46 protein-coding genes (2 of these 46 only partly in view) are annotated in these 57671 nt (G+C 65.4%); 19 read left to right on the top strand and 27 right to left on the bottom strand.

The features are described 5' to 3' along the window. Positions 1-433: the 3' portion of an MBL fold metallo-hydrolase gene (locus ACOYR3_RS05655; RefSeq protein WP_422845500.1), read on the top strand. It extends 386 nt beyond the left edge of the window; 433 of the gene's 819 nt are visible here — the last part of the coding sequence; its start codon lies beyond the left edge, outside the window; the stop codon is at positions 431-433. Positions 434-560: 127 nt separating this feature from the next. Here the strand turns inward: ACOYR3_RS05655 and ACOYR3_RS05650 are convergent, their stop codons facing one another. From ACOYR3_RS05650 to ACOYR3_RS05630, 5 genes are all read right to left on the bottom strand, one after another. Further along, positions 561-1160, bottom strand: coding sequence for a sulfite oxidase heme-binding subunit YedZ (locus ACOYR3_RS05650; protein ID WP_422845499.1), 600 nt, complete (start codon positions 1158-1160; stop codon positions 561-563). Between the two features lie 86 nt (positions 1161-1246). Further along, positions 1247-2251, bottom strand: a complete 1005-nt coding sequence (gene msrP, locus ACOYR3_RS05645; RefSeq protein ID WP_422845498.1) for a protein-methionine-sulfoxide reductase catalytic subunit MsrP — start codon at positions 2249-2251, stop codon at positions 1247-1249. A gap of 162 nt (positions 2252-2413) precedes the next feature. Continuing rightward, positions 2414-3742, bottom strand: a complete 1329-nt coding sequence (gene ccsB, locus ACOYR3_RS05640; RefSeq protein ID WP_422845497.1) for a c-type cytochrome biogenesis protein CcsB — start codon at positions 3740-3742, stop codon at positions 2414-2416. After that, on the bottom strand, positions 3739-5898 hold the full coding sequence (locus tag ACOYR3_RS05635) for a cytochrome c biogenesis protein ResB (protein WP_422845496.1): 2160 nt from the start codon (positions 5896-5898) through the stop codon (positions 3739-3741). The genes ccsB and ACOYR3_RS05635 overlap by 4 nt, the downstream gene beginning before the upstream one ends. Before the next feature lie 158 nt (positions 5899-6056). After that, positions 6057-6686, bottom strand: coding sequence for a c-type cytochrome (locus ACOYR3_RS05630; RefSeq protein ID WP_422845495.1), 630 nt, complete (start codon positions 6684-6686; stop codon positions 6057-6059). Between the two features lie 83 nt (positions 6687-6769). Between ACOYR3_RS05630 and yihA the strand changes: the two genes are divergently transcribed. Then, entirely contained in the window at positions 6770-7534 is a 765-nt protein-coding gene (yihA, locus tag ACOYR3_RS05625; RefSeq protein ID WP_422845494.1) for a ribosome biogenesis GTP-binding protein YihA/YsxC, read from the top strand. Between the two features lie 48 nt (positions 7535-7582). After that, the gene (locus tag ACOYR3_RS05620; protein WP_422845493.1) at positions 7583-8488 is read left to right on the top strand and encodes an alpha/beta fold hydrolase; all 906 of its coding nucleotides are present in this window, start codon (positions 7583-7585) and stop codon (positions 8486-8488) included. A gap of 160 nt (positions 8489-8648) precedes the next feature. Here ACOYR3_RS05620 and ACOYR3_RS05615 read toward each other — a convergent pair whose 3' ends face one another. Both ACOYR3_RS05615 and ACOYR3_RS05610 read right to left on the bottom strand, forming a co-directional pair. Then, a complete protein-coding gene (locus ACOYR3_RS05615; RefSeq protein ID WP_422845492.1) occupies positions 8649-9515 on the bottom strand; it encodes a lysophospholipid acyltransferase family protein in 867 nt (288 codons plus the stop codon). Next, a complete protein-coding gene (locus ACOYR3_RS05610; RefSeq protein ID WP_422845491.1) occupies positions 9512-10369 on the bottom strand; it encodes a lysophospholipid acyltransferase family protein in 858 nt (285 codons plus the stop codon). Before ACOYR3_RS05610 ends, ACOYR3_RS05615 begins: the two co-directional genes overlap by 4 nt. Before the next feature lie 130 nt (positions 10370-10499). Here ACOYR3_RS05610 and metK point away from each other — a divergent pair, with 130 nt between their 5' ends. The 5 genes from metK to ACOYR3_RS05585 all read left to right on the top strand — a co-directional run bounded on the left by metK (position 10500) and on the right by ACOYR3_RS05585 (position 15929). After that, entirely contained in the window at positions 10500-11681 is a 1182-nt protein-coding gene (metK, locus tag ACOYR3_RS05605; RefSeq protein ID WP_422845490.1) for a methionine adenosyltransferase, read from the top strand. A 398-nt stretch (positions 11682-12079) separates the two neighbouring features. Further along, positions 12080-12265, top strand: coding sequence for a DUF1328 family protein (locus ACOYR3_RS05600; RefSeq protein WP_422845489.1), 186 nt, complete (start codon positions 12080-12082; stop codon positions 12263-12265). Between the two features lie 57 nt (positions 12266-12322). Next, positions 12323-12778, top strand: a complete 456-nt coding sequence (locus ACOYR3_RS05595) for a hemerythrin domain-containing protein (protein ID WP_422845488.1) — start codon at positions 12323-12325, stop codon at positions 12776-12778. 186 nt (positions 12779-12964) lie between these two features. Continuing rightward, entirely contained in the window at positions 12965-14665 is a 1701-nt protein-coding gene (locus tag ACOYR3_RS05590) for an NAD+ synthase (protein WP_422845487.1), read from the top strand. A 226-nt stretch (positions 14666-14891) separates the two neighbouring features. After that, positions 14892-15929 (top strand): bifunctional nicotinamide-nucleotide adenylyltransferase/Nudix hydroxylase, encoded by a 1038-nt coding sequence (locus ACOYR3_RS05585; protein WP_422845486.1) that lies wholly within the window; start codon positions 14892-14894, stop codon positions 15927-15929. 114 nt (positions 15930-16043) lie between these two features. On the opposite strand, the gene ACOYR3_RS05580 is transcribed toward ACOYR3_RS05585, so the two are convergent. From ACOYR3_RS05580 to ACOYR3_RS05560, 5 genes are all read right to left on the bottom strand, one after another. Then, complete coding sequence (locus tag ACOYR3_RS05580; protein WP_422845485.1) at positions 16044-17300, bottom strand: Zn-dependent hydrolase; 1257 nt, start codon at positions 17298-17300, stop codon at positions 16044-16046. Between the two features lie 26 nt (positions 17301-17326). Then, positions 17327-18778 carry a dihydropyrimidinase gene (hydA, locus tag ACOYR3_RS05575; RefSeq protein ID WP_422845484.1) on the bottom strand — a complete coding sequence of 484 codons (1452 nt, stop codon included), beginning with the start codon at positions 18776-18778 and terminating at the stop codon, positions 17327-17329. Between the two features lie 80 nt (positions 18779-18858). Then, positions 18859-20316 carry an NCS1 family nucleobase:cation symporter-1 gene (locus ACOYR3_RS05570; protein WP_422845483.1) on the bottom strand — a complete coding sequence of 486 codons (1458 nt, stop codon included), beginning with the start codon at positions 20314-20316 and terminating at the stop codon, positions 18859-18861. A gap of 185 nt (positions 20317-20501) precedes the next feature. Further along, on the bottom strand, positions 20502-21809 hold the full coding sequence (preA, locus tag ACOYR3_RS05565; protein WP_422845482.1) for an NAD-dependent dihydropyrimidine dehydrogenase subunit PreA: 1308 nt from the start codon (positions 21807-21809) through the stop codon (positions 20502-20504). A gap of 30 nt (positions 21810-21839) precedes the next feature. Beyond that, the gene (locus tag ACOYR3_RS05560) at positions 21840-23210 is read right to left on the bottom strand and encodes an NAD(P)-dependent oxidoreductase (RefSeq protein WP_422845481.1); all 1371 of its coding nucleotides are present in this window, start codon (positions 23208-23210) and stop codon (positions 21840-21842) included. Between the two features lie 338 nt (positions 23211-23548). Here ACOYR3_RS05560 and ACOYR3_RS05555 point away from each other — a divergent pair, with 338 nt between their 5' ends. From ACOYR3_RS05555 to ACOYR3_RS05540, 4 genes are all read left to right on the top strand, one after another. After that, on the top strand, positions 23549-24277 hold the full coding sequence (locus tag ACOYR3_RS05555; RefSeq protein WP_422845480.1) for a TetR/AcrR family transcriptional regulator: 729 nt from the start codon (positions 23549-23551) through the stop codon (positions 24275-24277). A gap of 192 nt (positions 24278-24469) precedes the next feature. Then, positions 24470-26473 (top strand): tetratricopeptide repeat protein, encoded by a 2004-nt coding sequence (locus ACOYR3_RS05550; protein WP_422845479.1) that lies wholly within the window; start codon positions 24470-24472, stop codon positions 26471-26473. 12 nt (positions 26474-26485) lie between these two features. Continuing rightward, the gene (locus ACOYR3_RS05545) at positions 26486-28339 is read left to right on the top strand and encodes a glycosyltransferase (protein ID WP_422845478.1); all 1854 of its coding nucleotides are present in this window, start codon (positions 26486-26488) and stop codon (positions 28337-28339) included. A 191-nt stretch (positions 28340-28530) separates the two neighbouring features. Next, positions 28531-30819, top strand: a complete 2289-nt coding sequence (locus ACOYR3_RS05540; protein ID WP_422845477.1) for a M12 family metallo-peptidase — start codon at positions 28531-28533, stop codon at positions 30817-30819. A 381-nt stretch (positions 30820-31200) separates the two neighbouring features. Here the strand turns inward: ACOYR3_RS05540 and ACOYR3_RS05535 are convergent, their stop codons facing one another. From ACOYR3_RS05535 to ACOYR3_RS05495, 9 genes are all read right to left on the bottom strand, one after another. Beyond that, positions 31201-32097 carry an NAD-dependent epimerase/dehydratase family protein gene (locus tag ACOYR3_RS05535; RefSeq protein ID WP_422845476.1) on the bottom strand — a complete coding sequence of 299 codons (897 nt, stop codon included), beginning with the start codon at positions 32095-32097 and terminating at the stop codon, positions 31201-31203. 16 nt (positions 32098-32113) lie between these two features. Continuing rightward, positions 32114-33148 carry a GDP-mannose 4,6-dehydratase gene (gene gmd / locus ACOYR3_RS05530; RefSeq protein WP_422845475.1) on the bottom strand — a complete coding sequence of 345 codons (1035 nt, stop codon included), beginning with the start codon at positions 33146-33148 and terminating at the stop codon, positions 32114-32116. 162 nt (positions 33149-33310) lie between these two features. Further along, positions 33311-35809, bottom strand: coding sequence for a glycosyltransferase family 4 protein (locus tag ACOYR3_RS05525; RefSeq protein ID WP_422845474.1), 2499 nt, complete (start codon positions 35807-35809; stop codon positions 33311-33313). Beyond that, positions 35809-37206 (bottom strand): methyltransferase domain-containing protein, encoded by a 1398-nt coding sequence (locus tag ACOYR3_RS05520; RefSeq protein WP_422845473.1) that lies wholly within the window; start codon positions 37204-37206, stop codon positions 35809-35811. The genes ACOYR3_RS05525 and ACOYR3_RS05520 overlap by 1 nt, the downstream gene beginning before the upstream one ends. Next, a complete protein-coding gene (locus tag ACOYR3_RS05515) occupies positions 37203-38417 on the bottom strand; it encodes an ABC transporter ATP-binding protein (RefSeq protein ID WP_422845472.1) in 1215 nt (404 codons plus the stop codon). The genes ACOYR3_RS05520 and ACOYR3_RS05515 overlap by 4 nt, the downstream gene beginning before the upstream one ends. Continuing rightward, positions 38417-39205: an ABC transporter permease gene (locus ACOYR3_RS05510; RefSeq protein WP_422845471.1), complete on the bottom strand. Its 789-nt coding sequence runs from the start codon at positions 39203-39205 to the stop codon at positions 38417-38419. Before ACOYR3_RS05510 ends, ACOYR3_RS05515 begins: the two co-directional genes overlap by 1 nt. A 20-nt stretch (positions 39206-39225) precedes the next feature. Beyond that, on the bottom strand, positions 39226-40692 hold the full coding sequence (locus tag ACOYR3_RS05505; RefSeq protein WP_422845470.1) for a mannose-1-phosphate guanylyltransferase/mannose-6-phosphate isomerase: 1467 nt from the start codon (positions 40690-40692) through the stop codon (positions 39226-39228). A 2-nt stretch (positions 40693-40694) separates the two neighbouring features. After that, positions 40695-41063, bottom strand: a complete 369-nt coding sequence (locus ACOYR3_RS05500) for a DUF2304 domain-containing protein (protein ID WP_422845469.1) — start codon at positions 41061-41063, stop codon at positions 40695-40697. 382 nt (positions 41064-41445) lie between these two features. Then, on the bottom strand, positions 41446-41931 hold the full coding sequence (locus tag ACOYR3_RS05495; RefSeq protein WP_422845468.1) for a CZB domain-containing protein: 486 nt from the start codon (positions 41929-41931) through the stop codon (positions 41446-41448). 210 nt (positions 41932-42141) lie between these two features. Here ACOYR3_RS05495 and ACOYR3_RS05490 point away from each other — a divergent pair, with 210 nt between their 5' ends. Continuing rightward, the gene (locus ACOYR3_RS05490) at positions 42142-43161 is read left to right on the top strand and encodes an LLM class flavin-dependent oxidoreductase (RefSeq protein WP_422845467.1); all 1020 of its coding nucleotides are present in this window, start codon (positions 42142-42144) and stop codon (positions 43159-43161) included. A gap of 82 nt (positions 43162-43243) precedes the next feature. Here ACOYR3_RS05490 and ACOYR3_RS05485 read toward each other — a convergent pair whose 3' ends face one another. Continuing rightward, positions 43244-44023: a hypothetical protein gene (locus tag ACOYR3_RS05485; protein ID WP_422845466.1), complete on the bottom strand. Its 780-nt coding sequence runs from the start codon at positions 44021-44023 to the stop codon at positions 43244-43246. 205 nt (positions 44024-44228) lie between these two features. Beyond that, positions 44229-44978, bottom strand: a complete 750-nt coding sequence (locus ACOYR3_RS05480) for an SDR family oxidoreductase (RefSeq protein ID WP_422845465.1) — start codon at positions 44976-44978, stop codon at positions 44229-44231. Positions 44979-45207: 229 nt separating this feature from the next. On the opposite strand from ACOYR3_RS05480, the gene gspF reads away from it, so the two are divergent. From gspF to ACOYR3_RS05465, 3 genes are all read left to right on the top strand, one after another. Further along, complete coding sequence (gene gspF / locus ACOYR3_RS05475; RefSeq protein ID WP_422845464.1) at positions 45208-46440, top strand: type II secretion system inner membrane protein GspF; 1233 nt, start codon at positions 45208-45210, stop codon at positions 46438-46440. A gap of 7 nt (positions 46441-46447) precedes the next feature. Further along, entirely contained in the window at positions 46448-47368 is a 921-nt protein-coding gene (locus ACOYR3_RS05470; protein WP_422845463.1) for a 5'-nucleotidase, read from the top strand. 186 nt (positions 47369-47554) lie between these two features. Then, a complete protein-coding gene (locus ACOYR3_RS05465; protein ID WP_422846528.1) occupies positions 47555-47887 on the top strand; it encodes an EF-hand domain-containing protein in 333 nt (110 codons plus the stop codon). A gap of 98 nt (positions 47888-47985) precedes the next feature. Here the strand turns inward: ACOYR3_RS05465 and ACOYR3_RS05460 are convergent, their stop codons facing one another. From ACOYR3_RS05460 to ACOYR3_RS05450, 3 genes are all read right to left on the bottom strand, one after another. Beyond that, positions 47986-48417 (bottom strand): hypothetical protein, encoded by a 432-nt coding sequence (locus ACOYR3_RS05460; RefSeq protein ID WP_291484692.1) that lies wholly within the window; start codon positions 48415-48417, stop codon positions 47986-47988. Positions 48418-48726: 309 nt separating this feature from the next. Beyond that, on the bottom strand, positions 48727-49227 hold the full coding sequence (locus ACOYR3_RS05455; protein ID WP_422845462.1) for a DUF1854 domain-containing protein: 501 nt from the start codon (positions 49225-49227) through the stop codon (positions 48727-48729). A 23-nt stretch (positions 49228-49250) separates the two neighbouring features. Further along, positions 49251-51557, bottom strand: coding sequence for an ABC transporter ATP-binding protein (locus ACOYR3_RS05450; RefSeq protein WP_422845461.1), 2307 nt, complete (start codon positions 51555-51557; stop codon positions 49251-49253). Between the two features lie 231 nt (positions 51558-51788). On the opposite strand from ACOYR3_RS05450, the gene cphA (ACOYR3_RS05445) reads away from it, so the two are divergent. The 3 genes from cphA (ACOYR3_RS05445) (at position 51789) to ACOYR3_RS05435 (ending at position 57214) form a co-directional block, all read left to right on the top strand. Further along, on the top strand, positions 51789-53999 hold the full coding sequence (gene cphA, locus ACOYR3_RS05445; protein WP_422845460.1) for a cyanophycin synthetase: 2211 nt from the start codon (positions 51789-51791) through the stop codon (positions 53997-53999). Between the two features lie 135 nt (positions 54000-54134). Further along, entirely contained in the window at positions 54135-56714 is a 2580-nt protein-coding gene (cphA, locus tag ACOYR3_RS05440; protein ID WP_422845459.1) for a cyanophycin synthetase, read from the top strand. Beyond that, the gene (locus ACOYR3_RS05435; protein ID WP_422845458.1) at positions 56714-57214 is read left to right on the top strand and encodes a CreA family protein; all 501 of its coding nucleotides are present in this window, start codon (positions 56714-56716) and stop codon (positions 57212-57214) included. Before cphA (ACOYR3_RS05440) ends, ACOYR3_RS05435 begins: the two co-directional genes overlap by 1 nt. Positions 57215-57341: 127 nt before the next feature. Here ACOYR3_RS05435 and ACOYR3_RS05430 read toward each other — a convergent pair whose 3' ends face one another. Continuing rightward, positions 57342-57671 carry the 3' end of a DsbA family oxidoreductase gene (locus tag ACOYR3_RS05430; protein WP_422845457.1) on the bottom strand. It continues 333 nt past the right edge of the window, so 330 of the gene's 663 nt are visible here — the last part of the coding sequence; the start codon falls outside the window, past its right edge; its stop codon occupies positions 57342-57344.

Raw genomic sequence — 57671 nt, 5'->3', positions numbered from 1 at the left:
GGGCCGCCACGAGCTGGTGCTGCTGCCCGCCCACTTCATGCACTCCGAAGGCAATTTCCACTTTTACGACCCGGTCAGCCGCATCCTGTTCACCGGCGACCTGGGCGTGTCCTTGATGTCGGGCGCGGAAGCCCGCGTGCCCGTGACCGACTTGCGGGCCCACATCCCGCGCATGGAGGCCTTCCACCGGCGGTACATGGTCTCGAACAAGATCCTGCGCCTGTGGGCCCGTATGGCCCGCCAGCTGGACATCTCGATGATCGTGCCGCAGCACGGTGCCCCCATCATGGGCAAGCCGGCCATCCAGGATTTCTTCCTGTGGATCGAAAACCTCATGTGCGGCATTGACCTCTTCGACGACCGCGCCTACCAGATACCGACGGGCTACATTGATCCGGTGACGCGCCAGATGCGCCCCGGAAGCCCACGGTAATATTTGGGGCAAAAAGAGCCGCCAGCGCTTTCTGAACCTGCGCAATTAGCTATCAATAACATAGCAAAAGAGATGAGGCCATCAAGGGCTGGTCGACGGTTTGGCGCGAGATGCCAACCAGCCCCGCTCATCCCTTGCGCCAGCGGCGGGCCACCCGCCAGCCCAGCAGCAGCGCCACCACCACCGCATAGACGGCCACTTCGCCGAAGTCGTTCTTGCCGGCCCGCATCCAGAAGAAATGCAACAGCGCCAACAGCGCCGCGGCATACACGCTGCGGTGCAGCGCCTGCCACCGCCGGGCTCCCAGGCGCTTGATGGCACGGTTGAACGATGTAGCAGCCAGCAGCAGCAGCAGCACCAGCGCCGCGAAGCCCACCAGGATGAACGGGCGCTTGAAAATATCACGCACGATCTCGGGCACGTCAAAGCCCATGTCGAACCACGCGTAACTCAGCAGGTGCAGCACCCCGTAGAAGAACACGAACAGCCCCAGCATGCGCCGAAACCGTGCCAGCTGCGGCGTGGCGCTGATGACGCGCAGCGGGGTCACGGCGAGCACCAGGCACAGGCTGCGCAGTGTCCAGTCGCCCGTGGCACGCACCAGTGCTTCGGCCGGGTTGGCCCCCAGCCGATCCGCCCACGCGGCGTAGACCAGCCACGCCAGCGGCAGCAGACACAGCAGGAACAGCGCGGGTTTGGCGGCCGGGCCGGCCAGCAGTTTTCGCATGCGGTGAAAGAAATAGAGGCGAAGCCCGCCGGGACCACCCGCCGGGAAATCCCGGCGGTGGACGGCAGGCCCCAGGCGGTCAGTCGTCAGTAGAACTTCTTGAGGTCCATGCCCGCGTACAACTGGCCGACCTGGGCGCCGTAGCCGTTGAACATCAGCGTCTTGCGCTTCTTGGCGAACAGGCCGTCTTCGCCGATGCGCCGCTCCGTCGCCTGACTCCACCGCGGGTGGTCGACCTCCGGATTCACGTTGGAATAGAACCCGTATTCCTGCTTGGCCGCCTTGTTCCAGGCCGTCCCCGGCTCCCGCTCGACAAAACGGATCTTCACAATGCTCTTGGCACTCTTGAAGCCGTACTTCCACGGCACCACCAGCCGCACAGGCGCGCCGTTCTGGTTGGGCAGCACCTCGCCATACATGCCGAACGCCAGCAGCGTGAGCGGGTGCATGGCTTCATCCAGCCGCAGGCCTTCCACATAGGGCCAGTCGAGCACGCGCGACCCCACATACGGCATGGTGGCCTTGTCGGCGAGGGTGACGAACTCCACATATTTGGCGCTGCCCTGGGGCTCCACGCGCTTGATCAGCTCCGACAGCGAGTAGCCCACCCACGGGATGACCATGGACCACCCTTCCACGCAGCGCAGCCGGTAGATGCGCTCTTCTTGCGCGCTGAGCTTGAGCAGGTCCTCGATGCCGTACTTGCCCGGCTTCTTGACGAGCCCTTCCACCTCCACCGTCCAGGGGCGGGTCTTCAACGTGGGGGCGTTGCGGGCAGGGTCGGCCTTGTCGGTGCCGAATTCGTAGAAGTTGTTGTACGTGCTCGCGTCCTTGTAGTCCGTGAGCTTTTCCATGGTGGCGGCGCCGTCCACGGCCGAGCGCCTGGCCGGCAAAGCCGCCAGCTTGCCCGGGCGGGGCACACCGCTCTCCTGGCCCAGCGCGTCACGCGCCGCCCACGCCGCCACGGCAGCGCCGGCTGCGCCGCCGGCCATGAGCTGCAGGAGGCGCCGGCGGTCCTGGTACACCGCCTGGGGCGTGATTTCTGAAGCAAACGGGTGCACGAAACCCGTATCTCGGCGGGGGATCAACATGGGGAGTCTCCGGAAGGCAACGCTGGGCAGTAGAGCAGAACAGGGGTTAGTTCGTTCCACCTGCCGCCCAGGTTACACCGAAGGCCTCGCAGCTGCAGTGCGGCTCACAACAGCCCTACGGGCCGGGTTCCGCTTGCCCGGCCTGCCCCGCGCAGCCGCCGGCTACAGCGTGCCGTAGCTGTGCAGTCCGCTCAGGAACATGTTCACGCCGAGGAAGGCGAAGGTCGTGACCACCAGGCCAACCAGGGCCCACCAGGCGGACACGGTGCCGCGCAGGCCCTTCATCAGGCGCATGTGCAGCCAGGCTGCGTAGTTGAGCCAGACGATCAGCGCCCAGGTCTCCTTGGGGTCCCAGCTCCAGTAGCCGCCCCAGGCTTCCGCGGCCCACAGGGCGCCCAGCACGGTGGCGATGGTGAAGAACGCAAAGCCGACCGCAATGGACTTGTACATCACGTCGTCCAGCACCTCAAAGGACGGCAGGCGCTCGGCAATGCGCTTACGGCCCAGCAGGATGCTCGCCACGATGAAGGCGGAAATGCCGAAATACACCATCCAGTAGCTGCCGCCGTTGTCCGTGACACCTTGCCGGAACACGATGGGCTCAAAGCACAGCACCACGCCCAGCAGCCACAGGGGAGCCAGCTTGTACCAGCGCGTCTCGGCGGCCTGCTGCTTGATCAGGTAGGCAAAGGCCACCATGGCGGACAAGGCAAACGTACCGTAGCCGATGAAGTTGGCCGGCACGTGCAGCTTCATCCACCAGCTCTTGAGCGCTGGCACCAGCGGCTGGATTTCATGCGCCTCGCGCACCACGGTGTACCAGAGCAGAAAACCCACGGCGGCGCTGACCACCAGCATCACAAAGCCGCCCAGGGCGCGCGTGCCGTACTGCTGTTCGTAGTACAGGTAGAACACGGCCGTCATCCAGCAGAACAGCACGAACACCTCGTACAGGTTGCTGACGGGGATGTGGCCGATGTCCGGCCCGATCAGGTAGCTCTCGTACCAGCGCACCAGCGTGCCGATCAACGCCATCGCCACCGCCAGCCAGGCCACGCGCGAGCCCAGCATGCCCATGGTCTTGCCTTCGCCCTTGGAGAACATGCCCAGCCAGTAGAACACCGTGCTGATGAAAAACAGCATGCTCATCCACAGGATGGCGGACTGGCTGGAAAGAAAGTACTTGAGGCCGAACACCGTATCGGCCCGCGCCAGGCTGCCGGCCCCATCCTGCTGGTACAGGCCGATGGCCAGAAGGGCCACCGCCGCCACGGCGAGCATCAGCGTCCGCAGGGGCCGCCAGAACCAGCCCAGCCAGACGGCACAGGGGATGGCGCTGAGCAGAATGCCCTTCTCATACCCATCCATGTAGGCGCCGTAGCGCTGCAAGGCATACAGCCCGCCCGCCGCCACGATGGCGGCGAACAGCCAGTCCAACCAGTTGCGGCGGGCGAAGAATCCCTCGTTCAGGGTGATGGTGGCGGTGTTCATGCGGTGCCTTCCGGGGCCGTGCCGGCTCCAATCAATTTCTGCGCAAGCTGTACGAATTCCTTGTCACCGTCCAGCGTCTTGCGGTTCGCCGACAAGGCCATGGTGGCGTGGGTGCGGCCATCCTGCGGCGCCACCCACACCCAGACCCGCCGCTCGCGGACGTAGAGCATGGCAAAAACGCCCAGGATCAGCAAGGCGCATCCCAGATAGACAATGTTTTTTCCGGGGGCTCGCGCCACCTGGAACACGCTGGCCTGCACCTGGGTGAAGTCCGTCAGTTCCAGCGCGACGGGCGCGGGATAGACCTGCGCATCGGACAGCGACAGCACCGCCTGCGTCATGAAGCCCCGCGTAGCATCGTCCTGCGGCAGGGGGGGCAGGCCCGCCCGCTGGCGCGAGAGCTGGGCCAGCTCGAACAGCGTGCCATTGAGAATGCGCACCAGCACTTCACCGGCCCGCGTGCGCTCGGCCTCGGGTACGTTGGCTTCCATGAAATCGGACACGGCCTGCAGCCCGCCCGTGGGCTTGCCGTCCACCATGCCGCGGCCCGCGAACAGCGCCAGCGCTCGCGACGCGGACTGCTGCAGCTGCTCGGCCAGGTCGCGGCGAGAGGTATCGATGGCCTGCCCGACGTAGCGGCGCACCGCCTCTTCCCGCGCCGCGGGGTCCGCCAAGGCTTCCCGCATGCGCAGGAAGCCCTCCATGCCGCCCTTGTCATCGGCCGGCACGCGCAGGTAGCGGAACGGCTCGGCGGGCGATTCGCGCACGCCCAGCAGGAACACCGGCACGCCGTCGCCGGTGTCCACGGGCAGCATGTAGTTGTGGAATTCCCGCGCCTGGCCCGCCGCGTCGCGCAGCTTGTAGCTGACGCTGGGGCCGACATTGCGAAGCTCTTTCTTGGTAACCGTCTTGTTGGCAGCGCCCAGGCGCGATTCCACCGACTCGCGCAGGTCCACCTTGCGCACGTCCGCCCCGCTGCCGCCCGCCCGCCCCGCCGCGCCGAAGTTCTCGACATTGATGGTGCGCAGCGCCGTGAACTCCAGCGTCAGCGTGTCGGCACCGGCCGCCGCTCCCTGGGCGGAGAGCTGCGTGGAGCCGCCCACGGTGCCCTCGATATCGAAGGGCTTGCCGCCGGGCGCCATGGGCAGCGCACGCAGCTTCAGGTGCGAGCCGCCGTCATCGAAGCTCGACTGGTAGATCTCGATGCCCCGGTAGCTGGCCGGATGGTTGACCTCCACGCGGGCAGGCGTCTTCTCGCCGGTCACCTTGTCGTGGATGACGATCTCGCTGGCGAACAGCTTGGGCATGCCGGTGGAGTAGTGCTCCACGATGAACTTCTTGAGTTCCACCGCGAAGGGCAGCTCCTGCAGCAGCACGCCATCGGACTGGTTCAGGATCGCGGTGCTGGACTGGGTGCCCTCGGCCACCAGCAGATTGCCCCGGAAGGTGGGGTTGCGCTCGGAGAGCCGGTGCTCGGGCTTCACATCCGCGATCAGCCCGCCGCCCTGGTACGGCGTCTTGCCGCCCAGCAGCATCTGGGCGCGCACGATCAGGTCCCCGTCGAGCAGGCCGCCCACGCACACCAGCACGATGGCGCTGTGGGCCGCGATGTAGCCCAGCTTGTTGGCCGCACCCGCCTTGGCCGCGACCATCCAGCCCGAACCCGGGCCCGCGGCCGTGTCGCGCTGCTGCAGGCGCACCTTCCAGCCGCCGCCGGCCAGCAGGGAGCCGATGCGGTGCGCTTCAGCCTCGGCCGTGCCGGGCAGTGCGGCCTCGGCCTTGTGGTGGAAGGCCTTGAGGCTTTGCTCCCGGATGTTTTCCTTGTAGGCCTTGAGGTCGCTGAGGATCTTGGGCGTGTTGCGCGCGATGCACAGCGAGGTGCTCACCACCAGGAAGGCCAGAATGAGCAGGAACCACCAGGCGCTGTACACGGCGTTGAGCTGGATGGCGCCGAACAGTTCGGCCCAGAACGGCCCGAACTGGTTGACATAGTTGACCGCCGGTTCGTGCTGCTTGAGCACGGTGCCGATCACCGACGCGATGCAGATCACCGTCAGCAGCGAGATGGCGAACCGCATGGAGGACAGCAGTTCGATCCCCGCACGCAGGGCCCGGGAACCGGACTGGATATGCAGGCCTTGCGTGTTGTCGGACATGGATGAAACAGGGCTGGGAGCGCGGGAAAGAAAAAATGGGCGGGGCCATCGTTGCGATGGACCCGCCCATTTTGGGTTTTTTATTGGCGGTCGGTTCCGTGAAGACCCGCGGTGCGGGCCACAAACTTGACGGAAATCAAATCAGGCCGTGACAGCCCTCAGCGCAGGCCGGCAATGTAGTCGGCCACCGCCTTGATTTCCTTGTCGTTGAGCTTGGCAGCCACTTGCGTCATCTGGACGCTGTTGGCGCGTGTGCCGTCGCGGAAGGTGTTGAGCTGCGCCACGGTGTAGTCGGCGTGCTGGCCGGACAGGCGGGGGTACTGTGCGGGGATGCCTGCGCCATTCGGGCTGTGGCAGCCGGCACAGGCGGCAATGTTGCGGTCGGGCACACCGCCGCGGTAGATGCGTTCGCCCATGGCGACCAGATCCTTGTCCTTCGCGAAGCCCGTCTTGGCGGGCTTGGAGGCGACCCAGTACGCAATGTTCTTCATGTCCTCGTCGGACAGCATGGCGGCGAAGCCCTTCATGACGGCGTTGTTGCGCTTGCCGGACTTGAACTCCTGCAGCTGCTTGACGAGGTATTCGGGGTGTTGCTGCGCCAGCTTGGGGTTGACGGTGATGGTCGAATTGCCATCCGCCGCGTGGCATGCCGCGCAGACGGCGGCAAAGCTGGCCTCGCCCTTGACGAGATCCGGCTTGGCCGCCGGGGGTGCTTCACCCGCTGCAACAGCCGAGAAAACAGGTGCTGCCAGCGCGGCAGCCGTCAACAAAGAGGCGAGCAACTTCATATCGAGGGGTGTGGGTTTATGTGCGCAAACCCCGCGATTCTACAATGACGCACCTTTGCATCCTAGGAACCTGTTCCCTTCCCATGACGATATCTTCCCCCACGCCAGTTGCTGGCCCACTTCCGCCCGCACCTGACGCCAAGACCGCCATGGGGTGGATGCACACGGCCCGGTTCCTCACCACGGCAGCGCAGCTGCACCACCTGCCGCCTATCGATGTGCCCGAGATTGCCTTCGTGGGGCGCTCCAACGCGGGCAAATCCACCTGCATCAACACCCTGACGCAGCAAAAGCAGCTGGCCTTCGCCTCCAAGAAGCCCGGCCGCACGCAGCACATCAACCTGTTTGCCCTGGGCAAGCAGGGCGTGACGGACGCCGTACTGGCCGACCTGCCGGGCTATGGCTATGCGGCCGTGTCGCGCACCGACAAGCAGCGCTGGCAGCAGGTGATGGTGAACTACCTGATCAGCCGCACCAGCCTCTCCGGCATCGTGCTGCTGTGCGACCCCCGCCTGGGCCTGACCGAGCTGGACGAAGCCCTGCTGGAGGTAGTGCGCCCGCGCGTGGAGGAAGGCCTCAAGTTCCTGGTGCTGCTGACCAAGGCCGACAAGCTCACGCGTTCCGAGCAGGCCAAGGTGCTGTCCATTACGCGACTGCAGGCCGGCGGTGGCGAGGTGAAGATGTTCTCGGCCCTCAAGAAGCAGGGTGTCGACGAGGTGGCGCAGCTGCTGTGGCGGTGGGCCCACCCGGAGCGCCCCGCGCCCCAGGCGCAGGCCGAGGCACCGGACGGTCCGGAGGCAGGCCCGGAGGCCAGTGCCCCGGACATTTCAGATAAAAACAGCCTCTAGCGCTTATGCAGCAAGCGCTAGCAGCTATTTAATTCATAGCATAGCGCCATGATCCAGACCCGCGACGTCGCCCTGCCCCAAGGCATCACCCTGCACTGCCGCACCAGCGGCGTAGCCGGCCGCCCCACGCTGCTGTTCCTGCATGGGTTTCCCGAGGGCGCCTTCATCTGGGACGAGCTGCTGCTGCATTTTTCGCGGCCGGAGAACGGCGGCTACCGCTGCGTTGCACCCTACCTGCGGGGCTTCGGCCGCTCCAGCAGCCCGGCGGAAGTTGAGGCCTACCGTGCCAAGCACCTGGTGCAGGACTTGGCGGCGCTGATTGCGGCCGAGGCCCCGGGCGGCGTGCTGGAATGCCTGGTGGCCCACGACTGGGGCGGCGCCGTGGCGTGGAACCTGGCCAACCAGCAGCCGCAGTTGATGCGGCGGCTGGCCATCATCAACTCGCCGCACCCCGGCGCCTTTGTGCGCGAGCTTTCGCACAGCGCGGCGCAGCAGGCGGCCAGCCAGTACATGCACTTCCTGTGCCGCCCGGACGCCGAGGCGCTGCTGGCCGAAGACGACTTTCGGCGCCTGTTCGCGTTCTTCGACGATCCCCAGGGCCGCCCGCCCGCCTGGCTCACCGGGCCGGTGCGCGCGCAGTACCGCGCGCTGTGGCTGCAGGGGCTGACCGGCGCGTGCAACTACTACCGCGCCAGCCCCATCCGCCCGCCGCGGGACGGAGACCCTGGCGCCCAGGCCATCACGCTGCCCGAATCCATGCTCAGGGTGGCGGTGCCCACACTGGTGCTGTGGGCCCTGGACGATCCGGCCCTGCTGCCCGGCTTGCTGGACGGCCTGCAGGCCTGGATCCCGCAGCTGCAGGTGCAAAAGATAGAGCAGGCATCGCACTGGGTGGTGCACGAGCACCCCGAGCGCGTGGCGATGGAACTGCGGCGGTTCCTGCAATCCAATTGATAGCTGCTCGCGCTTGCTGGATAAGGGCAAGCGGCCGCGTGAGCATCTGAAATCTGGACAACCGGCGCGCACCAGGCCAGAGCCACCATGGAACCGGCTCCGCCGGGCCACGGGTGGCGTCCCCCTCGGGGGAAGCCGCTGCAGGCGGCTCAGGGGGGAATCAATACACGCCCGGCTCGCCCTCGGGCCGCGTCTTGAAGCGCTTGTGCACCCAGTAGTACTGCTCGGGCATGGTGTCGATCACGGCCTCCAGCTCGCGGTTCATGCGCGCGGTGTCGGCCTCGGCGTCGTCCGTGGGGTAGTCGGCCCAGGCGGGCGACACCTCGGCCACGTAGCCCGTGGGCGTCATGCGCGAATACACGCCCACCACCTTCGCGCGCCCCAGCCGCGCAAAGCGCGACAGCGAGGGGATGGTGGCGGCCGTGACGCCATAGAACGGCACGAACAGGGAATCGTTGCGGCCGTAGTCCATGTCGGGCAGCAGGTACAGCAGGCCGCCCTTGCGCAGGTTGGCGATGATGGGCTTGACGCCGTCCGAGCGGTTGAGCATGCGCACGTCGCCAAAGCGCTGGCGCCCGGCCATGAACCAGGCGTCCACGGCCGGGTCCGGGTGGGTGGCAAAGATGGAGGTGAAGGCGCGCGTGGAATGCAGCGGCAGCGCCAGGCCGCCCGCGTCCATGCCGTAGAAATGCGGCGCGAACAGGATGGTGGGCGTGTCGCCGTCCAGCTCGTGGATGGCGCCGGTGAGGCGCACGCGCTGCTCCACCACTTCGCGCGGCGCGGACCAGAGCCAGCTGCGGTCCAGCCAGGTCTGGCAGAAGGCCACAAAGTTGGCCCGCGCCACCGCCCGGCGGCGCGCCTCGGGCCAGTCCGGGAAGCACAGCGCCAGGTTGCGCAGCGCCACCTTGCGCCGCCGCACCACCAGCACGTAGGCCACATGCCCCAGCAGCCAGCCCATGCCGCGCAGCACCGGCAGCGGCAGCCGCGCCAGCACGCCCATGAACCACACGCCCAGGCGGCCCGTCATGCCGCGCCCCCCGCGGCCGGCGCGGCGGCTTCGGCGCGCGGCTGCTTGTAGCGGGCGTAGCCCCACAGGTACTGCTCGGGGCTCTGGCGGATGAGGTGTTCCATGGCTTGGTTGATCTGCAGCACCGCCTGGTCCATCTGGTCGGACAGTGGCGCGGGCAAGGTTTCAAAGTGGGTGACGTAGCCGCGCCCCCAGGACAGGCGCTCGCAGCGCGCCAGCACCACGGCCGCGCCGGTCTGCTGCGCCAGGCGGGCAGCCAGCGTCATGGTGTAGGCGTCGCGGCCAAAAAACGGGGCCCACAGGCCCTGGCCTTCGGGCGGCACCTGGTCGGGCAGCAGGCCCACGGCTTCTCCGCGGCGCAGGGCCTTGATCATCTGGCGCACGCCGGACAGCGTGGTGGGCACGGCCAGCATGCCGGGGCGGTTGCGCGCGGTCTCCATCACCTTGGCCAGCCAAGGCTGGCGGGCGGGGCGGTACAGCACGGTGATGGGGCCGCGCTCGGCGCTCCAGCGCCGTGCCGCCACCTGGGCCGACAGCTCGAAGCACCCCTGGTGCGGCGTGAGGAAGACGATGCCGCGCCCGGCCGCGTAGGCCGCGTTCACGCAGGCCTCGTTCACCAGGCTGCAGGGCAGCGGCGCGCCCAGCCACAGGCGCGGCAGCTCCGCCACCATGCGGCCCGCGTGGGCTACGGCCCCGCGCACCTGGGCAAACGAATAGCCGGCCAGCGCCGCATTGGCCAGGAAGCGGCGCCGGTACGTGGGCGAGGCGGCAAACGCCACCCAGCCCATGGCCGCGCCCATGACGTGCAGCAACCACAGCGGAAATACGGAAAAGAATCGGAACACAACAGGCATTAAAATGGCCGGGTCGCTGAGTTAAATGAGCAACTTGCAGGGCGACGTAAAACAATTCTGCTAAAGCGTTCGCCAGCTCCTACGGGGTGAGGGCAACGCCCCAAATGCCGGAACACAGGAGTTTATTCAAATGGCGAACGACTTTCTCTTTACCTCGGAATCCGTCTCCGAAGGCCATCCCGACAAGGTGGCCGACCAGATCTCGGACGCGATTCTCGACGCAATCTTCAAGCAAGACCCCCGCAGCCGCGTCGCCGCTGAAACGCTGACCAACACCGGCCTGGTCGTGCTGGCCGGCGAGATCACCACCAACGCCCATGTGGACTACATCCAGGTGGCGCGCGACACCATCAAGCGCATCGGCTACGACAACACCGACTACGGCATCGACTACAAAGGCTGCGCCGTGCTCGTGGCCTATGACAAGCAGTCCAACGACATCGCCCAGGGCGTGGACCATGCGTCCGACGACCACCTGAACACCGGCGCCGGCGACCAGGGCCTGATGTTCGGCTACGCCTGCGACGAAACGCCTGAGCTGATGCCCGCGCCCATCTACTACGCCCACCGCCTGGTGGAGCGCCAGGCCCAGCTGCGCAAGGACGGCCGCCTGCCCTTCCTGCGCCCCGACGCCAAGTCGCAAGTGACCATGCGCTACGTGGACGGCAAGCCCCACAGCATCGACACCGTGGTGCTCTCCACCCAGCACCACCCCGACCAGAGCGAGTCGCAGACCAAGATGAAGGCTTCGTTCACCGAAGCCGTCATCGAAGAGATCATCAAGCCCGTGCTGCCCAAGGAATGGCTGCAGGACACGCGCTACCTGATCAACCCCACCGGCCGTTTCGTCATCGGCGGCCCGCAAGGCGACTGTGGGCTGACCGGCCGCAAGATCATCGTGGACACCTACGGCGGTGCCTGCCCCCACGGCGGCGGCGCGTTCAGCGGCAAGGACCCAACGAAAGTGGACCGCTCGGCCGCCTACGCCGCGCGCTACGTGGCCAAGAACATCGTGGCCGCGGGCCTGGCGCGCCAGTGCCAGATCCAGGTGGCCTACGCGATCGGCGTGGCCGAGCCGATGAACATCACGGTCTACACCGAAGGCACGGGCGTGATCCCCGACGACCAGATCGCCCAGCTGGTGCGCGCGCACTTCGACCTGCGGCCCAAGGGCATCATCCAGATGCTGGACCTGCTGCGCCCCATCTACGAAAAGACCGCCGCCTACGGCCACTTCGGCCGCGAAGAACCCGAGTTCAGCTGGGAACGTACGGACAAAGCCCAAGCGCTGCGCGCAGCGGCCGGGCTGTAAAGCCCGGTGTTTGCGCAGCAAACCTTGGGCTTTGGGGCGGAGTTCATATCGCGCAGCGATGTGAACGCAGACCACAAGGCTGCCGCACTGCGTGCGGCAGCAGGGCTGTAAGCCCTCCGCGCGGAACGCGGGGCTTTCCGTACGTGGGCGAAGCTCATATCGCGCAGCGATGTGGGCGTAGGCCAGAAGACCGATAAAGCTGCTGCGCTTCGCGCACACCACCCCCCAGCCGCAGCGCCTCCCGCGCTGCGGCTTTTTTTTATCCCCGCGCCCACCGCGCGGCGGCCCTCTCCTACACCGGGACCCCGCCCCTGCTGACGCCCCGTGCGCGGCGGCGCCGGTATCGTCTGCGCACACCTTTCGCAGCGCCGTCTGCCCCTTTCCCGTAGGAGATCCCCATGCTGAAGTACGCCATCATTTTTGCCCTGATCTCGTTGGTTGCCGGTGCGCTGGGCTTCACCGGCGTGGCCGCAGGCGCCGCCGGCATTGCCAAGGTGCTGTTCATCATCTTCCTCATCATTGCGATTGTTTTCGTCGTGCTCGCCATCCTCGGCGTGGGCGCGGCCCGCAAGGTGCTCAAGTGATGGGCAAGCTGCCCTCCACGCTTCATCCCCCACACGATCCCGTCGATCCCCCTTCCCATGGCCACAACGAACATCTTTGAAGCCCTGCGCGAAAGCCACGAGCGGCAACGCGCGCTCTACCGCCAGCTCGTCGGCACGAGCGGCAACACACCGGAGCGGCAGGAGCTGTTCGAGCAGTTCAAGACCGAGCTCACGGCGCACGAGCTGGCGGAAGAGCGGCACTTCTACATTCCGCTGATGGCGCACGACGCGGGCGTGGACCTGTCCCGCCATGCGATCTCCGAGCACCATCAGATCGACGAACTGGTGGAGTCTCTGGAGGCAGCCGACCCGGCCACCCCCGCATGGCTGCCCCTGGCCAAGAAGCTGGCCGAGAAGGTGGAACACCACCTCACTGAAGAAGAACACCGCTTCTTCCAGATGGCCGGCAAGCTGCTCACCGAGCAGCAGAAGACCGCACTCGCCACCGACTACCTCGCGGTGTACGAGGAAACCAAGGCGGCCACCGCGTAGCCTGGCCCGGGGAGAACGGGCCCCGATGCGCTACCCGTTCGAGCTGTTCGACGACGGCCTGCGCAGGCGCTACCGCGGCGCCTGGCAGCGCGAAGCAGTGCAGACCTTTGCACGCGAAACGCCGCGGTGATTCAATGCACCATGGTGCGGGCCCTTTCGGAGATCGAACGTTCAGGAGGATTGACCATGCTGCGCGTCACCCTTGCCCAACTCAACTTCACCGTCGGCGACATCGAGGGCAATGTCGCCCGCATGGTGGCCGCGGCCCGGCAGGCCGCGCGTGACCAGTCACAGATCGTCGTGTTCAGCGAACTGGCGGTGTGCGGCTATTACCCCGCCGATCTGCTGGACGAGCCCGACTTCCAGCAGCGCATCGTGGCCGGGATCGAGGCCTTGCAGCAGGCCTCCGCCGAGCTGCCCCAGTTGCACTGGGTGGTGGGCGCGCCCACGCCCGCCACCGGCCCGGGCAAGAAGCTGCACAACAGCCTGCTGGTGCTGCAGGGCGGCGCCGTGCGCCTGCAGTACGCCAAGCAGCTGCTGCCCACCTACAACATCTTCGACGAGCGCCGCCACTTCGAGCCCGGCCCGGACGTGGCCAAGGTGCTGCGCGTGGGCAGCGCGCAGGTGGGCCTGCTGGTGTGCGAAGACGGCTGGAACGACCACGGCGCCGACTACGTCGTCAACCCGTTCAAGCGCCTGCGCGACGCATCGCCGGACCTCGTCATCAGCATCAACGCCAGCCCCAGCCACGTGGGCAAGCGCGAGCAGCGGCACACGCTGTTTGGCGGCTCTGCGCGGCGCCACGGGCTGCCCATCCTGTACGTGAACCAGGTGGGCGGGCACGACCAGCTGGTGTTCGACGGCGGCTCGTTCGCCGCCGAGCCCGAGGCGGGCATCGTGTTCGAGGCGCCGCGTTTCGTGGAGGATGTGCGCACGCTGCATTTCGACGGCGGGCGGTTCCTGACGGCCGAGGGCGAACGCCCCGCACCCGTGCCCGCGCAGGGCCTGCCGACGATGGAGTTCTACCGCCAGCAGATCGCGCTGGGCCTTACGGACTATGCGCGGCGCTGCGGCTTCAGGCAGGTGGTGGTGGGCAGCTCGGGCGGCATCGACAGCGCCCTCACACTGGCGCTGGCTGCGCAGGCGCTGGGGCCCGAGAACGTGGTGGGCGTGACCATGCCTTCGCGCTACTCCAGCAGCGGCTCGGTGGATGACTCCGTCACCCTCTGCCAGAACCTGGGCGTTCAGCTGCACACCCACCCTATCGCCGACCTGGTGGCGGGGTATGCGCAGCAGTTTGAAAGCAGCTTTGGCCAGCCGCTCGCCGGGCTGCCGCTGGAAAACCTGCAGGCCCGCATCCGCGGCACGGTGCTGATGGAATACTCCAACGCCTTCGGCCACCTGCTGCTCACCACCGGCAACAAGAGCGAAATCTCGGTGGGCTACTGCACGCTGTACGGCGACACCAACGGCGGCCTGGGGCTGATTGGCGACCTGTACAAGACCGAGGTGTTCGCGCTGGCCCGCCACGTCAACGAACACGCCGGGCGCGAACTGATCCCGCAGGCCATCATCGACAAGGAACCCTCGGCCGAGCTAGCCCCCGGGCAGCGCGACACGGACAGCCTGCCGCCCTACCCGGTGCTGGACGAAATCCTCAAGCTGCTGATCGAGGGCGACCGACTGTCCACCGCCGAGCACACCCAGGCCGAGGCCATCGTCGCGCAACTGCAAGAGACCGATGCCGGCGCCGCGCTGGTGCAGCGCATCCACGCCATGGTGGCGCGCAACGAGTACAAGCGGCGCCAGGCCCCGCCTATCCTGCGCGTGCGGGCCCGGGCGTTTGGCAGCGGGCGGCAGATGCCGATTGCGGCAAAGTATTTGTGACACCCCCTGGGCCGCTTCGCGGCTTCCCCCTTCTCTCGCGCCGCGCGTGGGAAGGGGGACGACGCCAGCGCGGCGGGGCGGCCCTTGCGCAGCGTCCGCGGGCGGGCCGCGCCGGTACCATGCGGCACTCCCGACTCACCCAATCCATCACTACTAAAATCGTAGCTGTAAGCGCTTGGTGGATAAGCGCTAGAGGCCCAAAACATCAAAAAAATCCAGGAGACCCATGCACGACACCGCCCTCCTCATCGGCCGCTTTGAACCCGTGCACAGCGGTCACATCGCCCTGCTGCAGGAAGCCCTGCGCCAGGCGCCCCAGGTCATCGTGGTGGTGGGCTCGGCCTGGCAGGCGCGCTCTCCCAAGAACCCCTTCACCTGGCAGGAGCGCGAGGCCATGCTCCAGGGCGCCCTGCCCGATGCCGACCGCGCCCGCGTGCAGGTGCTGCCTGTGCGCGACTACTACAACGAAGCCGTGTGGGTGCAGGCCGTGCGCCGGGGTGTGACCCAATGCACGGCGCCCGGCGCGCGCATCGCGCTGGTGGGCCACTTCAAGGACGCGACCAGCAGCTACCTGCGCGCTTTCCCGGGCTGGACGCTGATCGACCTGCCGCGCCAGGGCCGCATGGACGCCACCACCGTCCGCGACGCGTACTTTGGCGCCACGCCCGCCACCGTGGGCGCAGCGCTGGCGCCGCTGGCGGGCGAGATCCCGGCCAGCACCCTCGCGATGCTGGAGCAGTTTGCGCAGACTCCGCACTACCCTGCGCTGCAGGAGGAATGGCGCATGCTGCGCGGCTACCGCGAGTCCTGGGCCGCCGCGCCCTACCCGCCCGTGTTCGTCACGGTGGACGCCGTGCTGCGCTGCCAGGACCAGGTGCTGCTGATCCGCCGCGCGCACGCGCCCGGCAAGGGCCAGCTGGCCGTGCCGGGGGGCTTCATCGAGCAGCGGGAGACGGTGTGGCAGTCGTGCCTGCGCGAGCTGCTGGAGGAAACCCACTGCCACCTGCCCGAGGCCACCATGCGGGCCGCACTGCAATCGGTGGCCGTGTTCGACCACCCCGACCGCAGCCAGCGCGGGCGCACCATCACCCATGCGCACTACTTCGACCTGGGCGATGCGCCCTTCCCCGTGGTGCAGGCCGACGACGATGCGGCGCAGGTGCAGTGGACGCCCATCGACCAGCTGGCAGGCATGGAAGAGGAGTTCTTCGAAGACCACTTCCACATGCTGGACCACTTCCTGGGGCTGACGGAGCTGCGCTGAACGCGCGGTGGCGGGCCCAAAGGCCAGCCCCAGCCCGAACGGCAGGGGCGATTCAAATGAAAACAGGCCGCAGCGCTTGTCCAGCAAGCGCCAGCAGCTCTGCTTTTAATAGCATCAGATCCCCGCACGCTCCAGCATGGCGTGCAGCAGCACGTTGCACCCGGCCTCGATATGCTCGGGCTTGGCGTCCTCGATCTCGTTGTGGCTGATGCCGTCCTTGCAGGGGATGAAGATCATGCCGCTGGGTGCGAGCTTGGCCATGTAGACGGCGTCGTGCCCTGCACCTGAGACGGCGGGCATGTGGCTGTAGCCCAGCTTGGCCACGGCGCGGCCCACGGCCTCCACGCACTCGGGCTGGAACAATTGCGCGGGGTAGCTGGACACCATCTCGATGTGCACCTGCACGCCATGTTCCTTGGCTACCTGGTCGGCAAAGGCCTTGACCTCGGCGGCCATGGCGTCCACCAGTGCATCGGTGCTGTTGCGCAGGTCGATGCTGAACTTGACCCGGCCCGGAATCACGTTGCGACTGTTGGGAAACACCTGCACCATGCCCACAGTGCCCCGGCCATGCGGCGGGTGGCGGTGGGCTGCGGCCACCACGTCTTGCATGATGCGCGTGGCGGCCAGCATCGCGTCCTTGCGCAGGGCCATGGGCGTGGGGCCTGCGTGGGCCTCCATGCCGGTGACGGTGCAGTCAAACCAGCGGATGCCCAGCACGCCGCTGACCACGCCGATGGTCTTGTCGTTGTCCTCCAGCACCGGGCCTTGTTCGATGTGGGTCTCGAAGTACGCGCCGATGGGGTGGTCGCCGGGCTCCTGGTCACCGATGTAGCCGATGCGCTCCAGCTCGCCCTTCACCGTCTTGCCTTCCGTGTCGGTGGCGGCGTAGGCGTGCTCCAGGGTGAAGGCCTTGGCGAACACACCCGAGCCCATCATCACGGGCACAAAGCGGCTGCCCTCTTCGTTGGTCCAGAACGCCACCTCGATGGGCGCCTCGGTCTCGATGCCGTGGTCGTTCAGCGTGCGCACCACCTCGATGCCCGCCAGCACACCGTAGTTGCCGTCGAACTTGCCGCCCGTGGGCTGGGTGTCGATGTGGCTGCCGGTCATGATGGGCGGCAGGCTGTTGTTGCGGCCGGGGCGGCGCATGAAGCCGTTGCCGATCTTGTCGATGGTCACCGTCATGCCCGCCTCGCGTGCCCAGCGGGTGACCAAGTCACGGCCCTGCTTGTCCAGGTCGGTGAGGGTGAGGCGGCACACGCCCCCCTTGGGCGTGGCGCCGATCTGCGCCAGCTCCATGAGCGAATCCCACAGGCGCTGGCCGTTGATGCGCAGGTTTTCGATATCGGGCTTGAGTTTCGTGTCCATGGTGTTCTCCAGATGCATTACAGCGGTTAGCGCGCCACCGCCGTGGGGGCCAGGTCCTGCGCGCGCTTTTGCACGGCCTGGAAGTTGGCGCCAAACGCCGGGCGCTTGATGTAGCGGCCCTTGCCCTGCTCGGCCCGCAGGTCGCCGTTGGCGTACACCACGCGGCCCTGGCTCACGGTGTGGCTGGGGATGCCACGCACGGTGCGGCCTTCAAAGATGTTGAAGTCGCCCTTGCTGAACTGGGTCTTGGCCGAGAAGGTTTTGGTGCCTTGCGGGTCCCACAGCACCAGGTCGGCGTCGGCACCTTCGCCGATGAAACCCTTGCGCGGATAGATGTTGAACAGCTTGGCCGCGTTGGCCGAGGTGATGGCCACAAACTCGCTGGGCGTGAGGCGCCCCGTGTTCACGCCGCCATCCCACAGCGCGGCCATGCGCTCTTCCACGCCGCCCGTGCCATTGGGAATCTTGGCGAAGTTTTCTTTGCCCATGGCCTTCTGCGCGGCGCAGAAGGTGCAGTGGTCCGTCGCCGTGGTGTGTAGCTGGCCCGACTGCAGGCCGCGCCACAGCGCCTCCTGGTGGCCCTTGGGGCGGAAAGGCGGGCTCATCACGTAGGCGGCGGCCTTGGCAAAGTCGGGGTCGCGGTACACGCTGTCGTCCACCAGCAGGTGACCGGCCAGCACCTCGCCATACACGCGCTGGCCGCGGGCGCGGGCGCGGGCAATGGCGTCGGCGGACTCCATGCAGCTCACATGCACCACATAGATGGGCACGCCCAGCACGTCGGCAATGGCAATGGCGCGGTTGGCGGCTTCGGCCTCGACCATGGGGGGGCGCGAGAGCGGGTGGCCCTCGGGGCCGGTGATGCCCATCTTGGCGACCTCCTGCTGCAGCAGGTAGACCAGCTCGCCGTTTTCGGCATGCACGGTGGGCATGGCCCCGAGTTCGAGCGCGCGCTTGAAGCTGTTCACCAGGGTTTCGTCGTCGCACATGATGGCGTTCTTGTAGGCCATGAAGTGCTTGAAACTGTTCACGCCCTCCTGCTGCACCAGCGTGCCCATGTCGGCACGCACCTGCTCGCTCCACCAGGTGACGGCGACGTGGAACGAATAGTCAGCCGCCGACTTCTCCGCCCAGCCACGCCACTTGCGGTAGGCGTCCATCAGCGGCTCCTGCGGATCGGGGATCACGAAGTCGATGATGCTGGTGGTGCCACCGGCCAGCGCAGCCGCCGTGCCGGAGAAGAAGTCGTCCATGGTGACGGTGCCCATGAACGGCAGCTGCATGTGGGTGTGCGGGTCGATGCCGCCGGGCAGCACGTACTGGCCGCTGGCATCGAGCGTCTCTGCGCCCGCCGGGGCCTGCGCCGCAGCGTCCTCCCCCACGGCCACGATGCGGCCATCGACGCACAACACATCGGCGCGCTGTTCGCGGTCGGCGTTGACCACGGTGCCACCGCGGATCACAAGGGCTTGGGTCATGGGGGTCTCCTTCAGGAATGCGGTTCAATTCAAAAAAAAGGGACCCCGCACTGGCACCAGGCCCAGGCGGGGTCCGAGGGTCATTGCTTCTTGGCCGTCAGGTAGTAGTAGGTGCCCGCCACTGCCAGGCTGAAGAACCAGCCCGAGTCGAACAGCGTGAGCCAGATGGCGGGCATGCCCGCCTTGTCCACCACGCCCGAAACGGCCAGGTAGCCTGGCAGGCAGGGCAGCACGCCCAGCAGGAAGGCGATGAGCGCCTGCAGGTTCCAGCCGTTGCTGTACTCGTATTCGCCGCCACGGCGGTACAGGTCTTCCACCTTCAGCTCGCTCTTGCGCACCAGGTAGTAGTCGACCAGCAGGATGCCCGCGATGGCCCCCAGCAGCGTGCCGTAGCCGCCCAGCCAGGTGAAGAGGTAGCCGCCCGAGGTGGCCAGCAGCTTCCAGGGCATGAACAGCAGGCCGATACCCGCAGCGATCAGGCCGCCCATGCGGAAACTGATCTTGGAGGGAGCGCACTGGCTGAAGTCATACGACGGCGACACGAGGTTGGCGGCCACGTTGGTCGTCAGGTTGGCCAGCAAAATCACCAGCAGGCCCAGGCCCGCGGCCACGCTGCCCATCTGGGTGAGCAGGCCGTCAGGGAACAGCTGGGCCTTGCCATACAGGATGGCCGAGGCCGAGAAGCCGATCACGCCCACCATGGAGAACAGCGCCATGGGAATGGGCAACCCGATGGCCTGGCCCACAACCTGGTCCTTCTGCGACTTGGCGAAGCGCGTGAAATCCGGGATGTTGAGCGCGAGCGTGGCCCAGAAGCCGACCAGGCCCGTCAGCGCCGCCCAGGTCTTGGGGCCACCCTCGACCACCTTGGCGGGCAGGTTGAAGAGCTGGCCCGAAGGCACCTTCATCATCAGCACCACCACCAGCAGCACCGAGGCGCCGATCATCAGCGGCGCCGCAATCACCTCCAGCAGGCGAATGGACTCCGGCCCCTTCCAGATGAACCAGATGTGCACCGCCCAGAACGCCAGGAAGCACATGAACTGCGAGGTGCTGATGGTCTGCCCTTCGGCCGGACCGGCGAGGTTCATGCCCAGGATGTTGAGAAAGCCATGCAGCGCCAGCGCGCCGAAGTAGCAGTTGATGGAAAACCACCCGCACGCCACCAGCCCGCGCAGCACGGCGGGCAGGTTGGCCCCCTTCACGCCAAACGATGCCCGTGCCAGCACGGGAAAAGGCACGCCGTAGCGGGGCCCCACGCGGCCGATGAGCACCATGGGCACCAGCACGATGCAATTGGCCAGGAACACCAGCCACACTGCCATCTGCCAGGTGAAGCCCTGGTCCAGCATGGAGCTGGCCATGGTGTAGGTGGGCACGCACACCACCATGCCCACCCAGAGCGCGGCAAAGTCCTTCCAGGTCCAGTGTCGCTGCGCGGCGGTGGTGGGGAGCAAATCTTCGTTGGCGAGCGTGTTGGACGCCGCGCCGGACATGGGCCCCGCCATATGGGCAGCGCTGCCGGTACTGTTGGTCATGCCTGTACTCCTGTCAAAAGACTTGGTTGGGGTTGCACACGGCCCGCTGTCGGCTCCGGCCTCCTCAGGCTGGCAGACAGCGGGAAAGGGAAGCGAGCGATGCTATCGGTCACGCAAGAACTGCACCAGACGCACTGCAGCACGCACCGCGGCCACGGCCTGCACGCCCCATGCGCCCGGCGCCATCACGCCGCCACCCGCTGCGGGTTGTTCGGGTGCGTGGTCCAGTTGGCGTAGACGCCGGAAACCGGCTGGCCCGTGCGCTGGTCCACCTCGCCCGGCGCGAGCGCCCGCATGGTGATGCACTCGGGCACGGGGCAGATGGACACGCACAGGTTGCAGCCCACGCACTCGGCCTCGTTGATCTCGAACTTGCGCACGCCACCGTCCTTGGTGAAGGTGATGGCCTGGTGCGAGGTGTCCTCGCACACCACATGGCAGCGGCCGCACTGGATGCAGGCATCCTGGTTGATGACGGCTTTCTCGACGTGGTTGAGGTTGAGGTTCTTCCAGTCCTTCACCGTGGGCACGGCCTGGCCCTTGAAGTCGTCCAGCGTGGCGTAGCCGTGCTCATCCATGAAGTTGGAAAGCCCATCGCACATGTCCTGCACGATCTTGAAGCCGTACACCATGGCGGCGGTGCACACCTGCACGGTGCCGCAGCCCAGCGCGATGTATTCGGCCGCGTCGCGCCAGGTGGTCACCCCGCCAATGCCGCTGATGGGCAGGCCGGCAGTCTGCGCATCACGCGCAATCTCGGCCACCATGTTGAGCGCAATGGGCTTGACGGCCGGGCCGCAGTAGCCGCCGTGCGAGCCCCAGCCGTCGGTGCTGGGGTTCATCACCATGCGGTCCAGGTCCACGCCCATCACCGAGTTGATGGTGTTGATGAGCGACACCGCGTCCGCCCCGCCCGCCTTGGCCGCGCGGGCCGGGTGGCGCACGTCGGTGATGTTGGGCGTGAGCTTCACAATCACGGGCAGCCGGCTGTACTGCTTGCACCAGGCTGTGACCATCTGGATGTATTCGGGCACCTGGCCCACGGCGGCGCCCATGCCGCGCTCGCTCATGCCGTGCGGGCAGCCGAAGTTCAGCTCGATACCGTCCGCGCCGGTGTCCTCCACCATGGGCAGGATGCGCTTCCAGCTGTCCTCCACGCAGGGCACCATGAGCGAGACGATCATGGCGCGGTCGGGCCAGTTGCGCTTGACGCGGCGGATCTCTTCCAGGTTGGTCTGCAGGGGGCGGTCGGTGATGAGCTCGATGTTGTTCAGGCCGATCACGCGGCGGTCCTGCGACATCAGCGTGGAATAGCGGGGGCCGCTGACGTTGACCACCGGCGGGTCTTCGCCCAGCGTCTTCCACACCACGCCGCCCCAGCCGGCTTCAAAGGCGCGGGTGACGTTGATCTCTTTGTCGGTGGGCGGCGCGGAGGCGAGCCAGAAGGGGTTGGGGCTTTGGATGCCCAGGAAATTGCTGCGGATGTCTGCCATGGGGTGCTCCCGTGAATTGAGTTGACGACGTCAGGCCACGCGTGCCACGGGCGTGCTCAGCGATTCATGGATGGAGACGGCGGCGACCTTGCCGTGCTCCACCGCCTCGACCGTCAGGTCGCGCCCACCGGCACGGCAGTCGCCGCCCGCCCACACGCGCGCCACGCTGGTACGGCCCGCCGCATCGGTGCGGATGCGCCCGCCCTCCAGCGCGACGGCTGCGCCCGCGGGCTGCGCCACATAGGTCTGGCCGATGGCCTTGAGCACCATGTCGGCGGCCAGCGTGAAGGTCTCGCCCGTGGTCACCAGCTTGCCGCTGGCATCGAGCGCCGTGGCGGCAAAGCGCACGCCGGTGACGGCACCGTTCTCGCACAGCACCTCTTGCGGCGCGGCCCAGTGGCGGATGGTGACGCCGTTCGTTTGCGCCCACTGCTGTTCCACCACCGAGGCCGACATGCCGTCCGCCCCGCGGCGGTAGACGATGGTCACTTCTTCGGCGCCCAGCTTGCGTGACTGCACGGCGGCATCCACGGCCGTCATGCCGCCGCCGATCACCACCACGCGTCGGCCCACGGGCAGCGTGGAAAGGTCGCTGCTCTGGCGCAGCTCGGCGATGAAGTCCACCGCGTTGCGCAGCCCTGCGGCCGTGGGCTCGGCAATGCCCAGCGCGTTGACGCCCTGCAGACCCAGGCCCAGAAAGACCGCGTCATGGCTGGCCAGCAGGCTGTCGAGCGTGAAGTCGCGGCCCAGCTGCTGCTGGGTGCGCACCGCAATACCACCGATGGACAGCAGCCACTCCACTTCTTTCTGGGCAAAGTTGCCGGCCGTCTTGTAGCTGGCCAGGCCGTATTCGTTGAGGCCGCCCAACTTGGGCCGCGCATCCAGCAGCGTCACGTCATGCCCGCGCACGGCCAGGCCATGTGCGCAGGCCAGGCCCGCCGGGCCCGCGCCCACCACCGCCACGCGCTTGCCCGTGGGCGCGGCGCGCTGGAAGAGCGGCGCACCCGGCTGGGCAAAGAACGCATCGGTGGCGTAACGCTGCAGCGCGCCGATCTCCACGGGCTTGTCCTCGTTGGTGTTGCGCACGCAGGCCTGTTCGCACAGCACTTCGGTGGGGCACACGCGGGCGCACATGCCGCCCAGCGGGTTGGCCGTGAGGATGGCGCGCGCCGCGCCCCGGTTGTTGTCCTGCGCGATGCGGTGGATGAACGAGGGGATGTCGATGCCCGTGGGGCATGCCGTGGCGCAGGGCGCATCGTGGCAGTAGTAGCAGCGCTCGGCCTCGATCAGCGCCTGCGGCCGGGTGAGCGGCGGGTGCGCGTCGCCAAAGTTGGCGGCGTAGTCGGCCAGGTTCAGGCGTGCGGCGTGGATGCCGCAGGCGCGGCTTGCGGGAGTGTTCATTTAGAAATCCTCCGGTGGGTGCAGCGGACGCGGGAGTCGCGTGGTGGTGGAAACGGGGCGCACCGGCGGCGCGTGGCGCAGGGCCACCGGCGGGCGGGTCGCGGTGCGGCCTGCGCATCCGGCGCGGGGGCATGGGCCCGCGCCGGCAGACTTCGGAGGGTTCATCGTGGTCCTCGCTGTAAGGGGCAGGTGCCCGCGACCTCCTGGGGTTGCGGTGCCCTGCATTGCGGTTCAATTTACCAACGCGTAAAAATTTACCAATTGGTAAAATCCCTACAGCAAGCGCCATGCCAGGGCTGGCGGCGCAAACCGGTATCTGTTTGTTCCACAATGGTGCGATGACCGACGCAGCCCGCCCTTCGAGTTCCCCCCGCGCGCACCGCCCCCGCACCGCCTCCGCATCCTCCGTTGAACGCAGCGCGCCCCCTGAGAAAGCCCCCACCTCCCGCACCCCCACAGCTTCGCGCCTGCTCAAGGAGAGCAGCATCCTCGCCGAGGCGGAAAACCACTTTGCGCAGTTCGGCTTCGAGGGCGCGTCGCTGGAGAACATCGCCGCGGCCGCGGGCATCAGCCGGCACAACCTGCTGTACTACTTTCCCAGCAAGGAAGCGCTGTACCAGCGCGTTCTGGACGATGTGCTCACCGAGTGGCTGGAGGGGATGGAGGCGCTGTCGCACAGCGACGACCCCCAGCAGGCCCTGCGCCGCTACATCCGCGCCAAGCTGCAGTACTCGCGCCTGCGCCCCCAGGGGGCCAAGGTATTCACCAAAGAGGTGATTGCCGGTGCACCACGGTATGGCAAGGCCATCATCGAACGCGTGGCGCCCCTGCTCAAGACGGAGGTACGCACCTTCGAACGCTGGGCGCGCGAGGGCCGGATCGCCCGGGTCCACTTCACGCACCTGATGTTCATCATCTGGTCGGTGACCCAGGCCTACGCCGAGCAGGAAGCCCAGTTCGCCTTGCTGCTGGGCAAGCCCGCCCTCACCGAGCGTGACTACGCCAGCGCCGAGGACCTGATCGTGCGCATGGTGCTGAGCGCCCTGGCCCCTGCCGGCAACGCGTGATCGAGGCGCCGAATTCGTTACATTGATTTACGGGTGCGGGGACACCCGCCATGACGGCCGGACGCCCACCCTGGGGTGTGACGTTTTTCACAGTCCGCGCGTGATTTTTGCTCTGCTAAACTGCCGCCGCCTCAACGCCCCGGTCCGCGGCGCGCGATTAACAGTTGGCAAACATTCCAGAAATGCCCCTAAATGGCTGAATCCGGCAAAAAAGCACCCATTATTTTCGCGCTCGTTGTGCTGCTGGCCGTGCTGGCGGTCTATCTGCCCGGATTGAGCAACGAACTGCTGTTCGATGACCAGCGGCTGGTCGAAGGCTCGGTGTTCAGCGCCTACGGAAGCCTGCTGGAGCTCAAGCAGCGCATGATCTCCTATGGCAGCTTTGTCTGGGTCGATCATCTGGTGGGCAGCGGGTGGTGGAAGCAGCGCATCGTCAACATCGCGCTGCACCTGGGCGTGGTGGCTGCGGTGTATGCCTTCTTCAAGGCTTTGCTGGCCAGCACCCGGTTTCCGGAAGACATGGAGGAGCAAGCCCATTTTGGCGCGTCGCGCACCGCCGCCCTGCGCGTGGGTGTGGCGCTGTTTGCCTTGCACCCCATGGCCGTCTACGCCGTGGGGTACCTGGTGCAGCGCTCCATCCTCATGGCCACACTGTTCGCCGTGCTGGCCTGCTGGGGCTTTGTGCGGGGGCTGCAAACCCGGCGGGCGGGCTGGTATGCCGGCGCTTTCCTGAGCTACGTGCTGGCCGTGCTCTCCAAGGAGCATGTGGTGATGACCGCCGCCGCGGCCGTGCCCCTGTACATCTACGTCCGCCGCCCGAGCGCCAAACAGGCCAGCCTGGTGGTGCTGGGGGCGCTCGCCGTGCTGGCCCTGGCAGGCGGCACGCTGTTTCACTTTTATGGGAACGTGCTGGGCAAGGCTTTCGACCCCCAATCCCTTGCCTTCGCGCAGCAACTGGAAGCCATCCGCCCTGGCGCTGCCGCGCAGGTGTATCCGCTGAGCATTCTGAACGAGGCCGCACTGTTCTTCGCCTATGGCCTGCTGTGGGTGCTGCCGAATATCGGCTGGATGTCCATCGACCTGCGCCCGGCGTTCCCCGTCGGCTTTGCGTCCTCATGGCACATCATCGGCGCGGTAGGGTATCTCGCCCTGTTGGCTGTGGCCGCGTGGCTGGTGCTGCGGCGCACGGGGGCCGTTGCCCTGGCCGGACTGTGCCTCCTGCTGCCGGCCCTGTGGTTCATGACGGAATTTGTGACCGTGTGGATCCAGGACCCCTTCGTCCTGTACCGTAGCTATCTGTGGGCAGTGGCACTGCCCGGCCTGCTGGCGTTGGCCCTGACGGGGTTCCGGCCGCGCACCATCTATGTACTGGGCGCGGTCCTGGGCCTGGGCCTCGGGGCCTTGGCGCTGGAACGCAACCTTTCCTTGCGCGACGAAAACACGGCGTGGGCCGATGCCGCCGAGAAGATCAACCTCCAGGCGGATGCCAGCGCCGTGGGGCGCAGCCGCCCCTTCATGAACCTCGGCGCGTACTACCTGCGCCGGGGCTTCACCGACCAGGCAGAGCGCGCCTTTGCCACTGCCGCCGGGTTGGGCGATGGCGGGGAACTGGGGCGCAGCACGCGTTTCAACATCGGCGTCGTGCTGCAGCAGCAAAAGAAGCACGCCGAGGCACTCAAGGCCTTCGCCGCGGCCGAAGCACTGGGGTACTCGGACCTGCCGCTTTACTACCACCGGGGCGAGTCGCAGTTCGCGCTCAACCAGTTTGGTCCGGCGTACGAGAGCTTTTCCATCGCCCTGCAGAAGGTCGCGCAGGACAAGGCCAACCGCAGCACCGAGCCCACTATCCGCCTGCGCAAGGCAGAGTCCGCCGTGGCCGTCCAGCGCTTTGACGAGGCCGAGCGCGAGTTCCATACCCTGCTCAAGACAGACGCCCACAACCCGCGCTTCGTGCAGGGGCTGGCCATGGCCCTCTTGGGCAAGGGCGACAACAAGCAGGCCGCGGCGGTGGTCGAAGACCTGGTGGCCGCCAAGCCAACAGCGGCCGCCTACTACGCACGCGCCATGGTGTTCTACAGCACCGGCCGCCCTGCGGAGGCCATGAAGGACCTCGACCAAGCGATCCAGATGGACCCGCGGAACCCGCAATACCAGCAGGTGCGTGCCAAGGTTGCTGCAGACGCTGCCAAGCCCTGACGAGCCCAGTTCATGGCGCTGCGGGTTCTGCACATCGGCAAATTTTTCCCCCCGTACCACGGCGGGATGGAAGTCTTCCTGGCCGACCTCATAGAAGCCCAGCGCCAGCAAGGGCTGGACGCCCATGCGCTGGTGCACGGCGACCCGTTGCCGGACGATCCGCACTGGCTGACCCGGGTGCCCGTGCAGGTCAGCCTGGTCTACGCCCCGATCGCCCTGGGCTTTCGAAGGGCGATGAAGGACGCCATCGCCCGCGTGCAGCCCGACGTTTTGCACCTGCACATGCCCAACAACGCCGTGTTCTGGGCGCTGACGCTGGCGTCTGCGCGGGACATTCCCTGGGTGGTGCACTGGCAGTCCGATGTGGTCGTGTCGCGCATTCGCCGGGCCGTTGCACTGGCCTACCGGCTGTACCGGCCGTTCGAGCAGGCGGTGCTAAACACGGCAGCGCGCATCATCGTCTCCTCCCCCCCGTATCTGGAAGCCAGCGAGCCGCTGCAGAGATGGCACGACAAATGCGCGGTCATTCCCCTGGGCATCACGCCCCCCGCGCCCGCACTGCCCACGGATGCCCCACCCCGGGCCCACACTGAAGGATGGCCCGCAGGCCAGCCGCTGCGGGTCTTGTCCATAGGGCGGCTGACCTACTACAAGGGCTTCCCTACCCTGGTCCGGGCACTTTCCGGAATGGCGGGGGTGGAACTGGTCATCGTGGGGGACGGCGAACTGCGCCCGGAACTGGAAGCGCTGATTGCCTCCACGACGCCCCAGGGTGTTCGCCCCAACGTGCGGCTTGCTGGCCGTGCCACGGCCGACGAGAAGAATGCGCTGCTGGAAAGTTGCGACGTCTTTTGCCTCGCCTCCAACGAGCGGACCGAGGCCTTTGGCATGGTCTTGCTGGAAGCCATGGCCCACGGCAAGCCCTGTGTGGTGTCGGCCCTGCCCGGCTCTGGCATGCCGTGGGTGGTGGCCCACGCCGGCGCGGGGTTGCAGGTACCGCCGGACGACCTGGAGGGCTGGCGCGCAGCCATCCGCCAACTCGGGGATGATCCCGCCTTGCGTACACGGTATGGTGCAGCAGGCCAAAAGGCCTTGCACTCCACCTTTTCCATCACCACCTGCGAGCGCTCCGTGTTCCAACAGTATGAACTTGCCATGCCCGAGGCTTGGAGCGGCAAGCCTCGCGACGGCGTGCTGATCGTCATCCCCGCGCGCAACGAAGCGACCACCATTGGCGCGCTGCTCGAGCGGCTGCACGCGCAAGGCTGGCGGGATGTACTGGTCATTGACGACCACAGCACGGACGGCACCGGCGCCATCGCGCGCGCCGCAGGCGCCCACGTACTGCACCCCGTCCTTCCCATGGGCGCGTGGGGCGGCATGCAGGCAGGTATTTGCTATGCGCTGGCACAGGGGTACCAGGCCGTGATCACCATGGATGCGGACGGACAGCACGAGGTCGAAGAGATTCCGGCGCTGCTGGCGGCACAAAGCGGCTCCGACCTGGTGATTGGCGCCTTCCCGGAACGGGCAAGCCGGCTGCGGCACCTCGCATGGCAATGGTTCCGTCGCATTGCAGGCTTTGATTTGCGGGACCTGACTTCCGGGTTCAGGCTGTACAACCTGAGCGCGATGCGCGTGCTCGCTTCACGCGAAGCCACCCTGCTGGACTACCAGGATCTCGGCGCCCTGCTCCTGGTTCGAAGGGCGGGCCTCACCATCTCGGAAGTGCCGGTGTCCATGAACATGCGCGTTGCCGGCACGTCGCGCATCTTCAACTCGTGGGTGAGCGTGGGCAAGTACATGATCGCCACCACCCTGCTGTGCCTCGCCCGCTGGGACGTACGGCAACGCAGGGCGCCCTGACCCGGCAAGCCCCGCTCCGCCCGGCGGCGGAAAAAACCCATCGAAACCCCACAAGCATGCGCTTGCTATTGGCGCTGGTTTCGATTAGATTTTGCGCGGTTATCATTTTTTTACATTGTCACGGCCTTGCTGCCGCCGCGGCAGGCCGCAGCACGGAAGTTATTCTCTCTCTTATCGAAGCATAAAAAACAATGAGGCTCGCCAGTTCATTTAGAAAATGGGTTGAATCAGCGCTGATCCTCATTTTTCTCGCTACGGCAGAGACGGGGCTCGCACAGCAAACGCTGCAACTCATTCCGGGAAAACCCCACTCGGAACAGATGGCAACGACAGCACTGAACACCCGGGTGGGCGAAACCCTGCGCATTGAGAGCCTTCAGATTGACGACGCCCATCCCAAAGTTGTCAATCTTGCGCTGCGCCGCTCAGAGGTTACCAGTGCCGACACTCAGTACATTGTTATTGACCAAAAAGGGAGCCGCACATTTCCTCTTGCGGCCTCCGCTCATTTCAGTGGAGCCGTTGAGGGTTCGCCCGATGGCTATGCGTTTGTATCGGTCAGTCCCGACGGCGAAATTCGTACCATTATCCACCAGGATGATGAAACCATCCTCAACGAACTGATTCCCGAGCGTATAAAAACTGGGGGCCATGCAGCTTCGCGTGTGGTCGACCAACAGAAAGACTTTACCAGCAGGGAGTTTTCCTGCGGGGTGACGCCAACCTTTCTTCAAAAGGATCCAGCCCAACGAAGTGTTCGGCTGGAGTCCTTGCGGAAACAAGGGCAGCTAAATGCCAGCAGCATCGGTGCAGAAAAGGCCGGGAGCCTTCGTCGCGCAGATATCATCATTGACAGCGACTACGAATTTTTTCAGAAATTTGGCACGGAAGCTGCAACATTCACTTATATAACCAACCTGCTGGCATATGTTAGCAGCAGATACCAAACTGAAGTAGCCACACGGTTTAACCTCAAGCAGATACTCATCCGGACAACGCCATCGGATCCGTGGACCCAGACTACCACCAGCGGAATGCTCAACGAGTTGCAGGCTTACTGGAATGCAGGGGCCAATGCTTCAGTTCCGCGCCACCATGTGCATCTGTTGAGTGGGAAACCCATAGGGGGCGGCATTGCGTATGTAGGTAGTCTTTCCAATCCCGGCATTGCCTACGGCGTGAGCGCGGGCCTTTCCGGCAGTTTCAACCCATCGAGTCCCCAGGTCATCTGGGATTCCGTCGTGGTGGCCCATGAAATCGGGCATGCCTTTGGGAGTTCCCACACGCATGACTATGACAACCCTTTCATTGCGCCCTCTCCCAACACGGGAGGGGCGATTGACTGCTGCTACTCTGGCAACGCTACCGGGCAATGCGGCCTGTCCCTGGGCGGTGCAGGGCTGACCGGCTATTTGCCCGGGCTGTCCTCCATTACTGGCGGGGGTGCTGGCCAACGCAACGGCACCATCATGAGCTACTGCCACCTGGTCTTTGGAGGCATGGCCAATCTTAGTTGGACGTTCGGAACGAACCATCCCTACGGCGTGAATCCCGGCCGCGTGCCCTCGGTCATGTCCAGCCAGGCCCAAGCCAAACTCCCGCTGGACACCTCCGGGACTTCCGACTTGATGGTCACCAAGGCTGGCAACGGCACCGTTACCAGTTCCCCCGCGGGCATCAACTGCGGCCTGGACTGCACGGAGTCCTTTCCCGACGGAACGGCTGTGACCCTGACTCCGACCCCGGGTGTGGGTTATGTCTTTTCGGGTTGGTCGGGTGACTGCACGGGGAGTGGTGCCTGTTCAGTGACGGTCAATGCCCTCAAAAGCGTGACGGCAACCTTCACCCCCGTGCCGGTAGGCCTGCTCTCCATCGCAAAAATCGGCACGGGTACGGGCACGGTCACACGGGCCGGCGGAGCAATTAATTGCGGCGCGACCTGCACCGAATCACTGCCCCCTGGATCCACGGTGACTTTGTCAGCCAGCCCCACGCCAGGGAGCACATTTGCCGGCTGGAGCGGTGGTGTCTGTAGCGGTTCAAGCACCTGCGCATTCACCATCAATGCAAACACCACCGTCAATGCGCAGTTCAATTTGAACGCAGGGGGCGCCACCTTCACGCCACTCGTGCAAAGCAATCTGGCAGGTGCCGCAGGTTCCACACAGTATTTCACCGTCACGGTTCCGGCAGGAGCTACGAATCTGGTGATTCAGATCAGCGGTGGCACGGGAGACGCTGATTTGTATGTCAATTTTGGTGCAGTGCCGACACTAAGCACTTATATCTGCAGACCGTATCTCACGGGAAACAACGAATCGTGCCCCCCCATTGCGAACCCGTCAGCAGGCACATACCACATTATGATCACTGGCTACGAGCCGTTTAGCGGTCTAACGCTGGCTGCCAGCTATCAGTTGGCCAATGCAGGCAACCCTGCAGATATTGGCACAATCATTAACCTCCTGCTACTAAACTAAGCCGACTCGATGAGGATGCCATGAAGATAAAAAAGTACCTACCCCTTGCCGCGCTAGCAATGGGAGCGTTTTTTACGAGTTTCGCGCAAGCACAAAATTCCTATGTTGAAGAGGATCCGATTTACATCCGGTTTGAACAATATACCGGAGCAGGGGGCACCATAGCATTTTGGAGACTGCCTACACCCGGAGGGTCTGTATTCCCTGGGAGCACATGCACCAGCCTCCAAATACCCAACGATAGGCCGGAGCATGCATCCAGATTCATGGCACTCTATCTTTTTGCAAAAACAAATAACAAAAAGATTTTTTATATCTTCAACACCAGCACGTGCATTATTACAAGCTTCGGAACGAATGGATAAATTCACATAAAACACCTCAGCTGGCATTAAACATCCAGTCAAGGGTCTCTTCCAGCGGCGGCGTGTTCCATTCCCCAACAAGTTGTCGCAGGAAGTCATTGCTTCCGCAGAGGGAACGCACATCACTTGCACGAACGTACGCGGGATTTACCTGCACATCCATCGAATATCCGGAAATCCTGTTCATAATATTCAGGATTTCCCCAATCGACCGGGCATGGCCCGAGCAAACGTTCACCGTGGCCCCGACCGGGCAGACCTCCAGCAGGCGGCGGTAAGCCTGCGCCAGCGCACGGACATCAGAAAAATCCCGCCACACATCAATGTTGCCCAGTTCAATCGTTGACGCACGCCGACGGTAATGCGCAACGATCTTCGGTAACAGGAAGCTCTCTGATTGCCCCACCCCGGTGTAGTTGAAGGGGCGAGCAATGACGATCGGCAGCCGGTCCAGCCACAACCGCGCCATGTGCTCCATCGCCAATTTGCTGACGGCGTAGTCATTTGCCGGGTGGGCCGGGGCAGCCTCTGTCAGCACGCCTTCTGTCGAATTGCCGTACACGTTCGCGCTGCTCGCGAGGAGCACGCACTGCGGCGCGTGTCCCGCCTGGGCCAGCGCCGCCAACAGGTTGCGCGTTCCCACCAGATTTACCCGATAAAAGGCATCGGCGTCCCCGTGCCCCACAAAGGCAATGCCAGCGAGATGGACCACCGCGTCGGGTCGTACTTGCGCCACCACAGTGCGCAAAGACGCCGCATCCAACAGATCAGCGCAGTAATAGCCGGGGACGCTCCCATTCTCCGGCTGTGAGCCTAGGCCCATCACGTCCCACCCGTGAGCTTGCAACTCAGCAGCCACATACTGCCCGGTAAATCCATTGACACCGGTAATCAACGCGCGCGGCTTTTCCATCACATTCCTGCAGCCATCAGAACGAAAAACCGCGCTGATTGCGCCCCAGGTCGGCATCCACCATCATCTGGCACAACTCTTCCAGGGTGGTCTTGGGCTCCCAGCCGAGCTTGGCCTTCGCCTTCGCCGGATCACCAATGAGCAGTTCCACCTCGGCGGGACGATAGAACTTGGGATTCACGCGCATCACCACCTTGCCGGTTGCAGTATCGACCGCTGTTTCATTATCCGCGGTGCCCTTGAACTCAAGCACCATCCCGGCACCTTTGAAGGCCATGCGCACAAAATCCCGCACCGTTTCCGTCCGGTTAGTCGCCAGCACAAACGTATCAGGCTCATCAGCTTGCAGCATCCGCCACATCCCCTCGACATATTCCTTGGCAAAGCCCCAGTCCCTCTTTGCATCCAGATTGCCAAGTTCCAGAACGTCCAACTTTCCCAACTTGATCTTCGCCACTGAGTCGGTAATTTTGCGCGTGACAAATTCGCGCCCCCGCAGCGGGCTTTCGTGATTGAAAAGAATGCCGCTGGAGCCAAAAATTCCATAGCTCTCGCGATAGTTCACTGTCATCCAATGGGCATACAGCTTGGCAACGCCGTAGGGACTGCGGGGATAAAAAGGCGTGGACTCCACCTGCGGCACCGCTTGGACCTTGCCGAACATCTCTGATGTACTGGCTTGATAGTACCGAACCTTGGGGTTAACGATACGAATAGCTTCCAACAGATTTACGGCACCCATGCCGGTAATCTCAGCCGTAGTGATTGGCTGTTCAAAGGAGACACCTACAAAACTCTGTGCCGCCAAATTGTAGACTTCGGTCGCCTCAGTGGTTTGCAGCAAACGTATGCTGGCAGATAGATCAGTTAGATCATATTCCACCAAATGCAGATTGGGGTGACTGGCAATGCCAAGCTCTTCGATGCGCCAAAAATTGACAGAACTGGTTCTGCGGTACGTTCCGTACACATGGTAGCCCTTCTCCAGAAGCAGCTGCGCAAGGTACGCCCCATCCTGACCTGTAATACCCGTAACGATAGCTCTTGTCATCGCCCTATTCCTCAAAAACGAACAAAACACTTAACCAGTTGCGCATATACACCACAACGATCTCAAATATCACATCGCCCACATTCTTGCTGGAGCATAACCCACCGGACACTGGCCGACAGTGCGAAATTTCCATCACAAAATTATCAAAAGACCGCCTCACTAGAATCTGCTGAACAACTGGCGCGCACTATCACTCCACGTCAACCAAGCCATGGAAGTTGAAACTGGGTGAGCCTCGCTTTCATACAGATCAAGCCATGCGTTCAGCGCTTCCGCCAAGGCGGCCGGCTCTTCCCCTTTGAAATAATATGCACTTGCGCCTGCAACTTCCCGGAAGACGGGAATGTCGCGCGCAATAATTGGAAGACTCTTTTGAGCAGCCTCAATCAAGGGCAAGCCGAACCCCTCTCCCTTAGAGGCCACCAACAAAACGTCCGAGCAATGGTATATGGCATCCAAATACTCATCGCTGATTCCCTGCAACCAGAACAGACGCTCACCATGAAACGGATGCGTCTCGATGCGCCTGCCCAGTTCCTCAGTTTTCCAGCCTGCTTTGCCCACGATAACCAGATGGGCGTTCACGCCTGAAGCCCACAAGGACTCCATGGCTTGCAATGCCTGATCGTGTCCTTTGCGTGGCTCCAGCGTCCCGACCATCAAGAAAGTCGGAGCCCGCTTGATCTGAGCCAACACACTAGCGGCGTCGGGCGGCATCCCCTTGGAGGGAGACGACTCTTCGATATCCGCCCCCAAATGGAACCATTCGATGCGAAAACTAGGATGAGGCGGGCGTGGCTGGGCCTGCAAATAGGCGCGCAGTTCTTCTGCCACAGCCTGAGAAATGCACATGGCGCCATCGGTGCGCGCTACCGTGGCAAGCCAACGCGCATGCCCCGCAGCCGAACCGTCGGGAAAGCACTCTGGTAATTGCACGGGCAGCAAGTCATACACCACAAAATAAACACTGACACCCCAAACACGCATCTGCTCGAAAAATCCCGCGCGCACCGTCACATCATCAGATTGCAGGTCCAGCCCTATAAATACATCACCGTTGTAGAAGGCAACAGGGCTGTCCTCTTCCGAGTCATCCAATTGACCCAAAAAGGCATTCTTAAATCGATGAGCTGTGTGGTAACCAGCACCATCATTGCTGGCACGTACCGGCACAACAGAAAATCCCTCCGGGGGATTTCGCAGCCATTGCCCCAGAATACTGCGCACGACCCGCTGGATACCTGTTCGGGCATCGCCGCGGGCCAATTCAGTAACGTCCACAAATAATTGGCGCGAGGATGCCGTTGGTGGAAAGTTACGGTCGAGCATTTGGGCAAGCGCCAGCCGGTACGCGTCCTGCGGCGGATGCTGAGGCAGGGCCTGAAGACGCCCCATCAGTGCGGGCAAAGATTCAGGGCCACCCGTTGCTTCACCTGGTAAATAGCGCCCCAGGGCCGCAAAGGCCCGTTGCGCCGTGATGTCCCAAGAAAAATTGCGGCGATGCAGCAGCGCATGCGTCTCCAAACGGGAGCGAAAAGCATCGTCGCTCAACGCCTGCTTCATTTTGCTTGCAATAGACTTTGGATTGTGCGGATCGAAGAGTGCTTCCGGCGTACCGGCCACTTCAGGCATGGCCGACACATTGCCGGCCAAGGCCGCCCTCCCGCAACTCATTGCCTCCAGTAGCGGAAGGCCGAAGCCCTCGTGCCAGGACGGGAAAACGAACAGCTTGCACAAGCGGTACAAGGTGAGCAGGTCTGCATCAGAGACAAAACCTGTCAACACCACGGCATCGCTCTCGAGCCCGAGTTTTTGGACTAGCTGATGAATATCATTGAGCTGCCCGGGAGACAGCCTGCAAACAATGGCCAATTGATGCTGGGCCCTGATCAGCGGCGGAAGCGCCGCATAAGCATGCACCAAGCCAAGCACATTTTTGCGGTGGTCCATCCCGCCTGTGTACATGACAAAAGGGCGATGGAGGCCAAGCCGAGCCCGGACATCTTCCGCAACGTCTGGCCTAATCGTGCCAGGAGTGAACTCGGCGCCAACTGCAGAGGAAATGTTGGTTATTCTGTCTGCAGGCCAGTGCAAATACTCCATTGCCTCCACACGGGAAGACTCTGAAATCGCCAGAAGATGGTCGCAGCGCTTGAGCTGCTTCAAGTGGTATGCATACCATGTTTCAACCGCCGGATTCCGGTTGAGATAGATTTCCGGATGGATCAGTGGAATCAGGTCGTACAGGACCGCAAATGTCGCGTAGCCACAGCGCTCATCTTCTTCCACCGTCACCACGGAGTCTTCGTCAATGGCCTCGAAGATGGCACCATTAATCACCACGGCGGGCTCCAGGGACCGCAGGAACGCCAAGCGCACTTGCTCCGCGATGCTCCGGCGGCCATCCACATCAGGGCGAAGGTGGTTGAGCGGACCAGGCGCTCGCCAAACGCGGATGTTCTCTTGGGGAATCAGTCCTTTGAATTCATCACGGATATGGATGGTGGAGTCCGCATAGGCACCGTTCAGGGCGAGCAGAATTTCATGCTCTCCGCGGTTGCGGCACATGGCCTTGGCAAACTCAAAAACATAGCGACCGATGCCCCGATGGCGGTTGCCATCGGACTGCGCGCCCTGCATGTCTATGACGATACGCATCAGTGCGATCCTCCCAGCGCACCTTGGATGTGCGCATAAATCTGCCGAGCGCGTATCGACAGGCTGTCGAATGCCACTGCTGCATCGGTGTCTGCCGTCACGGGCGCGACAGCGTGTTCCGGTACCAGCCCCGCTCGGGCAGCCAAGGAGCGCAACTGGCCATGCAGCGCCGGAAAGTGGGCCACCAGCCAGTCATTGATCCGGGCGCTGCGTTCAGCATTGCGCAACACCCGCGACATCAGACCGGCAAGAGGACGATGGAACGTTTCGATACCGCGAGAAATTACCAGGTTGGCCGATTGGCGTGCCGTCTTCTGCACCTGCAGTCCCAGGCCAGCCACGGCACGCAGGGGCGCAGTAATCCGCCAAGACCAGCTCTGCCGCAAGGCTTGGCTGTCTGCCTCCAGGGCTCGCAAACGCTCCTGCAGGGCCTGCATAGCCTGCAGGGTTTCGGGATCTTGCGGTGGGCGAGCTTGCGCAACGCGTTCAACAGCGCGCAGCCGTTCCTGGGTCTGGAAGGCCTGCAGGTCCAGACGCTCTTGCATTTGACCAGCCAGCACCTCCAAGCGCTCCTGAACCTGGGCGGCAGAGGCTTCCAGGCGCTGCTCCAGGGCACTGAACCGCAGGTCGACGTTATCGAACCGCAGATCGGTGCGATGGTCGTAGCGCGCCGCAAGTTCATGCAGGGTGATACCCGAGGGTGCAGCAAATGCAGCGTCCAATGGCTGCATGAACTCGGCGGAACCAGACTTTTGTGCCACGACCGCATAGTCAGGACTTGCGCCTTCCAGCACGGTCATCAGGCTGACATCGGCGCCCTTGTGCAACTCTGGGGCTTCCTGCAGCCGCTGCACCTGCACGCGGCCAAATCCCAAATGGTCCACAAGAAAAGACAACAGCAATGGCGGAATGGGGCGATGGTGGGTAGGGTCGAGATAAAAGCTATGGGCGCCAACCACCAAGTTTTCCGGATTGGGCGTTTCCAGAATCAGCAATCCCCCAGGCTTTAGAACACGCAAGGCCTCGGCCACCAGCGTTCGCAGCACCTCAAACGGAATATGCTCGACAAAATGAAATGCAGAAACGATGGACTGCGAGGCCTCGTCCAACTTCCGCAAATAGGTTGGCGCGTCTTCCAGCGATACCGACAGTCCACGTTCGGTGCAGGATGCAAGCATGCCGGCGTCCATGTCCACGCCGTGCGCTTGGAACCCTGCGTCACGCAGCAGTTCCAACCATTCTCCTCGGCCACAGCCCAGATCAATGGCGGTGGCCGGCTGGTGAAGTGCAAGCAGCGGAGTGATGAAGGGCCGGTAGGCCTCCAGGCGTCCACGGATCAATTCACGGGAGCCGCGATAACGATCCTCAAATGCACGGTAAAAACTGACAACACTCACCGCTGGTACTCCACTTGGGGTGGAATCCAATTGACACCCACAAAATAATCACGATTGACATTGACCACGTTGAAAACCAGAGCCAAGTCCTTCCATTCAAAATTGGACGCCAGATGCGTGTCAGCCACATGCAATGCGGTAGAGACAGCGTACGAACCCAGGCCGAGATTGGCGGGGAAAGAAAATGCGAGCGTCAATTGCTCGCCCTTCTTGAGCGAACTCAAATCCACCTTGAGATGGTGGGTATTGGTACCGAACACGGGTTGGCCCAGCCGATCCTTGATCATGTAACCGAAGACAAGGTCCGGTAGATCAGCGTACAGGTTAATCTTTACCTTGAGCTGAATATATTCGCCCACGTTAATGTATTCGGCAGGCTCGCCATTTTCGTTGAGTAGCACTATGGAATCCACCCGGGCCTCCCCCGTCCCAGAGGTCGTCTGAGCACGGCCATCTTCCAGCCGCGTCACCTCCACCGTGGCGTTTTCACGCTGGGCAATCAGAGCGTTGTAGTAATCCATGACCTCTTCAGGGGCGCCATCTTTAATCACCGTCCCTTTCTCGAGGAGTAGCGCCCGGCTGCACAAGCTCTGAATAGCGCCACGATCGTGCGACACGATAAGCAATGACGTGCCCTGCTCACGGAACTCGCGAATCTTGTTAAAACTCTTGTGCTGGAAATAGGCATCGCCCACCGAAAGTGCCTCGTCCACGATCAGCACATCCGGGCGGACGGCCGTGGCCACACTGAAGGCCAGGCGCATCTGCATGCCGCTGGAGTACATGCGCACCGGTCGGTCAATGTAATCACCGATTTCGGCAAAGGCTTCGATCGCCGGCATGCACGCCGCAATCTCGTCCTGCCGCAGCCCGAGCAGCTGCCCAGCCATGAAAACATTTTGCCGGCCGGTGAAGTCGGGATGGAAGCCCATCCCCAGTTCCAGCAGTGCCGCCACGCGGCCCTGGCTGGAGACGTGCCCGTGGGTGGGTTGCGTCGTGCCCGTGATGATTTTGAGCAACGTGCTCTTGCCTGCACCGTTCACCCCGACGATGCCAACGGCCTCACCAGGCTGCACGGTAAAGGTGATGTCACGCAGCACCCAGTTTTTTTCATGGGTAACGCGGCGGGTTATCCACTCCCAGGCCCGGGCCCATTTGCTCGGATACCGCTTGTAGGCCTTTCCGACGTTGGCGACAGTCAGTGCGCTCATCACAATTCATCCACCAATTCACCCACCCGCGCCAAGAAAAAGCCTGCGCCCAGCAGCAAGAAAACCACCGTCAAGACGACCAAAGGCAGCAGAGGGCCAAAGGCGGGCAGGGTCTTGTCCAGGAGAATCTGCTGGTAGGCAGCCATCAGCGGCTGCATCGGGTTCAGCGCCACCCATCCCCGCGCCGGCTCCGGCAAGGCGGGCAGCGTGTAGACAATGGGAGTGAGCCAGAACCAGAACTGCAGCACGACGCCGGTGAGCTGGGCCACATCACGGAAGAACACATTGAGCGTGCCCAGAAAGATGCCCAAGCCCAGCGTGAACAAGATCTGCAAGGCAAGCAGGGGAATCAGCGCCAGCAAAGCGATGCCGGGCCAGTGGCCAATGATGGCAAGAAATGCGAGGTAGAGGGCAAAAACAATGCCGAAGTTGATCAGCGCAGAGACCGTGACGATGGCGGGCAGACAGATGCGCGGAAAATTCGACTTTTTGATCAAGTTGCCCTGCTCCAGAAAAATACTGTTCAGGCGGCCCAGCATTTCAGCAAACAGGCCCCAGGTAATCACGCCAGCACACAAGTAGATGCTGAAGGCAAACGGCGTGTTTTCATGGCCAGGCAGGGTGGACCGCATCAACTGCCCGAACACAACCGTGTAGATAACGATCATGGTCAGCGGGTTGGCAACAGACCAGAACGCGCCCAGCAGGGACTCGCGGTATTTGCCGTGAAACTCGCGCAGCACGCTGCTCCACACAAAGCCCCGGTAAGCCCACAGGGCGCGAAGCATGGGTACTCCAGGGATGGCGTTCACTGGGCGTTTTCCGTTGCCGGCACACGGCCGTAGGTGTCTTCAAAGCGGACGATGTCGTCTTCCCCCAGGTAGCTGCCGGACTGCACTTCGATGATCTCGAGCGGTACCTTGCCCGGATTGGCCAGCCGGTGGGTATGGCCGAGGGGGATAAACGTTGATTCGTTTTCCCCGAGCAGGAACGTCCGGTCGCCATTGGTAACCTGCGCCGTTCCCTTCACCACCACCCAGTGCTCTGCACGGTGGTGGTGCATCTGCAAGCTCAGCTGAGCCCCGGGCTTGACCACGATGCGCTTGACCTGGAAACGCTCGCCGCCATCGATGCTGTCGTACCAGCCCCACGGGCGGTGCACCTTGCGGTGGGTCGAGGCGAGGCTGCGTCCTTGGGCCTTCAGCTCTGCAACGATCTTTTTGACATCTTGCGTGCGACGCTTGTCCACCACCAGGATGGCATCGGGCGTTTCCACCACGACGACGTTGTCGAGCCCCACGGCGGCCACCAGGCAAGACTCTGAAAACAGCAGACTGTTGCGGGTATCGATGGCCAGAGTCTGGCCGGCATGGGCATTGCCGTCGGCGTCGCGTGGCAACACATCCCACAGCGCGTCCCAGGCGCCCAGATCAGACCAGCCGGCATCCAGCGGTACGACACGCGCACCCATGCCCTGCACGACGTTGCGCGGCAGGTGCTCCATCACGGCGTAGTCGATGGAATCGGATGGGCAGGCGGCAAAGGCGTCGCTGTTGGGACGGACAAAGTCCATGTCGCGCGCGCATCCTTCAATGGACAGCTGGCAGGCGCGGAGCATCTGGGGTTGCAGGGCCTCCATGGCTCGCAGCCATTGGTCGGCGCGCACCATGAAGAGGCCGCTGTTCCACAGGTAGCTGCCGCTGGCGACGTACTCCTGGGCAAGTTGCAGGCTGGGCTTTTCTTCAAAGCTTTCCACGGCAAAGGCACGGCCCTCGCCCACAGCGCTTCCCTTGCGGATGTAGCCGTAGCCGGTCTCGGGGCGGCTCGCGACAATGCCAAAGGTCACCATATGGCCTTGCTGGGCCAGGTCCCAGGCGGTTTCCACAGCCTGGTGAAGCGGCTCCAGTTTCGTCATCACATGGTCTGCAGGCATCGCCAGCAAAATGGCGTCCGGCGGTGCCACCAAGGCTGCGAGCGTCAATGCCGGGGCCGTGTTGCGGCCTATAGGCTCCAGCACGAGCGTGGCCCCCGCAAAACCAGCCTCTTGCAGTTGCTGCGCAGCCAGAAAGCGGTGGTCCTGGTTGCACACCACCACCGGCGCATTGCGCGGGATACGGGAAGCCAGCCCATCCAGGCGCCGGGCCGTGTCCTGCAGCATGGAGACGCCGTCTCCGTTGAGCGCCAGGAATTGCTTGGGGTAGGTTTCACGCGACAGCGGCCACAGGCGAGTGCCCGAGCCGCCACACAAGATGACGGGAAGCAGGGAATGGGTCATGTTCAGGGGGTATCGGAGGGAGGCACCTGGTCCCGCAAGCGGCGGATTTCAGCCTCCAGGATCGCGAGCCTTTGGTTGAGACGGCGCATGTCGCGCTCAACCCGGGTGTTGACCATATCAACGTGCAAGGCCTTCAAAAGAAGAACAATGCAAACAAAAAGTAACAGCAGCGCTGGCGAGTAGCTGATGCGGAACAGGACAGCCAGATGGTCAATCAGGCCGGGCCATGCCCCCAGCAACGCTGCGGCGGCAGCCACGGCCACCCAGAACAGGCCCAGCATCAAGTACAAGTGGTCGCGGCGCACAAGAAACAGGATCAGCACGGCAAGGCTGATTCCCATCAGTGCAGTAGTCGCCTGCAAGGACGCCATGTAGGGGTTCCCCTCCTTAAGTTAGAGCAGCACGAAGAAGAGGCAGGCTTGCGCAGGAATCGGAGTCCCACACGAGCGAGGGCGGGCAGCCACGTCAAGAACAACGCGCCCCTTTGAAAAAGGCAGAGCTATGGTTTTGGCGCGCATTGTAAAACCGCGCTATGGGGCGACCGACGCGCCCGCCCCACAAACGTTGGAACATTGTCAACTGCGGAGCCCTCGCTCAGCCGATGTCCAACGAGGTTGCAGAGCAGCGGGCGCGCGCCTTTGGCACGCCTCAGGCTCAGAAAATGAACGCGGCTGCTCCCGAGCCGGCGTACGCCTCTCGCCAGACGAAAAGCACGAGGTCGCGCAGGTTCAGCGCGCAAGCCTCAGGAGCAGGTCACCGGCCCAGTCCGCGCTTCAATTCCTTGAGCAGCAGCACCACCTGGTTCGACGCGTGGCGGCAGCTGCCCTTGAGGAGCGCCTGGGCTTTGGGCCCGTCACCCGCACGGTAGGCCGCCACCACTTCTGCGGCTTGCAAGTGAAAGTAGCGATGCCTTGCCACCAGCATCCCGAAGGCAGGATAGCTCCCGAGCCGCACCCGTCCGGTGCCGTACAACCAGCGGCCCAGGTCGCAGCGGTCGTCCAGGCAGACGCGCTCGGGCCGCATGACCTCCTGGGACCTGCCGCTCACCATGTCCTGCAGGCGCAGGGTCCAGCGCTCATGGCTGGCGATGGCCGCGTCGATGTCCAGTTCGGTCATGAGCAGCGCCGCGTCTTCCGGATCCAGCACCAGTTCGCTGCCGTTGTCCTCCACAGCCCAGGTGGTTTCCGGGCTGGCGGGGTCCTGCTCGCGGAGCTTGAACAGACGGCTGAAAAATCCCATGCGTCATCCCCAAGACGGGGTTCCGTTTGCGCTCGGCGCGACCGTTGTGCCCCATGAATTAATTTTGAAACATTTTGTTTGCACCCGGGTTTTTTGGCTACCACTATTTGACGCAGGGGTGGGCTCGTCCCCGAAACAGGCCCTCATGCCACTGCCGGATCTGGCAGCTCGCCGCGACGGGCACAGAAGGGCTGCCAGACAATAGACGCCATGACGCCTCCTACCCCCCGCCCCCAGTTGTCCCTGCTCGACCTCGTTGCCGTCCGCGAGGGCGGAACCGTGGCCGATGCGTTGCAGATTGCGCTGCGCACGGCCCAGCATGCGGAAACGCTGGGGTTTGTACGCTACTGGCTGGCGGAGCACCACAACATGGCGGGGATCGCCAGTTCGGCCACGGCCGTGCTGGTGGGCCATATCGCAGGGGGCACGTCACGCATCCGCGTGGGGTCGGGCGGCATCATGCTGCCCAACCACGCGCCGCTGGTTGTTGCCGAGGCGTTCGGCACGTTGGCGGAGCTGTACCCCGGGCGCATCGACCTCGGACTGGGCCGCGCCCCGGGAACGGACCCCACCACCATGCGCGCGCTGCGCCGCAACCGGGTGGAAACCGAAGAAGACTTTCCGCACGACGTGGCCGAGCTGCAGCACTTGCTTGCCGCGCCCGAGCCCGGCCAGCGCCTGATCGCCATGCCGGGCGCCGGCACCAACGTGCCGGTCTGGCTGCTGGGCTCGAGCCTGTTCTCGGCGCAGCTGGCGGCCGAGCGCGGGTTGCCGTACGCGTTCGCGTCGCATTTCGCACCCCGCATGCTGCACCAAGCGATCGCGCTGTACCGCAGCCTGTTCCGGCCGTCTGCCGCCTGGCCCCGGCCGTACGTGACCATCGGCGTGCCGCTGATTGCCGCCCCGACGGACGATGAAGCCGAGTACCTTGCCAGCAGTACCTACCAGCGGGTGCTGGGCATCCTGACGGGGGACCGCCGCCGACTGCTGCCGCCGGTTGCAAACTACGCCGCCCAGCTGCAGCCCCAGGAACGCGCCGCCATCGGCGACTTCCTCGCGGCCGCCGTCATCGGCGGCTCGGACACGGTGCGCGCCGGCCTGCTGCGCCTGGCCGAGGCCACGCAAGCCGACGAGTTCATGCTGGTGAGCGATGTCTACGACCCGGCACTGCGCCTGCGGTCGCTGGAGATTGCGGCGCAGGCCCACGCGCAGGCCTGGCCCCGCAGCTGAGCACGGCGGGCTGCGCGAGCTTCACGCGCCTGCCCGGAGGCTGCCCCCCAAGGCCGACGCGGCGCTGGCGGGCTTCCCGGGATCAGGTCTTCTGGCCCGTGTAGACGTAGGTTTGCGCCTTGCTCGCGCTCTGCCCCATGATCACCACGGTCTGGGTCCAGTTGTTGTAGAGCACCACGCTTTGCACGACCACGCCGTCACCCACCGGGCAGGTCGCACCGGAGAAGGTCAGGGGCAGGTCGAACACATTGCGGCCGCTGGCGCGCGGCACCACCGTGCCGCGAACCGAGCAGCCGGGGTACGAAGGAACGGACACCAGCCCGGCGTCCGAGATCGACAGCGATACCAGCGGCTCGCGGACCTGGTTGCCAAAGCCGGTGCCTGCGTAGGTGCCGGGCAGTTCGCTCACCACGGCCGGCTGCTCGTACAGCACACCGTAGCTGCCCGCAAACTTCACGCCGTTGGCGGCCGTGACCTGGACCGAGTCGCGCACCACGTATTTGCCGGAGTAGCTGACCGGGGTCGACTTCCGGTCGGTGATGTGGGCCTCGTCCACGAAATTCAGGTAGCGTGCGCTACCGGACACGGCGTCGGCACCGGTCGTTTGCACCGAGCCCTGGGACAGCCCCACCGCAGCGCCCGTCTTGTCGCTCAGCAGGCTCCACGTCTCGCCGTTTTCAAGCACCACGCCGAACACATCCAGCGAGTCGGTGGTGGCGCCGTTCCACAGGCCTTCCACGCCTTGCACCACGGTCGCGGGAGGCTTTGGCGCGGGCGGCGGCGCGGGATCATCGCTGCCTCCGCCGCATGCGGACAGCACCAGAGCCGCAAGCAGCCCTCCCCAGGCAATCGTCTTGTTCACTGTTCTTCTCCTCTTTTGTTGAATCCCATGCGGGGCCCTCGGCCTTTGCGGCGACCCTCTGCTCGCAGGAAGGCGCGGCGCGGCACGGCCCCACCCGCCGCATCTTAAGGGCACGCACGCGCACCGCAGAAGGTCCCGCCGGCCGGCCGGGGACATGCCGTCTCGCCCACGCCACACGCCGGCAGCCGGGCCCTGCAGCCCCGGATCACCGGGCCAGATAGCCGCCGTCGACGGGGTAATAGGCGCCGGTGACAAACGACGCCTTGTCGGACGCCAGCCAGGTCACCAGCTCGGCCACCTCTTCCGGCTGGCCCAGGCGGCCGACGGGGTGGGCCCCCACCAACAGCGCCTGGACGCCCGCGTCCTGCTCCAGGCCGCTGATCATGGGCGTGTGGATGAAGCCGGGCCCCACCGCGTTGATGCGCACGCCCCGCGCGCTGTATTCCAGGGCGGCGGCCTTCGTCAACCCGACGACGCCGTGCTTGGCGGCCGTGTAGGCCGGCGCGGTGGCAAACCCCACGGAGCCCAGGATGGAAGCCATGTTGATGATGGAGCCGCCGCCGTTGCCCAGCATGGCCGCGATCTGGTACTTCATGCCATAGAAGACGCCGGAAAGATTGATGTTGATGACCTGGGCCCAGCCGTCGAGCGGGTAGTCGGCCGTGGGCGCCTGCGGGCCGCCGATCCCTGCGTTGTTGCAGGCCACGTCCAGCCGCCCGTACTGCGCCACGGCGCGGCGCACCAGCGCCTCCACGTCGGCAGCGCGGCCCACGTCCGCCGCCACGAACAAGGCGTCGCCACCGGTGGCACGGACCAGGGCCGCGGTCTCTTCGCCGCCCTCCGCATTAACGTCCGAGACCACCACCTTCGCGCCTTCGCGGGCCCACGCCAGCGCGACGGCCCGGCCGATACCGGACGAGGCGCCCGTGACCAATGCCACCTTGTTTTTCAGCATGAAAGACTCCTTTGTCGTGAACGCCTGCGACCCCGCGCCACAGATCGGCAACAATTCTGCGCCTCCTCCGCGGCAATGCCTTGACTTTTGTCATGCCCCACCCGGCCCCCACCCGGCCCCCTCCGGCGCGGCAGGCGATTGGTGAGCGCTGGCGAGCAGCTACCATTCACCGCAGCGGCAGGCGCACCGGTCCCTCCGCATCTCCCCCAACTGCCGCCCGCCACACCGCATGCCTGCTTTTTCCTTTGAAGCCCTGGACGCCCAGGGCCAGACCCGCAAGGGCCTCCTGGAGGCCGACACGGCCAAGGCCGCGCGCAGCCTGCTGCGGGCCCAGGCGCTGGTGCCGCTGGCCGTGGAACTGGTGCAGACCGGCCGCTCGATGGACGGCAGTTCTGCCGGTGCGGGCCAGCGGTGGTTCACCCGGCCCGTGTTCGGCGCGACGGCGCTGGCCATCTGGACCCGGCAGATCGCCGGGCTGGTGTCCTCCGGCCTGCCCCTGGAGCGTGCGCTCGCGGCGCTTTCCGAAGAAGCGGACGACGAGCGCCAGCGCCACCTGGTCGCGGCGCTGCGGGCCGAGGTGAATGCCGGCGCGACGTTTGCGCGGGCCTTGTCGCAGCACCCGCGCGAGTTCTCGGATATCTACTGCGCCGTGATCGGCGCGGGCGAGCACAGCGGCAACCTGGGGCTGGTGCTCGAGCGCCTGGCTGACGACCTGGAAGAGCGCCAGGCCCTCAAGGCCAAGCTGGTGGGCGCGGCGCTGTACCCGGCCATCGTCACCGTGGTGGCCATCGTGATCGTGCTGTTCCTGGTGGGCTATGTGGTGCCCCAGGTGGCGAGCGTGTTTGCCGGCACCAAGCGCGCCCTGCCCTTCCTCACCGTCGCCATGATGGGCATCAGCGGGTTTGTGCGCAGCTATGGCTGGGTGCTGCTGATTGCTATTATTTTGATAGCTGCTTGCGCCCGCTGGGCGCTGACTTTCGAGCATTTTCGTCAAAAATTCGACGCCGCATGGCTGCGTCTGCCGCTGGTGGGCAAGCTGGCGCGCGGCTACAACGCGGCGCGTTTTGCGGGCACCCTGGCCATGCTGGCGGGTGCGGGCGTGCCCATCCTGAAGGCGCTGCAGGCCGCCGCCGAAACCCTGAACAACCGCGCCTTGCGCGCCGACGCGCTGGACGCGCTGGTGCTGGTGCGCGAGGGCGCCCCGCTGGCTTCCGCGCTGGCGCAGAAGAAGCGCTTTCCCGGCCTGCTGTCGATGTTCGCGCGCCTGGGCGAGCAAACGGGCCAGCTGCCCGTGATGCTGCAGCGCGCCGCGCGCCAGCTGTCCACCGAAGTGCAGCGCCGCGCCATGCAGCTGGCCACCATCCTGGAGCCGCTGCTCATCGTGGCCATGGGCGGCATCGTGATGCTGATCGTGCTGGCGGTGCTGCTGCCGATCATTCAGCTGAACCAATTCGTGAAGTAACCCTGCCATGCCTGTAACGCTGGACGACAAGCTGGTGGTGGCGATCTCCTCGCGCGCCCTGTTCAATTTTGAAGAAGAGAACCAGCTCTTCGAAGCGGGCGACGAAGAGGCCTACATGCGCCACCAGCTGGCCCTGGTGCACCAGCCCGCACGGCCCGGCGTGGCGTTTTCGCTGGTGCGCAAGCTGCTCGCCTTCAACACGCCGGACGTGCAGCGGGTGGAGGTGGTGATGCTCTCGCGCAACGACCCGGCCAGCGGCATGCGCGTGTTCGCCTCGGCCCAGGCGGCGGGCATGCGCATCGAGCGCGGGGTGTTCACGCGCGGACGCGATCCGTTTGCCTACCTCCGGCCGCTGGGCGCCCACCTGTTCCTGTCGGCCAACGAGACGGACGTGCGCCAGGCGCTGTCCATCGGTTTTCCGGCCGCGCGGGTGATGACCGACTCCACCCCCGCGGGCGACCGGTTTCCGGGCGAAGTGCGCATTGCCTTTGACGGCGACGCCGTGCTGTTCTCGGACGAAGCCGAGCGCGTGTACCAGGAGGGCGGCCTGCCCGCCTTCCAGCTCAACGAGGTGGACAAGGCCAACCAGCCGCTGGCCGGCGGGCCGTTCAAGCCGCTGCTGGCCGCGCTGCACCGGCTGCAGCAGCAGGCGCAGGCCTCGCACACCATGCGCATCCGCACGGCGCTGGTCACAGCGCGCAGCGCCCCCGCGCACGAGCGGGCGGTGCGCACGCTGCTGGACTGGGGCATCAGCGTGGACGAGGCGATGTTCCTGGGCGGGCTGGAAAAAGGCCCGTTCCTGCGCGAGTTCGAGCCCGACTTCTTCTTTGACGACCAGACCGGCCACGTCACCTCGGCCGCGCGGCACGTTCCGGCGGGGCATGTGTCCAGCGGCATTTCCAACACCGAAAGAACCGCCGGCGCGTAGGCCACTGTTCAAAGACGACGCAAATTCTTGCAACGCTGGGTGAAAGCTTGCAAAGACGCCGTTGCATTCACCCTGCAACAAGCCGCATGTGCCACCATGCGTGCCTAGCGTTTCCGGGAGCTGCTCTTGCACCACCGACTTTTCTCCGCCGCTGCCCGCACCGCCGCCTGGGCTGCCGCCTTGGCCATGGCGGGGGCCGCCACCGTCTGCATGGCCGGGGAGGCATCCGCCACAGCCCCCGGCACGCCCGAAGCCCCGCAGGCCGGGCTGACCAAGGGCGAAGTCAAGGCCATGCGCGAATTCAAGATGCTGGACTTTGACGGCAATGGCAAGCTCAGCCGCACGGAGGTCAAGCTCTTTCCCCGGCTTTCTGCCGCCTTTGACGACGCGGATACCGACAAGGACGGCTACGTGTCGTATGAGGAAGTGCGCGCGTTTGCCGCCAAATACCGGGCGGAACGTGAACGCAACAAGGCGGCGCAGGCGGCCGGCGATACCGCAGCGCCCGCAGCGCGCTGAAACATTTCAGATCAAAAAAGGCCTCTAGCGCTTGTGCAGAAAGCGGTAGCAGCTATATTTTTAATAGCATTTAGGCCGCGAGACGCCGGCCGGGCCGCTCACAGGCCGCCCGTGCGCTTGACCTTGGGATCGGAATAGGTCAGCGGCTCGTTCTTGACCTGCTGGGCCAGCCGCTCCTGCAAGGTCATCTTGTTGATGTCCTGGGCCACCTCCACCGCGCTGCCGCTGGCCCGCCACATGGACTGGATCAACTCCAGCAGCTGCTTGTAGATGGGCTCCTTCGGCGGCTCGGGCGGCTCCTCCACGGTCTCCTTCTTCTTCACTTCCGTCCAGTCGCGGTTGGCAACATCCGGGGCGGAGGGCTTGTCGGGCTCCCGCACGATGGCGCCTTCTCCGAGCCGGTCCATGGACTCCACCGGATTGGAGGGGTTGATAGGCCGCACGGGCGGCGCGCCGGAAGCGCCCGTGGAATACAAATCAGCGCCCTGAGGACGCCAGCTCGGCGATCGGTCGACAGGTGGCATTTGCATGGCAGTGGCCCGGTAGTTGTGACAAATGGAGAAGAAGGTGCGGAGGCTTTTCCGGCCTCTTCGTACATTCATTTCGGTAAAAAGAAGGGGAAATTTAGGCCTTTTTCACCGATTGACACAAAACTAGGGTTTACCCCTAAAAATGACCGCAGAACGAGCCCCCGCTTGCCAGGAACACCAGGAACACCAGGAACTCGCAGCGCGCAGAGAGGCTGGCGCAGCGCTGCGTCCACCCTCAGTCGGAATGGGGGCTATGGGGGCGACAGCCACCCGGCGCCACATCCGGCCGGCCGGGTAGCGCCCCCTCCGTCAGAGAAAGCGCTCGAGCAAACGGCGCGAGTGCCGGTCCAGGGCCGTGGTGTCGCGCACCCGGAACTGGACGCCATCGCCACCGGCGATGAGCAGATGGGTGCGGCCGCCCAGGCGGCGGATGTCCTCTTCCCCCTTGAGGACCAAGCTTGCCGGCCCCCGATCGGTTTCCACCTGCCAGGTACTTGGGGTGGAAAAGCTCGAAACGGCGAGGATTTTTTCGATAGTGGGCACAAACTCGCGCGCTTGCAGCTCCGCCTCGATCAGTTGCCGCACGGCGGGGTCCAGGGTGTCCAACCGGTCCACCCAGCAGAGCTCGTGGCCGTCCGCCCCCATCAGGGACAGCCCTTCGCCCGGCGCCGCGATGGGAAAGGCCCGCACCGGCAGCACGCCCTCGTGCACCGTGCCGTCCGGCAGCGTGAGAACCAGCCGGCCATGGGCGTTGCGGGCCAGCGCAAAGGCCGGCTGCAAGGGCATTGCGGCGGGAGACGGGGTGTTCATGGCGATTTCCTGCGAAAAAACGGTCACGGCTGGCCCGCCGGGTGGGCGGAATGCAACAGGCTGCTGTCAATAAGGACACCCGCCGCCTGCGCGTCTTCCTCGGCGCGGCGGGCCTGGGCTTCGTACAGGCGCCAGTAGGCGCCCTGCTTTTCCATGAGCTCGTCGTGCGGCCCCACTTCCACCACCTCGCCGCGGTCCATCACCACCAGGCGGTCGGCCTTGCGCAGGGTGGACAGGCGGTGGGCAATGGCAATCGTCGTGCGGCCCTGCACCAGGTTGTCCAGCGCGCGCTGGATTTCCTTTTCGGTCTCGGTGTCCACGGCCGAGGTGGCCTCGTCCAGGATCAGGATGCGCGGGTCGATCAGCAGCGCGCGGGCAATGCTGATGCGCTGGCGCTCGCCGCCCGACAGGCCCTGGCCGCGCTCGCCCACCAGCGAGTCATAGCCGTGCGGCAGGCGCAGGATGAACTCGTGCGCGTGCGCGGCGCGGGCCGCCGCCACGATCTCTTCGCGCGTGGCCTCGGGCTTGCCGTAGGCGATGTTCTCGGCAATGGTGCCGAAGAACAGGAAGGGCTCCTGCAGCACCAGCCCGATGTGGCGGCGGTAGTCGGCCACGGCAAAGCGGCGGATGTCGATGCCGTCCACCTGGATGGAGCCGTCGCTCACGTCGTAGAAACGGCTGATCAGGTTGACCAGCGTGCTCTTGCCCGAGCCGCTGTGGCCCACCAGGCCGATCATCTCGCCGGGGCGGATGTCCAGGTCCAGGCCCTTGATGACCGCGCGGCTGCCGTAGCGAAAGCCCACGCCCTGCATGCTGATGGCGCCTTGCACCTTGTCCACCTTCACAGGCTGGGCCGGGTCGGGCACGTTGCTCACGTGGTCCAGGATGTCGAAGATGCGCTTGGCGCCGGCAGCCGCCTTCTGCGTGACGGAGACGATGCGGCTCATCGAATCCAGCCGGCCGTAGAACCGGCCGATGTACGCGATGAAGGCGGTCAGCACCCCCACAGTGATCTGGCTGCGCGACACCAGCCAGATGCCGAAGGCCCACACCACCAGCAGGCCGACTTCGGTGAGCAGCGACACGGTGGGCGTGAACAGGCTCCAGGTCTTGTTGAGCTTGTCGTTCACCTCCAGGTTGTGCTGGTTGGCGTCGCGAAAGCGCTGGGCTTCGCGCTTTTCCTGGGCAAAGGCCTTGACCACGCGGATGCCGGGAATGGTGTCGGCCAGCACGTTGGTCACTTCAGACCAGACCCGGTCGATCTTTTCAAACCCCGTGCGCAGGCGGTCGCGCACGGTGTGGATCATCCAGCCGATGAAGGGCAGCGGCACCAGCGTGACCAGCGCCAGCCACGGGTTGATGGAGAAGAGGATCGCCGCCGTCATCACGATCATGAGCACGTCGGTGACGAAATCCAGCGCGTGCAGCGACAGGAACACGTTGATGCGGTCCGTCTCCGAGCCGATGCGCGCCATCAGGTCGCCCGTGCGCTTGCCGCCAAAGTAGTCCAGCGACAGGCGCAGCAGGTGCTCGTAGGTGGTGGTGCGCAGGTCGGCGCCAATGCGCTCGGACACCAGCGCCAGGATGTAGGTGCGCGCCCAGGAGAGGCACCAGGCCAGCAGGGCCGACAGCAGCAGCCCGCCCAGGTACAGCAGCACCAGCTTCGGGTCGATCTTCTGCCCGTTCTGGAACGGGATCAGGATGTCGTCCATCAGCGGGATGGTCAGGTACGGCGGCACCAGCGTGGCGGCCGTGGATGCCAGCGTGAGACCCAGGCCGGCCGCCAGCTGCTTGCGGTAGGGGTGGGCAAAGCGCCACAGGCGCAGCAGCACCCAGGTGGACGTCTGCGGCGGCTGCGCGCGGGCACAGGCCGGGCATTCATCGGTGTCGGGCGGCAGCGGGGTGTGGCAGATGGGGCAGCTGGGCTCGTCGTCGTCCGCCGCGTGGTTGCCGGCACCGCGGGCCATCTGCTGCTCAAAACGCTGCACCAGGCGCAGGGCCTGCGGGTGGTGCGCCAGCGTGAAGCGCCACAACGCCTCGCGCACGGCGGGGCTGTGCAGCTCCAGCGTGCCCACGCCGCCGTGGTCGTGGAGCTTCAGCGCCACGCCGTCCCGCAGCGGCCAGCCGCGCCAGGCCGTGCCGGCGGGATCCCACGCCAGAAGCCGCTCGGAAGTCACCACCACCCAGCCGGCCGCAAAACGCAGCTCGGCGCTCAGGTCAACCTGCAGCGCGGCCAGCACGTTTTCTTCGGGAGCGAGCATGGCCCGCAAATCGGCCCCTTGCGGGCCGGCAAAGACACCCGAGGCGTCCACAGAATGGTGATGTTGCATTTTTGGTTGGTTTTTCCGCCCCCGGCGGCCTGGGGCGACCCATCTCGCGAAAGCGAGAATTCTCCCCGATACTGCACGCCACGGCGCGACGGCATCCTTCCATAACGCCCGGGAAGCCCCGTCGGCTGACAGCCGCGCGGCGTCTCCGGACTGGAGCACAATTCCCGTCTCGAAAGTCACTTTTTCAAGGACAGCCCTTATCCGGCTGGACAACCCCACCCGCTGCACTCCATGGCGAAACTCAACGACATCCAACTGCTTCGCATCAACTACCTGCGCGGCCCCAACATCTGGACGTACCGGCCCGTGCTGGAGGTCTGGCTGGACCTGGGGGAACTGGAGGACTACCCTTCCAACACCCTTCCCGGCTTCAACAGCCGGCTCACCGCCTGGTTGCCGGCGCTGATCGAGCACCACTGCGGCGTGGGCGAGCGCGGCGGGTTCCTCCAGCGCCTGGAAGAAGGCACCTGGTGCGGCCACGTGCTGGAACACATCGTGATCGAATTGCTGAACCTGGCGGGCATGCCCACCGGCTTTGGCCAGACACGCTCCACCTCGCAGCGCGGCGTGTACCGCATGGTATTCCGCGCCCGCGACGAGAGCGTGGCCCGCGTGGCGCTGGCCCAGGGCCATGCGCTCATCATGGCCGCCATCAACGACGAGCCGTTTGACGTGCAGGCCGCCGTGGCGCGCGTGCGCACCGAGGTGGACGACCAGTACCTCGGCCCCAGCACCGCGTGCATCGTCACCGCCGCCACCGACCGCGGCATTCCGCACATCCGCCTGAACGACGGCAACCTGGTGCAACTGGGGTACGGCGCCAGCCAGCGCCGCATCTGGACAGCCGAAACCGAGTTCACCAGCGCCATTGCCGAAGGCATTGCCAGCGACAAGGACCTGACCAAGACCCTGCTCAAGTCCTGCGGCGTGCCCATCCCCGAAGGCCAGGTGGTCAACAGCCCCGAGGAGGCCTGGGAAGCCGCGCAGGACATCGGCCTGCCCGTGGTGGTCAAGCCGTCGGACGGCAACCACGGCCGGGGCGTGACGCTGGACCTGCGCAAGAAGGAAGACATCGAGGCGGCCTACCACGTGGCCTACCCCGAAGGCAGCGACGTGATGGTGGAGCGCTTCATCCCCGGCGACGAGCACCGCCTGCTGGTGGTGGGCGGCAAGGTGGTGGCCGCGGCGCGCGGCGAGGTGGTCACCATCACCGGGAACGGCCGCAACACCGTCAAGGAGCTGATCGACACGCAGCTCAACTCCGACCCCCGGCGCGGCTACGAAGAAGAGTACCCGCTCGAAATCATCGACCTGGCCACCGACACCAAGGTGCAGCTGGAACTCAAGCGCCAGGACCTGGAGGCCGACTCCGTGCCCGCCGCCGGCCGCCAGGTGGTGGTGCAGCGCAACGGCAACGTGGCCGTGGACTGCACCGACGACGTGCACCCCGAGGTGGCCTACATCGCTCAGCTTGCCGCCAAGGTGGTGGGCCTGGACATTGCCGGCATCGACCTGGTGGCCCGGGACATCGGCAAGCCCCTGCACGCCCAGGGCGGTGCCATCGTCGAAGTGAATGCCGGCCCCGGCCTGCTGATGCACCTCAAGCCCGCCGAAGGCGCCCCCCGCCCCGTGGGGCAGGCCATCGCCGAGCACCTGTTCCCCTCGGAAGACAGCGACGCCGCGGCCCCTGCCGGACGCATCCCGCTGGTGGGCGTGGCCGGCACCCGGGGCACCGCCACCATCGCCCGCGTGGTGGCCTGGCTGATGCACCTGGGCGGCTACCACACCGGCCTGGCCTGCCGTGAGGGCCTGTTCCTCGACCGCCGCCGCGTCGAATCCACCGACTGCGCCCATTGGGAAGCCGCGCACCGCCTGCTCATGAACAAGATGGTGCAGGCCGCCGTGATCGAGAGCGACGCGCGCACCATCCTGCGCGACGGGCTGGCCTACGACCGCTGCCAGGTGGGTGTGGTCACGGACATGGACGGCGTGGAAACCCTGGCCGAATTCGACGTGCACGAGCAGGACCAGATGACCAAGGTGATGCGTACCCAGGTGGACGTGGTGCTGTCCGAAGGCGCCGCGGTGCTCAACGCCGCCATCCCGCAGGTGGCCGACCTGGCGCCGCTGTCGGACGGGGCCGTGGTGCTGTACGCGCAAGACGCCAACCTGCCCGTGATCGTGGAGCACCGCGCCAAGGACAACGGCCGTGCCGTGGTCGTGAAGAACGGCCGCGTGGTGCTGGCCACGGGCAGCGCGGAGCATGTGCTGGGCTCGCTGGCGGACCTGACCTTCGGCCGCAACGCCGTGGTGCCCGACACCGACGCCCTGCTGGCTGCCATCGGCGCGGCCTGGGCCCTGGACATCGCACCCGACCTGATCGGTGCGGGCATCAAGACCTTCGAACCCGACCTGCCCGCGCCGGTGGGGCTGCCCACCTGATGGCCCCAGGCACGCCCACGGGCAACTGCTCCGCCGGCCCGGGCCCCGCCCGCGGCCTGCGCCGCGATGGCGCCCGGTGCATGCCGCCGCTGCAATAACGCACCCTGAACGAACACCACCAAGACGAGACTCCCCATGGATGTATCCCGCACCCGGGCCCTGCGCGGCCCCAATCTCTGGAGCCGCCACATGGCCATCGAGGCCGTGGTGGCCTGCTCGGACACCGAGCGCGCCGTAGGCCAGATGCCCGGGTTTGAAGCCCGGCTGCGCGCCCTCTTCCCGGCCATCGGTGCGCTGCACCCCGAGACAGGCGGCGGCGACGTCTCGCTGGCCCATGTGCTGCAGACGGCCGCCCTGGCGCTGCAGGCGCAGGCGGGTTGCCCCGTGACCTTTGCGCGCACTACCCCCACCACCGATGCGGGGGTGTACCAGGTGGTGGTGGAATACAGCGAAGAGGCCGTGGGCCGCAAGGCGTTTGAATACGCGCAGCAGCTCATTGAAGCGGCGCTGGGCAACGGCAGCTTCGACGCGGATGCGGTCATCGCCGAGCTGCGCGAGCTGGACGAGGACGAGCGCCTGGGCCCCAGCACCGGCTCCATCGTGGCCGCCGCCGTGGCGCGGGGCATCCCGTACCGCCGCCTCACGCGGGGCAGCCTGGTGCAGTTCGGCTGGGGCTCCAAGCAGCGCCGCATCCAGGCCGCCGAGGTGGACTCCACCAGCGCCGTGGCCGAGTCCATCGGCCAGGACAAGGACCTCACCAAGCGCCTGCTGCACGCGGCCGGCGTGCCGGTGCCGCTGGGCAAGCCGGTCGACACGGTCGACGAGGCCTGGGAAGTGGCCCTGAAGGTGGGCCTGCCCGTGGTGGTCAAGCCCCAGGACGGCAACCAGGGCAAGGGCGTGACGGTCAACATCACCGACCGCGCCCAGCTGGAAGAAGCCTTCCGCACCGCGGCCGAGTACGGCACGGTGATGGTCGAGCGCTTCCTGCCCGGCCACGACTTCCGCCTGCTGGTGGTGGGGGACCAGCTCGTGGCGGCCGCCCGCCGCGAACCGCCCCAGGTGCTGGGGGACGGCCAGCACACGGTGCGCGAACTGGTGGACCAGGTGAACCAGGACCCGCGCCGCGGCGAGGGCCACGCCACCTCCCTCACCAAGATCCGCCTGGATGACATCGCCGTGGCGCGCCTGGCCCTGCAAGGCCTGACACCGGACGCGGTGCCCGCCAAGGGCCAGCGTGTCATCCTGCGCAACAACGCCAACCTGTCCACCGGCGGCACCGCCACCGACGTGACCGACGACGTGCATCCCGAAGTTGCCGCGCGCGCCGTGGCTGCCGCCCAGATGGTGGGCCTGCACATCTGCGGCGTGGACATGGTGGCCGAGACGGTGCTGCGCCCGCTGGAAGAGCAAGGCGGCGGCTTTGTGGAAGTGAACGCGGCGCCCGGCCTGCGCATGCACCTGGCCCCCAGCTACGGCAAGCCCCGCAACGTGGGGCAGGCCATGGTGGACAAGCTGTTTGCCCACGGCGATGACGGCCGCATTCCCACCGTGGCCGTGACCGGCACCAACGGCAAGACCACCACGGCGCGCCTCATTGCGCACCTGTTCACGGCCCAAGGCCTGCGCGTGGGCATGACCAACACCGACGGCGTATACGTGAACGGCCGCCAGATCGACAGCGGCGACTGCAGCGGCCCCAAGAGCGCCCGCAACGTGCTGCTGCACCCCGAAGTGGACGCCGCCGTGTTCGAGACGGCCCGTGGCGGCATCCTGCGCGAAGGCCTGGGCTTTGACCGCTGCTCGGTCGCCGTGGTCACCAACATCGGCGCCGGCGATCACCTGGGGCTGAACTACATCACCACGGTGGAAGACCTGGCCGTGCTCAAGCGCGTGATCGTGCAGAACGTGGCGCCCACGGGCTACGGCGTGCTGAATGCGGCCGACCCCATCGTGGCGGCCATGGCGCCCGCCTGCCCCGGCAAGATCATCTTCTTTGCGCTGGACCGCCACCACCCCGTGATGGCCACGCACCGCGCCCAGGGCCACCGCACCGTGTACGTGGACGGCGACTCCATCGTGGCCTCCGAAGGCTCTTGGCGCGAGACCATCCACCTGCGCGACGTGCCCATCACGCGCAACGGCAAGATCGGCTTCCAGGTCGAGAACGTGATGGCCGCCGTCGCCGCCGCCTGGGGCGTGGGCATGCCGTGGCAGACCATCCGCCGCGGCCTGTCGGGCTTTGTGAACGACAGCGACAACGCGCCCGGCCGCTTCAACATCATGGACTACCGCGGCGCCACCGTGATTGCCGACTACGGCCACAACCCTGACGCCATGCGGGCCCTGGTGCAGGCCGTGGACGCCCTGCCCGCCCAGCGGCGCAGCGTGGTCATCAGCGGCGCGGGCGACCGCCGGGATGAAGACATCCGCGAGCAGACGGTGATCCTGGGCGCGGCATTCGACGACGTGATCCTGTACCAGGACGCCGCCCAGCGCGGCCGCGCCGACGGCGAGGTGATGGCGCTGCTGCGCGAGGGCCTGGCCGGCGCGCCCCGCACCAAGCACGTGGAGGAAATCCGCGGCGAATTCATTGCCATCGACGCTGCGCTGGCACGGCTTGCGCCGGGCGACCTGTGCCTGGTGCTGGTGGACCAGGTGGAAGAAGCCCTGGCGCACCTGGCGCAGCGCTGCACCGAAGCAGGAGCCGCGGCGTGATGAAGACCCGGCTTGCCACGGCAGCGGCCCTTTTGCTGCTGCCGTTGCTGCTGCTGCCGGCCGGCGCCGCGATGGCCGCCGCGGGCGAGAAGATCGGCACGGTGGACACCGCCTTCCAGTGGATCGGCCGCGACCACGACATCATCGTGGAGGCCTATGACGACCCCGGCGTGCAGGGCGTGACGTGCTACGTGTCGCGCGCCCGCATCGGCGGCATCAAGGGCACGCTGGGCCTGGCCGAGGACCGGGCGGAGGCCTCCATCGCCTGCCGGCAGGTGGGGCCCATCAGCTTTCCCGAGCCGCTGAAGAAGCAGGAGGAAGTCTTCACCGAGCGCATGTCCATCCTGTTCAAGCGCCTGCGCATCGTGCGCATGGTGGACCCGGCGCGCAACGCACTGGTGTACCTCACGTACTCCGACAAGCTCATCGACGGCTCGCCCCAGAACAGCGTGACCGCCGTGCCCGTGGACCGGGCCACGGCCATTCCCTTGCGCAAGTAGGCGGCGCACGCAGCGCCGTCCCACACGGCAAAGGGCCCCGGCGGGGCCCTTTTGCGTTTATGCATAAAAAATGGCCCCAGCGCTTATCCAGCAAGCGCAAGAAGCTATTAAAACAATAGCAATCCGATCAGGACTGGCCCGCAATCTGCCGCAGGGCTTGCTCGAACACCTCCACCGGCTGCCCGCCCTGGATCAGGTGGCGATCGTTGACGATGATGGCCGGCACGGAATGGATGCCGCTGCGCAGGTAGAGCTGCTCGCGCTCGCGCACCTCGTCGGCATAGCGGCCCGAGGCCAGCACCTCGCGCGCCTCGGCGGCGTCCAGCCCCACCTCGCCGGCCACGCGCACCAGCACCTCGTGGTCGCCGGGGCTTTGGCCGTCTGTGAAATAGGCCTTGAACAGCGCGTGCTTGAGCTGCGTCTGCAGGCCCTTGTCCTCGGCCCAGTGCAGCAGGCG

The organism is Acidovorax sp. M2(2025) (assembly GCF_049330835.1).
Classification (GTDB): Bacteria; Pseudomonadota; Gammaproteobacteria; order Burkholderiales; family Burkholderiaceae_C; genus Acidovorax.
Note: the sequence above shows the minus strand (reverse complement) of the source record. Positions and strands in the feature narration are given on the sequence as shown.

Excerpts from the sequence above, each read along its gene's own strand:
- ACOYR3_RS05650 (WP_422845499.1), bottom strand. The coding sequence starts at position 1,160 with ATGCGAAAACTGCTGGCCGGCCCGGCCGCCAAACCCGCGCTGTTCCTG.
- msrP (WP_422845498.1), bottom strand. The coding sequence starts at position 2,251 with ATGTTGATCCCCCGCCGAGATACGGGTTTCGTGCACCCGTTTGCTTCA.
- ccsB (WP_422845497.1), bottom strand. The coding sequence starts at position 3,742 with ATGAACACCGCCACCATCACCCTGAACGAGGGATTCTTCGCCCGCCGC.
- ACOYR3_RS05635 (WP_422845496.1), bottom strand. The coding sequence starts at position 5,898 with ATGTCCGACAACACGCAAGGCCTGCATATCCAGTCCGGTTCCCGGGCC.
- ACOYR3_RS05630 (WP_422845495.1), bottom strand. The coding sequence starts at position 6,686 with ATGAAGTTGCTCGCCTCTTTGTTGACGGCTGCCGCGCTGGCAGCACCT.
- yihA (WP_422845494.1), top strand. The coding sequence starts at position 6,770 with ATGACGATATCTTCCCCCACGCCAGTTGCTGGCCCACTTCCGCCCGCA.
- ACOYR3_RS05620 (WP_422845493.1), top strand. The coding sequence starts at position 7,583 with ATGATCCAGACCCGCGACGTCGCCCTGCCCCAAGGCATCACCCTGCAC.
- ACOYR3_RS05615 (WP_422845492.1), bottom strand. The coding sequence starts at position 9,515 with ATGACGGGCCGCCTGGGCGTGTGGTTCATGGGCGTGCTGGCGCGGCTG.
- ACOYR3_RS05610 (WP_422845491.1), bottom strand. The coding sequence starts at position 10,369 with ATGCCTGTTGTGTTCCGATTCTTTTCCGTATTTCCGCTGTGGTTGCTG.
- metK (WP_422845490.1), top strand. The coding sequence starts at position 10,500 with ATGGCGAACGACTTTCTCTTTACCTCGGAATCCGTCTCCGAAGGCCAT.
- ACOYR3_RS05600 (WP_422845489.1), top strand. The coding sequence starts at position 12,080 with ATGCTGAAGTACGCCATCATTTTTGCCCTGATCTCGTTGGTTGCCGGT.
- ACOYR3_RS05595 (WP_422845488.1), top strand. The coding sequence starts at position 12,323 with ATGGCCACAACGAACATCTTTGAAGCCCTGCGCGAAAGCCACGAGCGG.
- ACOYR3_RS05590 (WP_422845487.1), top strand. The coding sequence starts at position 12,965 with ATGCTGCGCGTCACCCTTGCCCAACTCAACTTCACCGTCGGCGACATC.
- ACOYR3_RS05585 (WP_422845486.1), top strand. The coding sequence starts at position 14,892 with ATGCACGACACCGCCCTCCTCATCGGCCGCTTTGAACCCGTGCACAGC.
- ACOYR3_RS05580 (WP_422845485.1), bottom strand. The coding sequence starts at position 17,300 with ATGGACACGAAACTCAAGCCCGATATCGAAAACCTGCGCATCAACGGC.
- hydA (WP_422845484.1), bottom strand. The coding sequence starts at position 18,778 with ATGACCCAAGCCCTTGTGATCCGCGGTGGCACCGTGGTCAACGCCGAC.
- ACOYR3_RS05570 (WP_422845483.1), bottom strand. The coding sequence starts at position 20,316 with ATGACCAACAGTACCGGCAGCGCTGCCCATATGGCGGGGCCCATGTCC.
- preA (WP_422845482.1), bottom strand. The coding sequence starts at position 21,809 with ATGGCAGACATCCGCAGCAATTTCCTGGGCATCCAAAGCCCCAACCCC.
- ACOYR3_RS05560 (WP_422845481.1), bottom strand. The coding sequence starts at position 23,210 with ATGAACACTCCCGCAAGCCGCGCCTGCGGCATCCACGCCGCACGCCTG.
- ACOYR3_RS05555 (WP_422845480.1), top strand. The coding sequence starts at position 23,549 with ATGACCGACGCAGCCCGCCCTTCGAGTTCCCCCCGCGCGCACCGCCCC.
- ACOYR3_RS05550 (WP_422845479.1), top strand. The coding sequence starts at position 24,470 with ATGGCTGAATCCGGCAAAAAAGCACCCATTATTTTCGCGCTCGTTGTG.
- ACOYR3_RS05545 (WP_422845478.1), top strand. The coding sequence starts at position 26,486 with ATGGCGCTGCGGGTTCTGCACATCGGCAAATTTTTCCCCCCGTACCAC.
- ACOYR3_RS05540 (WP_422845477.1), top strand. The coding sequence starts at position 28,531 with ATGAGGCTCGCCAGTTCATTTAGAAAATGGGTTGAATCAGCGCTGATC.
- ACOYR3_RS05535 (WP_422845476.1), bottom strand. The coding sequence starts at position 32,097 with ATGGAAAAGCCGCGCGCGTTGATTACCGGTGTCAATGGATTTACCGGG.
- gmd (WP_422845475.1), bottom strand. The coding sequence starts at position 33,148 with ATGACAAGAGCTATCGTTACGGGTATTACAGGTCAGGATGGGGCGTAC.
- ACOYR3_RS05525 (WP_422845474.1), bottom strand. The coding sequence starts at position 35,809 with ATGCGTATCGTCATAGACATGCAGGGCGCGCAGTCCGATGGCAACCGC.
- ACOYR3_RS05515 (WP_422845472.1), bottom strand. The coding sequence starts at position 38,417 with ATGAGCGCACTGACTGTCGCCAACGTCGGAAAGGCCTACAAGCGGTAT.
- ACOYR3_RS05510 (WP_422845471.1), bottom strand. The coding sequence starts at position 39,205 with ATGCTTCGCGCCCTGTGGGCTTACCGGGGCTTTGTGTGGAGCAGCGTG.
- ACOYR3_RS05505 (WP_422845470.1), bottom strand. The coding sequence starts at position 40,692 with ATGACCCATTCCCTGCTTCCCGTCATCTTGTGTGGCGGCTCGGGCACT.
- ACOYR3_RS05500 (WP_422845469.1), bottom strand. The coding sequence starts at position 41,063 with ATGGCGTCCTTGCAGGCGACTACTGCACTGATGGGAATCAGCCTTGCC.
- ACOYR3_RS05495 (WP_422845468.1), bottom strand. The coding sequence starts at position 41,931 with ATGGGATTTTTCAGCCGTCTGTTCAAGCTCCGCGAGCAGGACCCCGCC.
- ACOYR3_RS05490 (WP_422845467.1), top strand. The coding sequence starts at position 42,142 with ATGACGCCTCCTACCCCCCGCCCCCAGTTGTCCCTGCTCGACCTCGTT.
- ACOYR3_RS05480 (WP_422845465.1), bottom strand. The coding sequence starts at position 44,978 with ATGCTGAAAAACAAGGTGGCATTGGTCACGGGCGCCTCGTCCGGTATC.
- gspF (WP_422845464.1), top strand. The coding sequence starts at position 45,208 with ATGCCTGCTTTTTCCTTTGAAGCCCTGGACGCCCAGGGCCAGACCCGC.
- ACOYR3_RS05470 (WP_422845463.1), top strand. The coding sequence starts at position 46,448 with ATGCCTGTAACGCTGGACGACAAGCTGGTGGTGGCGATCTCCTCGCGC.
- ACOYR3_RS05465 (WP_422846528.1), top strand. The coding sequence starts at position 47,555 with ATGGCGGGGGCCGCCACCGTCTGCATGGCCGGGGAGGCATCCGCCACA.
- ACOYR3_RS05460 (WP_291484692.1), bottom strand. The coding sequence starts at position 48,417 with ATGCAAATGCCACCTGTCGACCGATCGCCGAGCTGGCGTCCTCAGGGC.
- ACOYR3_RS05455 (WP_422845462.1), bottom strand. The coding sequence starts at position 49,227 with ATGAACACCCCGTCTCCCGCCGCAATGCCCTTGCAGCCGGCCTTTGCG.
- ACOYR3_RS05450 (WP_422845461.1), bottom strand. The coding sequence starts at position 51,557 with ATGCAACATCACCATTCTGTGGACGCCTCGGGTGTCTTTGCCGGCCCG.
- cphA (WP_422845460.1), top strand. The coding sequence starts at position 51,789 with ATGGCGAAACTCAACGACATCCAACTGCTTCGCATCAACTACCTGCGC.
- cphA (WP_422845459.1), top strand. The coding sequence starts at position 54,135 with ATGGATGTATCCCGCACCCGGGCCCTGCGCGGCCCCAATCTCTGGAGC.
- ACOYR3_RS05435 (WP_422845458.1), top strand. The coding sequence starts at position 56,714 with ATGAAGACCCGGCTTGCCACGGCAGCGGCCCTTTTGCTGCTGCCGTTG.